At 68.6% G+C, this 57,671-nt stretch carries 46 protein-coding genes (1 of these 46 cut by a window edge); 21 read left to right on the top strand and 25 right to left on the bottom strand.

Annotated elements, in window-relative coordinates; translation table 11 throughout:
- From DBV35_RS27605 to DBV35_RS27635, 7 genes are all read right to left on the bottom strand, one after another.
- Window positions 1–8: the start of a heavy metal translocating P-type ATPase gene (locus tag DBV35_RS27605; protein ID WP_108663639.1), read on the bottom strand. It extends 2,350 nt beyond the left edge of the window; 8 of the gene's 2,358 nt are visible here — the first part of the coding sequence; it begins with the start codon at window positions 6–8; its stop codon lies beyond the left edge, outside the window.
- A gap of 93 nt (window positions 9–101) precedes the next feature.
- On the bottom strand, window positions 102–920 hold the full coding sequence (locus tag DBV35_RS27610; protein ID WP_157962017.1) for a hypothetical protein: 819 nt from the start codon (window positions 918–920) through the stop codon (window positions 102–104).
- Between the two features lie 410 nt (window positions 921–1,330).
- Complete coding sequence (locus DBV35_RS27615) at window positions 1,331–2,812, bottom strand: oligosaccharide flippase family protein (protein WP_108663641.1); 1,482 nt, start codon at window positions 2,810–2,812, stop codon at window positions 1,331–1,333.
- Complete coding sequence (locus DBV35_RS27620) at window positions 2,809–4,068, bottom strand: glycosyltransferase family 4 protein (RefSeq protein ID WP_108663642.1); 1,260 nt, start codon at window positions 4,066–4,068, stop codon at window positions 2,809–2,811. The genes DBV35_RS27615 and DBV35_RS27620 overlap by 4 nt, the downstream gene beginning before the upstream one ends.
- Window positions 4,065–5,147 (bottom strand): UDP-glucuronic acid decarboxylase family protein, encoded by a 1,083-nt coding sequence (locus tag DBV35_RS27625; protein ID WP_108663643.1) that lies wholly within the window; start codon window positions 5,145–5,147, stop codon window positions 4,065–4,067. The genes DBV35_RS27620 and DBV35_RS27625 overlap by 4 nt, the downstream gene beginning before the upstream one ends.
- Window positions 5,148–5,191: 44 nt before the next feature.
- Window positions 5,192–6,544 carry a sugar transferase gene (locus tag DBV35_RS27630; RefSeq protein WP_108663644.1) on the bottom strand — a complete coding sequence of 451 codons (1,353 nt, stop codon included), beginning with the start codon at window positions 6,542–6,544 and terminating at the stop codon, window positions 5,192–5,194.
- A 100-nt stretch (window positions 6,545–6,644) separates the two neighbouring features.
- On the bottom strand, window positions 6,645–7,694 hold the full coding sequence (locus DBV35_RS27635) for an NAD-dependent epimerase/dehydratase family protein (protein WP_245944127.1): 1,050 nt from the start codon (window positions 7,692–7,694) through the stop codon (window positions 6,645–6,647).
- Window positions 7,695–8,097: 403 nt separating this feature from the next.
- Here DBV35_RS27635 and DBV35_RS27640 point away from each other — a divergent pair, with 403 nt between their 5' ends.
- Entirely contained in the window at window positions 8,098–8,931 is an 834-nt protein-coding gene (locus DBV35_RS27640) for a WecB/TagA/CpsF family glycosyltransferase (protein ID WP_108663646.1), read from the top strand.
- Window positions 8,932–9,247: 316 nt separating this feature from the next.
- Window positions 9,248–11,638 (top strand): DUF4082 domain-containing protein, encoded by a 2,391-nt coding sequence (locus DBV35_RS27645; RefSeq protein WP_108663647.1) that lies wholly within the window; start codon window positions 9,248–9,250, stop codon window positions 11,636–11,638.
- A gap of 42 nt (window positions 11,639–11,680) precedes the next feature.
- On the opposite strand, the gene DBV35_RS27650 is transcribed toward DBV35_RS27645, so the two are convergent.
- The 4 genes from DBV35_RS27650 to DBV35_RS27665 are packed head-to-tail and all read right to left on the bottom strand — an operon-like array spanning window position 11,681 to window position 17,240.
- Window positions 11,681–13,954, bottom strand: a complete 2,274-nt coding sequence (locus DBV35_RS27650) for a GumC family protein (protein ID WP_170135059.1) — start codon at window positions 13,952–13,954, stop codon at window positions 11,681–11,683.
- Between the two features lie 48 nt (window positions 13,955–14,002).
- Window positions 14,003–15,133: a glycosyltransferase family 4 protein gene (locus DBV35_RS27655; protein WP_108663649.1), complete on the bottom strand. Its 1,131-nt coding sequence runs from the start codon at window positions 15,131–15,133 to the stop codon at window positions 14,003–14,005.
- A complete protein-coding gene (locus DBV35_RS27660; RefSeq protein ID WP_108663650.1) occupies window positions 15,130–16,284 on the bottom strand; it encodes a glycosyltransferase family 4 protein in 1,155 nt (384 codons plus the stop codon). The genes DBV35_RS27655 and DBV35_RS27660 overlap by 4 nt, the downstream gene beginning before the upstream one ends.
- On the bottom strand, window positions 16,281–17,240 hold the full coding sequence (locus DBV35_RS27665; RefSeq protein WP_108663651.1) for a glycosyltransferase family 2 protein: 960 nt from the start codon (window positions 17,238–17,240) through the stop codon (window positions 16,281–16,283). Before DBV35_RS27665 ends, DBV35_RS27660 begins: the two co-directional genes overlap by 4 nt.
- A 242-nt stretch (window positions 17,241–17,482) precedes the next feature.
- On the opposite strand from DBV35_RS27665, the gene DBV35_RS27670 reads away from it, so the two are divergent.
- Entirely contained in the window at window positions 17,483–18,742 is a 1,260-nt protein-coding gene (locus DBV35_RS27670; RefSeq protein ID WP_157962018.1) for an O-antigen ligase family protein, read from the top strand.
- A 24-nt stretch (window positions 18,743–18,766) separates the two neighbouring features.
- Here the strand turns inward: DBV35_RS27670 and DBV35_RS30400 are convergent, their stop codons facing one another.
- The gene (locus DBV35_RS30400) at window positions 18,767–19,000 is read right to left on the bottom strand and encodes a hypothetical protein (RefSeq protein WP_157962019.1); all 234 of its coding nucleotides are present in this window, start codon (window positions 18,998–19,000) and stop codon (window positions 18,767–18,769) included.
- A 158-nt stretch (window positions 19,001–19,158) separates the two neighbouring features.
- On the opposite strand from DBV35_RS30400, the gene DBV35_RS27675 reads away from it, so the two are divergent.
- Window positions 19,159–19,938, top strand: a complete 780-nt coding sequence (locus DBV35_RS27675; protein WP_108663653.1) for a Crp/Fnr family transcriptional regulator — start codon at window positions 19,159–19,161, stop codon at window positions 19,936–19,938.
- A 70-nt stretch (window positions 19,939–20,008) separates the two neighbouring features.
- On the opposite strand, the gene galE is transcribed toward DBV35_RS27675, so the two are convergent.
- Window positions 20,009–21,013, bottom strand: a complete 1,005-nt coding sequence (gene galE / locus DBV35_RS27680; protein ID WP_108663654.1) for a UDP-glucose 4-epimerase GalE — start codon at window positions 21,011–21,013, stop codon at window positions 20,009–20,011.
- Between the two features lie 307 nt (window positions 21,014–21,320).
- Between galE and DBV35_RS27685 the strand changes: the two genes are divergently transcribed.
- The 5 genes from DBV35_RS27685 to DBV35_RS27705 are packed head-to-tail and all read left to right on the top strand — an operon-like array spanning window position 21,321 to window position 26,158.
- Window positions 21,321–21,836: an acyltransferase gene (locus DBV35_RS27685; RefSeq protein WP_108663655.1), complete on the top strand. Its 516-nt coding sequence runs from the start codon at window positions 21,321–21,323 to the stop codon at window positions 21,834–21,836.
- Window positions 21,833–22,852, top strand: coding sequence for a Gfo/Idh/MocA family protein (locus DBV35_RS27690; protein WP_108663656.1), 1,020 nt, complete (start codon window positions 21,833–21,835; stop codon window positions 22,850–22,852). Before DBV35_RS27685 ends, DBV35_RS27690 begins: the two co-directional genes overlap by 4 nt.
- Complete coding sequence (locus DBV35_RS27695; RefSeq protein WP_108663657.1) at window positions 22,849–23,982, top strand: DegT/DnrJ/EryC1/StrS family aminotransferase; 1,134 nt, start codon at window positions 22,849–22,851, stop codon at window positions 23,980–23,982. The genes DBV35_RS27690 and DBV35_RS27695 overlap by 4 nt, the downstream gene beginning before the upstream one ends.
- Window positions 23,979–24,986 carry an NAD-dependent epimerase/dehydratase family protein gene (locus tag DBV35_RS27700; RefSeq protein ID WP_108663658.1) on the top strand — a complete coding sequence of 336 codons (1,008 nt, stop codon included), beginning with the start codon at window positions 23,979–23,981 and terminating at the stop codon, window positions 24,984–24,986. Before DBV35_RS27695 ends, DBV35_RS27700 begins: the two co-directional genes overlap by 4 nt.
- On the top strand, window positions 24,983–26,158 hold the full coding sequence (locus DBV35_RS27705; protein ID WP_108663659.1) for a DegT/DnrJ/EryC1/StrS family aminotransferase: 1,176 nt from the start codon (window positions 24,983–24,985) through the stop codon (window positions 26,156–26,158). The genes DBV35_RS27700 and DBV35_RS27705 overlap by 4 nt, the downstream gene beginning before the upstream one ends.
- A gap of 2 nt (window positions 26,159–26,160) precedes the next feature.
- On the opposite strand, the gene DBV35_RS27710 is transcribed toward DBV35_RS27705, so the two are convergent.
- The gene (locus tag DBV35_RS27710; protein ID WP_108663660.1) at window positions 26,161–26,808 is read right to left on the bottom strand and encodes an acetyltransferase; all 648 of its coding nucleotides are present in this window, start codon (window positions 26,806–26,808) and stop codon (window positions 26,161–26,163) included.
- 329 nt (window positions 26,809–27,137) lie between these two features.
- On the opposite strand from DBV35_RS27710, the gene DBV35_RS27715 reads away from it, so the two are divergent.
- Window positions 27,138–27,797 carry a LuxR C-terminal-related transcriptional regulator gene (locus DBV35_RS27715; RefSeq protein WP_157962020.1) on the top strand — a complete coding sequence of 220 codons (660 nt, stop codon included), beginning with the start codon at window positions 27,138–27,140 and terminating at the stop codon, window positions 27,795–27,797.
- Between the two features lie 137 nt (window positions 27,798–27,934).
- Here DBV35_RS27715 and DBV35_RS27720 read toward each other — a convergent pair whose 3' ends face one another.
- Window positions 27,935–28,573: a helix-turn-helix domain-containing protein gene (locus tag DBV35_RS27720; protein ID WP_108663662.1), complete on the bottom strand. Its 639-nt coding sequence runs from the start codon at window positions 28,571–28,573 to the stop codon at window positions 27,935–27,937.
- A 171-nt stretch (window positions 28,574–28,744) separates the two neighbouring features.
- On the opposite strand from DBV35_RS27720, the gene DBV35_RS27725 reads away from it, so the two are divergent.
- Genes DBV35_RS27725 through DBV35_RS27740 form a run of 4 tightly spaced genes read left to right on the top strand, consistent with a single transcriptional unit; the run spans window position 28,745 to window position 33,463 of the window.
- The gene (locus DBV35_RS27725; protein ID WP_157962021.1) at window positions 28,745–29,701 is read left to right on the top strand and encodes a tripartite tricarboxylate transporter substrate binding protein; all 957 of its coding nucleotides are present in this window, start codon (window positions 28,745–28,747) and stop codon (window positions 29,699–29,701) included.
- Window positions 29,698–30,174, top strand: a complete 477-nt coding sequence (locus DBV35_RS27730; RefSeq protein ID WP_108663664.1) for a tripartite tricarboxylate transporter TctB family protein — start codon at window positions 29,698–29,700, stop codon at window positions 30,172–30,174. The genes DBV35_RS27725 and DBV35_RS27730 overlap by 4 nt, the downstream gene beginning before the upstream one ends.
- A 12-nt stretch (window positions 30,175–30,186) precedes the next feature.
- Window positions 30,187–31,683 carry a tripartite tricarboxylate transporter permease gene (locus DBV35_RS27735; RefSeq protein ID WP_108663665.1) on the top strand — a complete coding sequence of 499 codons (1,497 nt, stop codon included), beginning with the start codon at window positions 30,187–30,189 and terminating at the stop codon, window positions 31,681–31,683.
- A gap of 4 nt (window positions 31,684–31,687) precedes the next feature.
- Complete coding sequence (locus DBV35_RS27740) at window positions 31,688–33,463, top strand: gamma-glutamyltransferase family protein (RefSeq protein WP_108663666.1); 1,776 nt, start codon at window positions 31,688–31,690, stop codon at window positions 33,461–33,463.
- Window positions 33,464–33,536: 73 nt separating this feature from the next.
- On the opposite strand, the gene DBV35_RS27745 is transcribed toward DBV35_RS27740, so the two are convergent.
- The 9 genes from DBV35_RS27745 to DBV35_RS27785 all read right to left on the bottom strand — a co-directional run bounded on the left by DBV35_RS27745 (window position 33,537) and on the right by DBV35_RS27785 (window position 45,952).
- Entirely contained in the window at window positions 33,537–35,474 is a 1,938-nt protein-coding gene (locus DBV35_RS27745; RefSeq protein ID WP_108663667.1) for a hydantoinase B/oxoprolinase family protein, read from the bottom strand.
- 9 nt (window positions 35,475–35,483) lie between these two features.
- Complete coding sequence (locus DBV35_RS27750) at window positions 35,484–37,523, bottom strand: hydantoinase/oxoprolinase family protein (RefSeq protein WP_108663668.1); 2,040 nt, start codon at window positions 37,521–37,523, stop codon at window positions 35,484–35,486.
- 49 nt (window positions 37,524–37,572) lie between these two features.
- The gene (locus DBV35_RS27755; RefSeq protein ID WP_170135060.1) at window positions 37,573–38,265 is read right to left on the bottom strand and encodes a GntR family transcriptional regulator; all 693 of its coding nucleotides are present in this window, start codon (window positions 38,263–38,265) and stop codon (window positions 37,573–37,575) included.
- A 145-nt stretch (window positions 38,266–38,410) separates the two neighbouring features.
- Window positions 38,411–39,838: an aminotransferase gene (locus DBV35_RS27760; protein ID WP_205648910.1), complete on the bottom strand. Its 1,428-nt coding sequence runs from the start codon at window positions 39,836–39,838 to the stop codon at window positions 38,411–38,413.
- Window positions 39,839–39,892: 54 nt separating this feature from the next.
- Window positions 39,893–40,771: an ABC transporter permease gene (locus tag DBV35_RS27765; protein WP_108663670.1), complete on the bottom strand. Its 879-nt coding sequence runs from the start codon at window positions 40,769–40,771 to the stop codon at window positions 39,893–39,895.
- Between the two features lie 15 nt (window positions 40,772–40,786).
- The gene (locus DBV35_RS27770; RefSeq protein WP_108663671.1) at window positions 40,787–41,716 is read right to left on the bottom strand and encodes an ABC transporter permease; all 930 of its coding nucleotides are present in this window, start codon (window positions 41,714–41,716) and stop codon (window positions 40,787–40,789) included.
- A 97-nt stretch (window positions 41,717–41,813) separates the two neighbouring features.
- Window positions 41,814–43,013 (bottom strand): type 2 periplasmic-binding domain-containing protein, encoded by a 1,200-nt coding sequence (locus DBV35_RS27775; protein WP_108663672.1) that lies wholly within the window; start codon window positions 43,011–43,013, stop codon window positions 41,814–41,816.
- Between the two features lie 43 nt (window positions 43,014–43,056).
- Entirely contained in the window at window positions 43,057–44,148 is a 1,092-nt protein-coding gene (locus tag DBV35_RS27780; RefSeq protein WP_108663673.1) for an ABC transporter ATP-binding protein, read from the bottom strand.
- Between the two features lie 235 nt (window positions 44,149–44,383).
- Complete coding sequence (locus DBV35_RS27785; protein ID WP_157962023.1) at window positions 44,384–45,952, bottom strand: TCP-1/cpn60 chaperonin family protein; 1,569 nt, start codon at window positions 45,950–45,952, stop codon at window positions 44,384–44,386.
- A 128-nt stretch (window positions 45,953–46,080) separates the two neighbouring features.
- Here DBV35_RS27785 and DBV35_RS27790 point away from each other — a divergent pair, with 128 nt between their 5' ends.
- The 4 genes from DBV35_RS27790 to DBV35_RS27805 are packed head-to-tail and all read left to right on the top strand — an operon-like array spanning window position 46,081 to window position 52,733.
- A complete protein-coding gene (locus DBV35_RS27790; RefSeq protein WP_108663675.1) occupies window positions 46,081–48,138 on the top strand; it encodes a hydantoinase/oxoprolinase family protein in 2,058 nt (685 codons plus the stop codon).
- A gap of 9 nt (window positions 48,139–48,147) precedes the next feature.
- On the top strand, window positions 48,148–49,965 hold the full coding sequence (locus tag DBV35_RS27795) for a hydantoinase B/oxoprolinase family protein (protein ID WP_108663676.1): 1,818 nt from the start codon (window positions 48,148–48,150) through the stop codon (window positions 49,963–49,965).
- A complete protein-coding gene (locus DBV35_RS27800; RefSeq protein WP_205648911.1) occupies window positions 49,965–51,773 on the top strand; it encodes a hydantoinase B/oxoprolinase family protein in 1,809 nt (602 codons plus the stop codon). The genes DBV35_RS27795 and DBV35_RS27800 overlap by 1 nt, the downstream gene beginning before the upstream one ends.
- Window positions 51,774–51,776: 3 nt before the next feature.
- Entirely contained in the window at window positions 51,777–52,733 is a 957-nt protein-coding gene (locus DBV35_RS27805; RefSeq protein WP_108663677.1) for an aminotransferase class IV, read from the top strand.
- A gap of 21 nt (window positions 52,734–52,754) precedes the next feature.
- Here the strand turns inward: DBV35_RS27805 and DBV35_RS27810 are convergent, their stop codons facing one another.
- On the bottom strand, window positions 52,755–53,942 hold the full coding sequence (locus DBV35_RS27810; protein WP_205648912.1) for a M24 family metallopeptidase: 1,188 nt from the start codon (window positions 53,940–53,942) through the stop codon (window positions 52,755–52,757).
- A gap of 289 nt (window positions 53,943–54,231) precedes the next feature.
- On the opposite strand from DBV35_RS27810, the gene DBV35_RS27815 reads away from it, so the two are divergent.
- The 3 genes from DBV35_RS27815 to DBV35_RS27825 all read left to right on the top strand — a co-directional run bounded on the left by DBV35_RS27815 (window position 54,232) and on the right by DBV35_RS27825 (window position 57,651).
- Complete coding sequence (locus DBV35_RS27815) at window positions 54,232–55,209, top strand: GntR family transcriptional regulator (protein WP_170135061.1); 978 nt, start codon at window positions 54,232–54,234, stop codon at window positions 55,207–55,209.
- A 62-nt stretch (window positions 55,210–55,271) separates the two neighbouring features.
- Window positions 55,272–56,486: an aminotransferase class I/II-fold pyridoxal phosphate-dependent enzyme gene (locus tag DBV35_RS27820; RefSeq protein ID WP_108663679.1), complete on the top strand. Its 1,215-nt coding sequence runs from the start codon at window positions 55,272–55,274 to the stop codon at window positions 56,484–56,486.
- A 31-nt stretch (window positions 56,487–56,517) separates the two neighbouring features.
- On the top strand, window positions 56,518–57,651 hold the full coding sequence (locus DBV35_RS27825; RefSeq protein WP_108663680.1) for a M20 family metallopeptidase: 1,134 nt from the start codon (window positions 56,518–56,520) through the stop codon (window positions 57,649–57,651).
- The last annotated feature ends 20 nt before the right edge of the window (window positions 57,652–57,671 follow it).

The raw sequence follows: 57,671 nt of genomic DNA on the forward strand, positions 1-57,671 counted from the left end.
GCCGCCATGTTGAGCCCTCCGCCTGACCTCGCCCCAAAGCTAGGGCTTCCCATGATTGGAAGGTCAAGGGTTGGCGGGACGATTGGCGCGCGAGGGCCTGCCTAGTCCAGAAAGTCGATGCCGTAATGCTCGCGCAGCCACAGGAGGCCGGGGCGCGCGCGCCGGCGGATGCGCTCCTGCGCGTCAGGCGGAAGCGTGAAGGGATCGCCGGGGATCTCGAGAAGCTCGCGCGCGTCGCGCACGGGCTCGAACTCCGGGTTCTCGCGCTTGCGCGCGCTGATGGCGAGCGCGGCCTGCAAGGAGATGCCGGTGTTGCGCCACTTGCGGTGGAGTTCGAGCGTGCTGGCGTCCCGCCCCGTCTGGTGGAGCAGATCGTCGACGACATCGCCGCCGACGAGCATATCCTTGGCGAAGACGCGGACCTTTACGTTATCCTTGCCGAAGAGATCGACCCATTTCTCGATCGTCTCCTTGTAATCGTAGAACGGCGGATGGGCGCAGACGTCGGCATACGTGCCGATACCGCGCTTCAGTCTCTGCTGACCTCGGGACGTGGCGAGACTGACCGGCTCGCGGACATAGATGATGACCGAGACGCTCGAGAAGACTGGCGACAGAGCCTCCGGCAGAAGACCAATATTGGCTCTGGAGACATAGTCGAAGCGTTCTGAACTGAGGAGCACCTCCTGGACGTCGGTGTGCTGTCCGATTGCATCGATATGCAATTTTAGCTCACCACTGGAGATGGATTGGGCAATGTAGTGATGGGCCGACTTGTCGCGGATAGAATAATATTTCTGTAGATAATTCCTCGGGTAATTAAGCCCTGTCAAACTCAGTGCATCACGGGATTTGGCAAAAGTTGCCTGAATACTGGTCGTGCCCGTTTTATGGGACCCGACATGGAGCCACAGATGCATACTCTCCTCTAAAATTGACGTCGATCAAGAGGAACGACCTAAAAGTATGCTTTTACGCATCAAACAATCGCTCTCTTAGAACAATACAACCGTGGCATCCTCATGTCTCCATGAAAATGCATATGTCATCGCCGCCGACGCACGCTTAGCCGCACGGCAGCGGGGACGGACGGCGCGCGGCACCGGCCTCAGGTCAGAACGCCTTTAAACTGAAGGGTTTGCGCCAACGCTGAGCCTTGTGCATCGCACAACCACGGCTCGAACCTCGGGAGCGCATAACAAGGGCGACCCGATATGCCCACCCCCCGCGCCGGACGCGGCGACCTTCTGCCACAGACGCGCCTGGCGCCGGCGTCTGCGCGGGAGGCCGGCGCGGCGGCCCGCACGGCGACCCCTGCGACGCGCCCCTCTCACTTCTCGGCGGGCGCCGGGTGCGCGCCAAAACCTCGTCCACCCCGCCGCGGCAGGCGCGCCGAGAGGTGGCGCGCCGCCATCAGGATCTCCGCGTGGAGGGGGTGACGCACCAGGGCAAGGCCCGCGTGCCAGCCGGCCCAGGCGCCGACCACCGCGAGGCCCGCCGACACCACCGGCATCTGCGCGCCGGAGAGGGCGACCATCGCCAGGGGGACGACCGCCGTGGCGGCGGCGACGGCGCCGCTGCGGGCCGCGACGCCGCCGATCTCGGCGAGGGCGAAGGGGACGAAGCGGCGCACGAAGAGGAGGACCACGATCGACTGGAACGCGATCGTGCCGCAGACGCTCCAGGCGACGACCGTGAGCCCGAAGGGAGCGGCGCCATAGAGGACCGCGAGCGCCAGCGGGATCGTCAGCAGGAAGGCGAACGCCATCTCGCGGATGCGGCCGACGGCGACGAGCACCGGGAATGCGAGGTGGCCCGGAAAGGCGAGCAGCCCGGCGAGCGCGAAGATGCGCACCAGCGGGATCGTCGCGAGCCACTGCTCGCCGAGGAGGAGGCGCACCACCGGATCGGCGAGGATCGCGAGGACGACGAGCGCCGGCCATTGGAGGGCCGTGAGGTGCGCAAGGCCCATGAGGTAGGGCGCGGCGAGCCCCTCGCGTGCGCGCACCCGCGCCGCCATCGCCGGCAGCACCACCGACTGCGCGGCCGGCAGCAGCATCCGCTCCGGCATCTGCGCGAGCGACAGGGCGCGGCCGTAGAGGCCGACGGCGGCGACGCCGAGGACGCGGCCGAGGATCACGCGCGGCAGATATTCGGCGAACATGCCGAGAAGGGTGACGACGCTCGACCACGCGCCGAAGCCGATCACCCCGCGCCACGCGACGAGGGTCGGCCGGAAGAGCCACGGCTCGGGCCGCAGCGCGAAGGCGATCGCCGCCGCGACGAACGCCGACACCACCGAACCCCACGCGAGGCTCTGCGCGCCGTGGCCGGACGCGGCGAGGCCGATGGAGGTCGCGACGTTCGCCCCCGTCGCCGAGAGGCCGATCAGGGCGACCGGCCCGAACGCCATGCCGCGCCGCAGGAGGGCGAGGCGCGGCGTCGCGATCGGGGCGAAGAGGAAGCCGATCGCGGCGATCCGGATCAGCGGGCCGAGCCCGTCCTCGCCATAGGCCGTCGCGAGGACGCCGGAGAGGGCGAAGATCGCCGCGCCGAGGACGAGCGAGAGGAGCGTCATCACCGTCGCCGCCGTCTGGGCGAAGGGGCGCGTCAGGTCCCGCTCCTGGATGAGGCAGGCCGCGAGGCCGAAATCGCGGAACGCCTCGATGAGGATCACGATCGCGCCCGAGACGAAGAAGAGGCCGACTTCGGCCGGCGTCAGGAGGCGCGAGACGACCACCATCATCGCGACCGTCAGGACCGCGCTGCCGACCTTGTCGGCGAGCGCGTAGGCGAGCGCGCTGCGGATCACGGACGCGAGCCCTCGCGCGGGACGTGGTGCACCGGCGGCCCGAGGCGCGGCGACGGACCGGGGCGCACATCGCGCGGCGCGGCGTCGCGCGAGGCGGTGTTGAAGCGCCGCTCGCGCAAATAGATCGCGGCCGTGCGCGCGGCGTCGCCGATGCGCGCGACGCGGCGCGCGGGGAGCGCGGCGGTGAGGCGACACTGCGCGGCAAGGCGCCGCCCCACCGCCTCGAGGCTGTGGCGATCCAGGACGAAGCCGCGCCCGAACGCGCCGAACGAGGCGCGCAGCGCCGCGTCCCCGGCAAGACGTCCGAGGATGCAATCGAGGGCGTCCGGCGCGGTGCTGCCGGAGCCGTAGAAGCCCTGGGTGATGAACTCTCCGGCCGTGTTCGGCGCGAAGAGGCGGGCATAGCCCCCTCCCCCGACGACGATCACGGGCTTCGCGAAGGCGAGCCCGCGCAGCGCCGAGCCGCCCATGCCGAGCACGATGTCGGCCCCGTCATAGGCGGGGCGCGGGTCGAGCATCGGCCCGGCGAGGATGATCGCGCGCCGCCTCAGCGTCCGGTTCGCCGCGTCGGCGAGGTGCGCGAGCCGGGCGCGCGCCTCCCCGTCCCCGACGATGACGAAGGTCAGCCGCGAGCGCGGGCCGGCACGGGTGACAGCCTCGATGGCGTCCTCAACCGGCCCGGCCTTCATGGTCTCGGCGAGGCGCGAGACGGAGACGAGGACCACCGCGTCCCGGTCGATGCCGAGGAGGCGGCGGAAGGCGCCGCCGTCGGCCGCCCCCGGCGCGTTCTGCGTGATGTCGACCGGCGGGAGCAGGAGGCCCGCATGGCGCCACCCCGCGCACACGGCGCGCGCGAGGGTCGCCTCGGTGCCGAACGTCGTCGGCACCTCGTGCGGCAGGACGCGGGTGAGGCTCATCATCATGTCGCTGATGAGGAGGGGCACGCCCCAGGGGAGGTGCACGCCGACATAGGCCTCGAGCCCCTGCCACCAGTCCCAGGCGTGGACGAGGTCGGGCTGCTCGCGCCGCACGAGGGCGCGCAGCGCCCGGATGCGGGCGGGCGCGGGGTGGAAGCGCGCGTCGGGCGCGGGGGCGAAGCGGAGCTGCTTCTCGTCGACGAGAGCGAGCATCGGCCCCGGCGTCGCGTGGACGATGACGTCGAAGCCGCTCCGGTCACGGAGCTCGGCGGCAAGCTCGATCGCGTTGGTCTGCGTGCCGCCGATCTCCAGACGATGGGCGAAGACGATGACTTTCATCTGACCCTACCCCTCTCGAAGCCGGTGTCAGCGCCGTTGCCGGAGCCTTTCCCGTGGTGGCCCGCCCCGACCCCCGCGACGAGGCCGGACGGGACGGGCATCGCCGCGTCGAGCGCGCGGAGCGCCGGACGAGCGCGCCCGAGTTCGGCGTCGAAATAGGCGATCACGTGGCCGAGCCCCTCGCGCAGCGGCACCGTCGGGCGCCAGCCGAGGCGCTCGGTCGCCTGCGTGATATCGGGCTTGCGCTGGCGCGGATCGTCCTGCGGCAGAGGCATGTAGACGAGCGGAGAGGACGAGTTCGCAAGCTCGATGACGAGCTCGGCGAGCTCCACCATCGTGAACTCGACCGGGTTGCCGAGATTGATCGGCCCCGCCGTCCCGACGGGTGCCGCCATCAGCGCCTTGAGGCCCACGACGAGATCCGAGACATAGCAGAAGGAGCGCGTCTGGAGGCCGGAGCCGTAGAGCGTCAGCGGCTCGCCGCGCAGCGCCTGGACCGCGAAATTGGAGACGACGCGCCCGTCGTCGGCGCGCATCCGCGGGCCGTACGTGTTGAAGATGCGCGCGACCCTCAGATCGAGCCCGAACTGGCGGCGATAGTCGAAGAACAGCGTCTCGGCGCAGCGCTTGCCCTCGTCATAGCAGGCGCGCGGGCCGATCGGGTTCACATTGCCCTGGTAGGTCTCGGGCTGCGGGTGGACCGCCGGGTCGCCATAGACCTCGCTGGTGGAGGCCTGGAGGACGCGGGCCTTGGTGTGGCGGGCGAGCTCCAGGATGTTGAGTGCGCCCATCACGTTCGTCTTCACCGTCTTCACCGGATCGAACTGGTAGTGGATCGGCGATGCGGGGCACGCGAGATTGTAGATCTCGTCCACCTCCAGCGCGATCGCGGTGGTCACGTCGTGGCGGACCACCTCGAATTTGTGCCGATGCAGGAGGTGGGCGATGTTCTTCTTCGAGCCCGTATGGAAATTGTCGAGGCAGATGACGATGTGGCCGTCTTCAAGCAGGCTCTCGCACAGGAACGAGCCGATGAAACCCGCTCCACCCGTGACGAGTATTGTCTTTTCGTCGGTCATTTGAACGGATCCTTGTCGATTGGTCTTCGTAAAACGAACCGAACTCAAACGCCGCGAAGCTTCAGGACGCAGGAGACCGTTCGCAGGATGATCGAGAGGTCGAACCAGAAGCCGAGATTGTCGATGTAGAACTCGTCGAGACGCTCTTGCGTGGCGACATCGGCCTCGCTGCGTTCGGAGATCTGCCAGAGGCCCGTCAGCCCCGGCATGACGGTGGCGCGCTTGGCGCGCATCTCCTCGCGCATGGCGGCGAGATGGTAGGCCGGGAAGGGCCGCGGCCCGACGAGGCTCATATCGCCGGCGAGGATGTTAAGAAGCTGGGGCAGTTCGTCGAGGCTCGTCGCCCGCAGGACCGGGCCGATCAGGGGCAGGATGCGCGGGTCGCGCCGCAGCTTGAAATGGGCGTTCCACTCCGCCCGCGCGGCCGGGTCGCGCTCCAGCACGTCCTGGAGCATCCGTTCGGCGTCGCGGTACATCGTGCGCAGCTTCAGGATGCTGATCGTGCGCCCGCCGAACCCCTCGCGCCGCTGGCGGTAGAAGATCGGGCCGGGGTCCACGATCGCGATCACCGCACCGGCGAGGAGGACGATCGGCAAGGCCACGAGAAGCGCCGGGATGGCGATGGCGATGTCGAACGCGCGCTTTCCGGCATAGGTCGGCCGGGGCGGCGCGACGAAGCGCCATCCGATCTGGGCGTCCGCGCCCCGCGGCGAGAGGCCGGTGTGCGGCGCGCGCGAGAGGTCGGAGAGGACGATCACCCCCTCATAGGCCTGGTGAAGGCGGCGCAGCGTCTCGGCGCTCGGCGGCGCATCGTCGGCGACGAGCGCGTCGTGCGCCGTCCGGTCGTTCTCCGGCGCGGGGACGAGGCCGTACTGCCAGTTCCGGGCGAGGAATTGGGCGACCTCCGATGAGCGCTGCGGCGTGCCGACGATCGCGACCGGCCGGCCCCAGAGCCCCGCCCGGTGGAGCGTCCAGCGCGCGAGCGTGTCGAGGGCGATGTGGAGGAGGCTTGCGAGGATCAGGAAGGCGGCGAGCGTCGGGAGCGCCAGCGCCGGGCCGCCGCGCGCGAGCAGGAGCGCCGCGAGGGCGGAGGCGATGCCGGCCGCGAGGAGCGTAAGGAGGCGCCGCCGCAGCCGCTCCTCCGGGTGCAGCCGGCAGCCGGGATAGAGGCCGGCGGCGGCGCGAAGGGCGAGCGTCAGGAGGGCGGCGAGGAGGAGCATCCCGCCGACCGCGTCCGCCTCGGGCGAGACGCCCGCCACCGGGGTGAGGACGGCGAAGGCGAGCGCGAAGGATGCGGCGTCGGCGGCGGCGCTCACCGCGGGGGAGAGCCACCGCGCGACGGGGACGCCCTGGGAGGCCGGAACGCTGACGACGGGTCGTGCGAGTTCGATGGTCATGGGGGATCCTTGCGCGAGCGGCGGACTTCAGCCGCGGAGCGCGCCGCCCCGGAGGGCTTTGCGCGCTCGACGGGACGGACGCGGACCGTTGCGGCGCGGGCTAGGCGAGCTGGCCCGCGACGGCCGCGAGCCTGCCGGGCACCGCGTTGACGCGTTCGGGAAGGTCCGTCCGGCGGCCCTCCACTTCGGCTTCGATCCAGGCGTAGGTCTTGCGCAGCCCCTCCTCGAGCGGGCGGCTCGGCGCCCATCCGAGGGCCGACCGCACCAGCGTGTTGTCGGAGTTGCGGCCGCGCACGCCCTGCGGACCGGGGACGAACTTGATGCCGAGATCCTTGCCCGAGATCGCGATCACCAGTCGGGCGAGCGCGCCGATCGAGATCATCTCGGACGAGCCGATATTGACCGGCTCCTCGTAGTTGGACCGCGCGAGGCGCAGCGTCCCCTCGATGCACTCGTCGATATAGAGGAAGGAGCGGGTCTGCGCGCCGTCGCCCCAGATCTCGATGAAGCCGCCCGGCCGCGCCTCGGCGACCTTGCGGCAGATGGCGGCGGGCGCCTTCTCCTTGCCGCCGCGCCAGGTGCCCTCGGGGCCAAAAATGTTGTGGTAGCGCGCGATCCGGCAGGTCATGCCGTAGTTGCGGCCATAGGCCTTGTAGAGGCGCTCGGAGAACAGCTTCTCCCAGCCATATTCGCTGTCGGGCGCGGCGGGATAGGCGCTCGCCTCGGCGCAATTGGGGTTGTCGGGGTCGGTCTGATTGTAGGCCGGGTAGATGCAGGCGGACGAGGAATAGAAGATCCGCTTCACCCTGGCGCGCTGGGCCTCGGCGAGGATGTTGAGGTTGATCGTCGCCGAGTTGTGCATGATGTCGGCGTCGTGCTCGCCGGTGAAGATGTACCCCGCCCCGCCCATGTCGGCGGCGAGCTGGTAGACCTCGTCGAACGGCCGGTCGAGGCAGAATTTCGTGAAGTGCGGGTCGCGAAGGTCGCCGTGCAGAAACTCGTCCGCGGCGCTTTCGGAGAACTCGTTGTCCTTGAGGTCGGCGCCGCGCACCCAGAAACCGTCGGCCTTCAGCCGCCGCACCAGATGCCCGCCGATGAAACCGCCTGCCCCGAGGACGAGCGCCGTGCGTTTCATGTCAGTATTCGCCATGACGATCCTATCCCTCACCTACGCGCCGCATGCGACGACAAGCTAAAACGAGGAATAATCCGCCTGGGCGGGGCGATAACACCTAGGAAAACGGGGCCTCATCATCATCCGACCGGCCGGATAAGGGCAACGCATCGGTCGGTCGGGGGTGGCGAGACCATCCGAATGATGGGGGTCGCGGCGCCCTGTCCGCCGCCCGTCGGTGGCGGCGACCGGGAGGGGCGGCCGCGCGGCGGGACGGCCGACCCCGGTGCGCCCTTCGGTGGATACCCCTCGGCCAATGGAGCGCGGGCGGCGCACCTGTGGCCATGCGCACCGGCCGCGGGCGGCCCTTCGGCGGCGTTGCCCTCCTCGTGACGCGCGGCGTCCAATGCCGGGCGGACCATCCGGAGGCACCCACGCCATGCATGCCCTGTCATCTCAGCCGGCCGTGCGAACGGCCTCCGCCGCGCCGTCCCCCGCGGGCGACGGCGTCGCGCGCGTCAACGTCCTCGGGGTGGGCGTGTCGGCGCTGAACCTTCCGACGGCCGTCCGCTCGATCCTCACCGCCGCGCGGTCCGGCCGGAAGGGCTATGTGTGCGTGTGCGGGGCGCATGGGGTGATCGAGTGCCAGGACGATCCGGCGCTGCGCGACATCCACAACGCGGCCTTCCTCGTCACCCCCGACGGGATGCCCCTGGTGTGGGCGTTGCACCACGCCGGCCACGCGGCGGCGGGGCGCGTCTACGGCCCCGACCTGATGCGCGCCGTCATCACGGCCGGCCAGTCTGGCAAGATCCGCCACTTCCTCTACGGGGCGACGGAGGCGACGCTGGAGCGCCTCGTCGCCGGCCTCGCGGCGTTCGCGCCCGACGCCATCATCGCCGGCCGCTACGCCCCGCCCTTCCGCCCGCTGACGGCGGACGAGGAGGCGGAGATCGCGGCACGAATCGATGCGGCGCGGGCCGACATCGTCTGGGTGGGCCTCAGCACGCCGAAACAGGAGCGGTGGATGGCGAAGATGCGCCCGCACCTCGCCGCGCCCCTCCTCATCGGCGTCGGCGCGGCGTTCGACTTTCATGCCGGCAATAAGGTGCAGGCACCGCGATGGATGCAATCGAGCGGGCTCGAGTGGGCCTTCCGAATGGCGTCGGAGCCCCGCAGGCTTGCCCGACGCTACGCCCACGTCGTCCCGCGTTACATTTATTTGAGCACTTTGCAGCGCCTCGGCGCGCGCGACCACCCCCTTGAAGGGTAGACTAATACCGCGCCAACGTTGCCAATTTAAAGTAACGCCTTCAATTCGGCTGCCCAAAGAAAAGCGATCGCCAGTTTTTGGCAACTTGAAGAAATATCACAGGCAAAGCTTACTTCATTCCCGCATGTTCCGTGCGGGAATTTGTTTTGCTTTTATGAATCTGATCCTGGATTGTGTCGAACCTAGTCATATCCTGTATGTGATTCATCACAATCATTCCGTATCTCAGCCGCATTCCATCATTAGCAGCACGCCCTCGCACGACCGGGCTCGACCTTATGTCAAGGTCACAATTCCGCCCCGAGGGCTCATCCAAATGGCTACGTACTACGTGGCGACGGACGGCAATGACTCCGGAAACGGCAGTGCCTCCTCGCCTTGGCGCACCATCAGCCGCGCCATGTCGTCCTCCCTCAATCCCGGCGACGAAGTCGTCGTCCGTCCCGGAATCTATCGGGAAGCCGTCAACATCACCCGCGACGGCTCGGCAAGCGCGCCCATCACGCTGCGCGCGGAAGTCGAAGGCGAGGCACTGATCCGCGCGCCGTCCAGCGCTTGGAACGCCGTGTCGATCAATGCCGACTATGTCGTCATCGACGGGTTCGACATCAGCTCAGCCGGCGGCGGGGACGGCATCGAGGGCAACAACGTCCACCACGTGACGATCAGCGACAACATCGTCCACGACAACGGTGAGTCCGGCATCCAGTTCAACTGGTCCGAGTTCCTCGTCATCGAAGGCAACACCACCTACGGCAACGCCTCGGACGGCTGGTTCTCGGGCATCTCGGTCTACCAGAACCGCAACATTACCGGCGACACGACGACGCCGGGCTATCGCACGATCGTGCGCAACAACGTCTCCTACGACAACGTCACCGAGACCGGGGCCCACACCGACGGCAACGGCATCATCATCGACGATTTCCAGAGCACGCAGACGAGCGGGTATCCGAACTACACCTACCCGACGCTGGTCGAGAACAACCTCGTCTACGGCAATGGCGGCAAGGGCATCCAGGTCACCTGGAGCGACTATGTGACGGTGCGCAACAACACCGCGTACCACAACAACGTCGACGACCAGAATTCCGGAACGTGGCGCGGCGAAATCAGCAACGCCCAATCGAGCAACAACACGTTCATCAACAACATCGCCATCGCGGACCCGTCGATCAACTCGAACAACACCGCGATCGACAACACCTCCTATGGCGGATACCGGAACAACGGCGTCACCTGGACGAACAACATCACCTTCAACGGGACGGTCGGCGCGGTCTCGGTGAAGAATGACGGCGGCAACCCGATCCCGAGCGCGGCCAACGGCAACCTCCTCGGCGTCGACCCGCAGCTCGCCAATCCCGCCGGCGGCGACTTCACCCCGACGGCGAATTCCCCGGCCGTCGACGGGGGCGTCAGCGTCTCCGGCATCTGGTCTGAGGACGTGCTCGGCCAGACGCGCGTCGTCGGCCAGATCGATATCGGCGCGATCGAGTCCGGGTCCGAGCCATCGACCCCGCCGCCGCCCCCGCCGCCGCCGGCCAACACCGCGCCGACCGCGACGGACGATTCCGGCTTCAAGGTCACGGCCGGGTCGGGCATGACGATCCAGGCGACCTCGCTCCTCGCCAACGATGCGGATGCGGACGGCGATGCGCTCGAGATCGTCGCGGTCAGCGGCGCCCTCGGCGGGACGGTGCAGCTCAACGCGGCCGGCAACATCGTCTTCAGCGCGGCGTCCACGGCCGGCAATGGCGGCTTCACCTACACCGTCAGCGACCCCGACGGTGCGACCGATACCGCCTATGTCGCGGTCACGGTCGACCCGGTTCCGACGACCCCGACCGATCCGACGCCCACCGACCCGACCCCGACCGATCCGGTGGACGACACCAACGCCGCCCCCGACGCGCGGCGGGACACCGGCCTCACCGCGACGCGGGGCGAGACGACGATCATCGATGCCGATCGCCTGCTCGCCAACGATGTCGACCCCGACGGCGACCCGCTCTCCATCGTGCGCGTGCGCACCAGCTCGGGGAACGGAACGGTTTCGCTGACCGCTGACGGGGACATCTCGTTCAAGGTCGCGCCCGACGCCGGCGGCCAGGCGACGCTCGTCTACACCATCTCCGACGATGGCGGCCTCACCGACCGCGCCCGCGCGATCGTCAACATCGAGGAGCCGACGGCGACGACACCCACCACGCCGCCGGTGGAGAGCGACGAGACGGTCAGCATCCTCGCCGACAATGGCCGGCCCTCCACCCTCGCCCACTCCGATCCGAACGGCGTCGAGCTCGGCATGGAGTTCGTCGTGGAGGCGGACGGGGTGATCGAGGCGCTCCGCTACTATGAGGGGCGGCTCAACGGCACGGTCCACACCGGACACCTTTGGACTTCCTCGGGTGACCTCATCGCGGACGTGACCTTCGGCGCGGCGGACGCGCGAGGCTGGCAGATCGCCGCCCTCGACACCCCGATCGCGGTGGAGGCGGGCGAGACCTACATCGTCTCGTACTACGTGCCGGCCGGGGACGGCTACGCCGTCACTCCGCTCGGTTTCGACGACCCGATCGATGCCGGGCCGATCAGCACGGGCGAGAGCGCCGGCCTCTTCGCCTACGGTCCGGAGGGCTCCTTCCCGACCGAGAGCTACAACGACAACAACTACTGGGTCGACGTCCTCTTCAATCCGATCTGACGCCTCCCCGACACCACGCAGGCACGGCGCCCTTCCTCGGGATCACCCCTTCGCGGTGCCCGGCGAAAGCCTCGTTGCCTGCGTGGCCGCTCGCGCAAGGCGCGCCTCCGCGCGTGGCCTCGCGCGTGCCACGAGTTGCCGCGCGCGCCCGGCGGGCGCGGCGAAGGCCAGCCGGTCGTGGGCGCCGTAGAGCCGATGGCCGGCCGGATCGATATGGTTGATGATCGTGAGGACGCTGCCGACCCCGATCGTCGCGAGCATCTCCGACACCACCGCCACCAGATGGCGGCGCGTCCGTCCCCAGCGAAACACCAGAAGCGTGTGGTCGACGAGGCCGGCGATCTCCATGAGCGCCGCCGAATCCTCCGCGCTCGGCCCGTCGATGATGACGATCCGCCCGCTGTTGCGCGCGGCATCGAGGAGGGAGGCGAACCGGTCGCGCCCGTCGGGCGGAAGATTGAAGCCGCCGCCATGGGCGAGCCATGTCAGCCCCGTCTCGACGTCATGCTGCATCGCGTGTTCGAGCCCCTCGCCGGTGCGCAGGAACTCCGCGAGCCCGACCCGGTTGCCGTTGGAGAGCGGCTGCACATCGGGGCGGCTCCCGGCGAAGTCGGCGTCGATCACCAACACCTTGCGCCCGATCATCGCGAGCGCGTGGGCGAGCGCCGCCGCGACGGTGGACCGCCCCTCCCCCGGCCCGATCGAGGTCACGAGCACGCTGCCGATCTCGCCCCCCTTCACCGCCGCCTCCATGGCGAGGATGGCCCCGCGCGCGCAATCGGCGAAGAGCGCATCGTCCCACGGCTGCTGCCGGCGCCAAATGGAGCGGCGCCGCTTGATGCGCGGCAGGACGCCGACCGGCAGGAGGCCGGGGACGCGGCGCACATCCTGGTGGCTCCTCACGGACCGGTCGACGAGCTCCACGATCGCGGCGATCGTGACGGCAAGACACCCGGCCGCCACCAGGATGCCGATCATGATGAGCTTGCGCCCCGGCGGGACCGGCCCCAGCGGCACCGTCGCCGGCGACAGCACCTCGACGGCGAGGCGCGGCAGCGCGATCTCGGCCTTGAGGTCGCGGCGGCGCTGCTCGAGCGCGTCGAGCGCCGTCGTCTCCTCGTCGAACCGTTCGCGCAGCCTGGCCCCCCGCGCGTCGGTGGCGCCGACATCGACGGCGCGGCGGCGGGCGGAGAGGAGCTTGGCGTTCACCTCCGCCTTCTGCGCGTCGAGCGCGGAGAGCCGCTCCGTCGCCGACCGGCGATAATCCTCGATCTGAAGGCGGATCGAGCGTTCAAGCTCGGTCAGCTCGGCGGTCGCGAGCTTCACGGCCCGGTGCGCGGGGCCGAGCTTGCGCGTATCGACGGCGATGTCACGCTGCCTCTGGGCGAGCTCGGCGCGCAGGGTCTGCAGCATCGGCGTCTCGATGGCGAGGACGTCCCCGCTCGTCGCCTCGATCTGGGCGAGCTGCGATTTCAGCTCGGTCTCCTCCAGCGTGATCGCGGCGCTGCGCGCGTTCAGCGTCTCGATTTCGGCGGTGTCGTTCGACATCGTGCGCGCGCCGGCGGCGGCCTGCTCGGCCTCGAAGGCGTCGAGCGCGGCGCGGGCGTCCCGAAGCCGGTCGCGCTGCTCGGCGACGCGCTCGCCGACCCAGCGCTCGGCGGTGGCGATGTCGGCGACGCGGCGCGCCTCGCTCCCCTCAAGGTGCGTCCGCACCAGCGCGTTCGCGACGGTGGCCGCGCGCGCCGCATCCTTGGAGCGGAAGGTCACCTCGACCACGTCGCTCGACCCCTGCCGGACGATCGAGAGGTTCTTGTAGAATTGCTCCACCATGCGGGCGTGCTGCTTTGCGGCATCGGGCGGCGGCACCTTGGTGTCGCCGAGCCCCAGCCAGCCGCGCACGCGCGCGAGGAGACCGCCGCGGGGGTCCGGCGCGTATTCTTTCGTCTCGCCGAGGGCGAGCGCGGCGATCACCGTCTCGACATTCTCGCGGGAGGCGATCCGCTCGGCCTCCAGCGGAATGTCGGGCTCGATCACCCGCGCCGCGGTTCCCGCCTGCGCGAGCTGGCGGACCTCCGGCTCCTGGATCGCGATGCGCGTCGTCGCGCGGTAGGTCGGGTCGAGCGAGAGGACGACCGGCAGAGCGAGCACACCGACGGCGAGCGGTACGACGAAGAGGAGCCCGAGCCGTCGCCGCACGATCCGAAAGAGGTTTGCCCAGTCGAGGTCGTCGGCGGCCGAGGCCTCCGGCGGCGGCGCGGCGAATGGCGAGATCGGTGCGCCGATGCTGGGATGTACGCCCGTGATACGATAGGTCATCTCGATTGCCATCTGAATGCTGCCGGTTGAGCCTCGCGCATCGGCGCCTCACCCGACCGGGCTGACGCCGCGCCGCGCGCCGGGGCGGCGGACGGGGCGCGCGAGCCCGGCATGGAGCCTGCCGAGGCGGGCGACATAGCCTTCGATCCCGAGTTCGGCGCAGTAGAGCGCACGCCCGGCTCGGGCGATGCGCGCGCGCGCCGCCTCGTTCGACACGAGGTAGGCGAGCGCGCACGAGAGCGCCCGCGCGTCCCCGACGGGAACGAAGAGACAGGTCTTGCCGTCCTCCAGGATCTCGTCGTGCGCGCCGACGCGCGTCGTCACGACCGCGAGCGTGCTCGCGAGCCCTTCGAGGACGGCCATCGCGAACCCCTCCCCCCGCGAGGGAAGGACGAGGATGTCGGCGGCGGCGCGCAGTGCGCCCGTGTCCGCCTCGCCGAGCCATCCGGTGAGGACGACCCGCTCGGAGAGGCCGTTCGCGGCGACGTCCGCGCGGTATTCCTCCACGGGCCCGTCGCCGGCGAGGACGGCACGCCAGGCGAGCGGGCGCATCGGCGCGTCGGCGAGCGCCGCGATCAGCTCGGGGACGCCCTTGCGCGGGCCGAGCTGGCCGAGAAAGAGGATCGAGGCTTCGCGCCCCTGCGGCCGGGCGGGCGCCTCGCCGGGATCGGGCACGCAGTTGCGCACGACCGAGACGCGCGCCGGGTCGACGCCGAGCCCGTCGGTCACCGTCGCCCGATCGCGCTCGCCGAGCACGATCACATGGTCCGCGCCGCGGAAGAGGTCGGCGATGCGGCGACGCTGCCAGGCGGGGCGGCGAGCGACATCCTGCGCATAGTCGTAGTCGTGGAGGTGGATGACGTGGCGCGCGCCCGTCCAGCGGGCGAACGCGCCGAGGATGAGCTTGCGCGCCGTGCTGCCGCGCCCGGCGATGTGGAGGTGATGCACCATGTCGGGCCGCGCGATCCGGTCCCGCGCCATCGTCATGAGCGCGAGTGCGAGGACTTGCGGCGAATGGATTGCGCTGTGGCGGGGCCCGCGCGTGTCCACCACGGTGTGCCGGCCGCGATTGCGCGGATGGTCGACGATGTAGCAGACGAGGCGGCCGATCCCGCCGCCATGCTCGCGCCCCCCGGCGACATAGTGACGGACGGTCTCGCGCGGCCCGGTCATCCTCATGGGGCACACTGCCCCGCTCGGCCGGCGTGCGCCTCGCAGGCATGGCCCTTCCGGTCGCGCTCCACGATGTGGCGGTAGAGTTCGGCGGCGTCCGCGCCGACCGTCGCGGCAGCGTTCGGCCCCTCCGACCAGGCTTTCGCGGCCGCGCCGAGCGCGGCGAGGCGCTGCGGGTCGCCGGCAAGGGTGGCGATCGCGTCGGCGAGCGCGCCCGGATCGGCCGGCCGCACCACGAGGCCGAGCCCGTTCGGCTCCACCGTCGCGCGCAATTCGCCGACATCGGTCGCGATGACGGGCTTGCCGAAGGTCGCGGCGAGGTGGAGGACGCCGCTCTGCGAGGCCTCGGTGTAGGGCAGGACGACGAGGTCGGCGTCGAGGAAGAGCTGGGCGACGTCCGGGTCGCTCACGAATCCGTGGCGAATGTCGTAGCGCGCCGGGTCGCCCATCTCGGCCGCGAGGCCGCGCGGATCGTCGCCGCGGCCGGCGATCACGATCCGAAGGTCGGGCACGCGCGCCCCCATCCGGGCCTCGGCGCGCACCAGGGTATCGAGGCCCTTGTAGGCGAAGATGCGGCCGAACATCAGCACGGTGAAGACGCGCGGCCCGCTCCGCCGCACGAGCCCCTCGCGGCGGGCAAGCTCGGCATAGCGCGCGATCGCGGGGTGCTGGAGGACGTGGACCGTCGCCGCGCTCTTGCCGAAGCGGGCGATCGCGGCCCGCTTCAGCGCCTCGCCGTGGACGACGATGTCGCCTGACTGGCGCGCCATCAGCCGGGAGGACCAGTCCGGCAGGCGGGCGGTCTCGTTGTCGCCCGGATGGGGCACGACATCGTGGACGGTCGTCACCAGCGGGATGCGCCGCCACAGAGGCGCGGCCGCGTTCAGCCACAGCGTCGTGTTGCTGAGGAGGTGGACGAGGTCCGGCCGTTCGCGCAGGACGAGGCGGGTGAGTTTTGCGAGGAAGGCGAGGTTCGCAACGCTCCGGTGGCGCGGCCAGTCGACGAGCCGCAGATCCACCGCCGGGTCGAACCAGCCCGCGAGCGGCTGGTAGCGCGCGCGGGGGAGCACCACGACGGGCGCCATCGTGCGGGCGAGCCCGTTCACGTAGGCGATCGTGTAGTCGACGGGTTCGAAGCCGAGAAGCAGCGCTTTCATGGCGGATCGGCGGCCTCGGCCGCGATCTTGGGGCGGCGGGCCGTGCGCCGCGCCGCGAGGACGGCGGAGAGCGCCTCGCGCACGCGCCGCGAAAGGCTCGCCTCGCCGGGGTCGTTGAGGCCGAGGAGGAAGAGGGCGAGCCCGTTCCGCTCGGTCCGCAGGCCGAGCCGTGCGGCGGCGGCCTGATAGGCGAAATGGTCGGCGAGGTCGAGCCGGTCCGGGAGGCCGAGCTCGGCGAGGAAGACGTTCGTCAGCCGCACCGTCGTCTCCCAGTGCGCCATCCGGCGGCGCAGCATCGCGGCATCGTCGTGCGCCCGGTACCAGTTGTTGGCGTGGATCCGGTACGCGCCGAGGACGCGCGGCAGGCCCGCGACCTTGGTGAGGAATGGAAGGACGCCGACGAGCCAGGCGTCGGCGGAGATGGCGAGCTCGGTCGGGATGTCGCCGGCATCGTCCCACAGGCGGCGGCGCACCGTGATCGACGAGGTCATCGGAAACGGCCACCGGCCGGCGGAATGGACGAGCGTCTCCCCGATCGCGCCGGAGCGCACGCGCCGCGGGATCGGCCGGAAGGCCTGCCGCCCGTCGCGCACCGGGCGCAGGCGATGATAGACGAGCCCGACGTCCGGCCGCCGGGCGAACACGTCGACGACGGCCTCGTTGCGCCCGGCATACCACCAGTCGTCAGCGTCGAGGAAGGCGATGAACTCGCCACGGCTCGCCGCGACGCCCGCATTGATGGCGCTCGCCTGGCCGTGATTGTCCTGCGCGATGATGCGGATGCGGCTGCCATAGGCCTTCAGGATCTCGAGCGAATTGTCGGTCGAGCCATCGTCAACGACGATGATCTCGTTCCAGGCACCGGTCTGGGCGAGTGCGCTCTCCACGGCGCGGGAGACGTAGGCCCCGTAATTGTAGTTGTTGATCACCGTGCTGATGATCGGGCGCCGCTTCATGCCACACCTTGGAATTGCGGGGGTCAGCCCGTGTCGCACTCTCAAGGCTCGGATAGCCTGGATGCGAGTGCGCGCGAACCGATCCCTTGGGACGCGCGCACTCGCCCGGCCTCATCCATTCGGACGATGACGCGTCGCGGCGGGGTCCGCTTGGATCCCGACACGACCGATCGGCCGTATCTCGCATCGTCAAGCGCGCCGATAGAATGCGCGCGTGGATTGATCCGAGGGACCGACCGCACGTGACAGTTTCAGCCATCGGCGCGCGCAGTGGCGCGATCTCGTGGCGCCACCTCGAGTGGTGGGGCGCCGCGATGGGATTGTTCCTGCAATCGGGCGCCGTGTTCGCGCTGCTCCTCGCGGGACCCGACGGGGAGATCGCCGACGCAGACCGTGCGAAATTGCGGCTCCTCAGCCTGCCGGTCTACGCCGTCTCGCTCGCCCTCCTCGCGCGCCATCCGGGGCCGCTCATCGCGGCCGGCACGCGCAACATCACCCTCCTCGCCCTCCTCGCGCTGCCGGTCGTCTCGACGCTCTGGTCGGTCGCGCCGGTGGAGACGCTGCGGCGCGCGATCGGCCTCATCCTGTCGATGGCGCTCGCCTATCTCCTCGCGATCCGCTTCTCGCCGCGCCAGCTCCTCCTCCTCTTCGGCGGCCTTCTCGGCACGCTGATGGTGCTGAGCCTCGCCGCCCTCGCGACGATGCCCTCGCTCGCCATGTCGCCGGGCTCGGAGATGGAGCTGCGTGGCGTCTTCATTCACAAGAACGTCCTCGGCTGGGCGGCGTGCCTGTCGCTCCTCCTCGCCGCCGCGATGGCGCGCGACATCACGCGGCCGATCCGCCGGCTCGGCCTCGCCCTCATCCTGCCGAGCGCGCTCTGCCTGCTCCTCTCCCAATCGGCGACGAGCCTGCTCGCCGCATTCGTCGGCCTCGCGGTGATGGGAGCGCTCGGCCTGATGGCGCGCACCAACGGGATGGGGCGGGCGATCATCGTCTTCATCCTCGTGCAGCTCGCCGCCTCGCTCCTCCTCGTCCTCGCCTATTCGCTGGGGCCCCTCCTCGAGGCGCTCGGCAAGGATGCGACCCTCACGGGGCGCGTGCCCCTTTGGGCCGAGGTCGACCGCGCAATCGCCGAGCATCCGGTCCTCGGCTACGGCTATCAGGCATTCTGGAGCGAGGGGAATCTCCGCGTCTGGACCATCCGCGACACCATCGGCTGGGCCGCGCCGCACGCGCACAACGGCTATCGCGAGATGATGCTCGGCCTCGGCATCGTGGGGGTGGTCCTGTGCCTCATCCTCATCGTGCGCGCCCTCGTCCAGACGGCGGCCCACCATTGCCGCGCCCCGACCGCCGGCTGGCTGTGGATGTGCCCGCTCGTCAGCGCCGCGCTCGTCATCAACCTGTCAGAGAGCAATCTTCTCATCCAGAACGACCTCATGACGATCGTTCTCGGGACGATCATGGTGGCGGCCGCGTACCGGCGGACGCACCATGAATAGGCGCGGGAACGGGGCTCGGCGCGCCTATATCTTCACGGAATTTTCGAGCAGCATCGAACGGATGATCTGGGCGGTTGCGGTGTGTCGCGCCGCGGCCTCGGGATGCTCCAGCGCCTCCTTGTCGTACATACTCGCAGCATCCTCGAGCAGGTCATTGACCGTCTGCCATTGCAGAACGCCTTCATCTCGCAAGCATAAAAGCAAGGATTCGCAAATAGCGAGTGCGGCAATGCCTGCATGCTCCGACCTATCCGTCATGACGGTGCCTCATCGCCTCCATCGCCGATCCGGCGAACCTTACTTGATATTTCTCAAGACCTGTGACAATCGAGTCAGAAATATAGTTCCGAGCTGCATTAGATTATAATTTTCTCAATTACCGACACAGATAAACATATTTACTTGGGGTCGCAGACATGGACGTCCCGTACAGTCCGCTGCACCGACTCCTTGAGTCGAGTGCGAGTATCACTGACAAGGAGGCGCACTTCTTCCGCGACCTCCACCGCCGACGCAGAACAGTCCCGCCGGGTGCCGAACTCATCCGCGAGGGCTATCCCTCCAGCACGGTCTACGTCGTGGCCGAAGGCTGGGCGTGTATTTTCCAGGCGCTTCCCAACGGCAACCGCCAGATCATCGACGTGCGCCTGCCCGGCGACATCTTCGGCCTGTCGACCTTGATGCGCGACACGGCGCACTACAGCGCCGAGAGCCTGACGGCGCTGGAGGTCAGCGAGATCTCGCGCGCCGAACTCCTCCACATCACGCGACGCCTGCCGCGCATCCGCGAGCATCTCTTCCAGATCTACGCCAGGGACGAGGCCATTCTCTTCGATCACATGACGATCATCGGCCGGCGTCACGCCGTCAGCCGGGTCGCCCATTTCGCCCTGGAACTCGGCGAGCGCCTCGCGGCGGCGACCCTTGCCGACCCCCTGCAATATTCGTGTCCGCTGGATCAGGCCCATTTCGCCGACGCCCTTGGTATGAGCGCGATCTATGTCAATCGTTGCTTGAGGACACTGCGGGAGCGAGACCTGATGCGGTTCCATTCCAGAGAGATCATCATCGACAATCACATCGGTATGCTTCGCCTCACAGATTTTGACGGCAGCTACACGCAACTGCCGACGTTCCGCAAAGACTACGACGGCGCGCATCGCCGTGCGAGTACGCCATTCGACAATGCGAACTAGTGCTTAGGGCGTAGCGACGGACCCAATCCGAAACGGTCCGTACGACTTCGGCGCCCGCACGCTCCCCCACTCACGCCAGCTCGCTCGCGCTGAGCTCATCCTTGCGCAGCGACCAGCGCCAGGCGCTGCGCAGGATGATGCCGATATCGGACCGGCCGGGCTCCCAGCCGAGGACGCGCCGGGCCTGCGTGGCGTCGGCAACCAGCGCGGCCGGATCGCCTGCCCGCCGCGGTTGCAGCGTGACGGTGATCGGCGCCCCCGTGATCCGGCGCGCCGCCTTGACGATCTCGAGCACCGAATACCCGCGTCCGGAGCCGAGATTGAGGCCGACAAAGCCGGTGAGCCCGCCACGAAGCAATTGCTCCACCGCGAGGATGTGCGCGCTCGCGAGGTCGTCGACATGCACATAGTCCCGGATGCAGGAGCCGTCCGGCGTCGGATAGTCCGTGCCGAAGACCGCGATGGACCGCGTCGGGTCGAGCGCCGCGTCGAGCACCAGCGGGACGAGGTGCGTCTCGGGCACGTGGTTCTCGCCGATCTCGGCCGTCTGGCTCGCGCCCGCCGCATTGAAATAGCGCAGCGCCACGGCGTTGAGACCGTAGGCGGCCGCCGCGCTGCGCAACAGGCGCTCCACCGCGAGCTTCGTCTCGCCATAGGGGTTGATGGGCGCCTCGCGCGAATCCTCGGCGAGGGGGATGTGGGCGGGCGTGCCGTAGATCGCGCAGGTGCTGGAGAAGACGAACCGGTCGACCCCGTTCGCGAGCGCCCGCTCGATCAGCGTCAGCGACCCGGCGACATTGTTGCGCCAGTAGGCGATCGGGTCGCGCACCGACTGGCTGACCTCAGAAGATGCCGCGAAGTGGAGGACCGCCGCCGGGCGATAGGTGCGGAAGACCGCGTCGAGCCGGTCGGCGTCGTTGATGTCGCCGATCGCGAGCGGACCCCAGCGCACGGCGTAGCGGTGCCCGCGGCTCAGATTGTCGTAGACGACCGGCCGGTGCCGCGCGAGAGCGAGCGCCTTTGCGACGTGCGCGCCGATATAGCCGGCGCCTCCGGTGACGAGCAGCACCGCCATCGTGGATCCACCCTGGCGTTGTCGATGCCCCGATCGTTGGGGCCAAATCGATGCCGGGCGTAAGACGGCAGATCGGGGAGCGCGCGGGCGGGCGGGCGGCACCGCCTCATCCCTTCGGACACGGTGGGGGCCGATCGTGACGCCGAATTGCCACGATCGGACGATGCGGCCGTCTGCGCCGCACCCGGCGGCGGCGAATGGGGGATCGCCTCGCCTCAATGTCGCGGCTCTGCCAGGCGGGCCGCGCCTGTAGGCTTCTGACATCGCGGAGCCTACCCGCCCTTTCGGACCCGATCGGAGGTCTGCCTTGCCCATCACAGATTGTCTTCTGGCACCCGGCGTCAGCATTCCGCTGCCGGATCTCGTGAACCTTTATGGATGCCGGATCGGCGCGGACAGCCGCATCGGCCCCTTCGTTGAAATCCAGAGGGGCTGCACCGTCGGCGCACGGTGCAAGATCTCCTCGCACAGCTTCCTGTGCGAGGGCGTCACGCTCGAGGACGAGGTGTTCATCGGACACGGCGTCGTCTTCTGCAACGACCGCTACCCCTCCGCCACCAACCCGGAGGGCCTGCCGAAGGGCGCGGACGACTGGGAGTGCCTGCCGATCCATGTCGGCTTCGGCGCCTCGATCGGCTCGCACGCGACGATCCTGCCCGACATCACCATCGGCGCCGAGGCGCTGATCGGCGCGGGCGCGGTCGTCACCGCGGACGTGCCGGCCTACGCCGTCGTCGCCGGGGTTCCGGCGCGGATGATGGGCGAGGTCCGCCGCCCCGGCGTCGCGGCGCGCTCGCGCGTGGTGCTCGGGGGCGCGCGATGATCCGCGTCGGGATCGCGGGCTACGGCTATTGGGGCCCGAACCTCGCCCGCGCCGTCGCCGAGACGGGGACGGCCTCGGTCGAGATGATCGCCGACATGTCGGCGGATGCGCGCGCCCGCGCGGCGCTGCGCCATCCCGCGGCGCGCCTTACCGACGACATCCACGCGATGATCGCCGACCCGCACGTCGACGCGGTGATGATCGCGACGCCCGTCAGCACCCATTTCGACCTCGCGATGGCGGCGATGAAGGCCGGCAAGCACGTCCTCGTCGAGAAGCCGATGGCTGACAGCCCGGCCCGCGCGGCGATGCTCGTCGACGAGGCCGCACGGCGCCGCCGCGTCCTGATGGTGGACCACACCTTCGTCTATACGGGCGCGGTGCAGACGATCGCCGAGCTCATCGCATCCGACGAGCTCGGCGACATCTATTATTATGACTCCACCCGCGTGAACCTCGGCCTCTTCCAGCGCGACGTGAACGTGATCTGGGACCTCGCCGTCCACGACTTCGCCATCATGGACCACCTCATGGCCTCGACGCCGGTCGCGATCTCGGCCGGCGCGGCGGGCTTCGTCAACGGCAGCCCGGAGAACATGGCGCACCTCGCCGTCTATTATGACGACGGCGCGATGGCCCACCTCAACGTCAACTGGCTCGCGCCGGTGAAGATCCGGCAGACCCTGATCGGCGGCAGCCGCAAGATGATCATCTACGACGACATGCAGACCAGCGAGAAGGTCAAGATCTACAATCGCGGCGCCGCCCCGAGCGACGATCCCTACGCGCAGATGATCTCCTATCGCATCGGCGAGATGCGCGCCCCCGCCATCCCGGCGAAGGAGGCGCTCCTCACCGAGGTGCAGGAGTTCGTGCGCTGCATCGAGACCGGCGCCCGGCCGATCACGGACGGGGAGTGCGGGCTGCGGGTCGTCGAGCTTCTCGCCGCCGCCTCGCGCTCGTGCGCGATGCGGGGCCATCCCGTCGACATCGCACCCCTGAAGGTGGCGTCATGATCCCATTCCTCGACCTCAAGGCGCAGTACCGGACCATCGCGGACGAGATCGAGCCGGCGGTGCTCGCGGTCCTGCGCAGCGGCAACTACGTGCTCGGCGAGCCCGTCGCGCGGTTCGAGGCGGCCTTCGCCCGCGCCTGCGGCAGCGAGCACGCGATCGCCGTCAGCACCGGCACCTCCGCCCTTCAGCTCGCCCTCCTCGCCGCCGGCATCCGGCCGGGGGACGAGGTGATCACCGTCCCGACCACGTTCGTGGCGACGGTCGCGGCGATCCTCTATGTCGGCGCGCATCCGGTGCTGGTCGACATCGACCCCGTCACCTGGACGATGGATCCCGATGCCTTCGCGGCGGCGATCACCCCGCGCACGCGCGCGGTGATCCCCGTCCACTTCCACGGCCGCCTCGCGGACATGGAGCGCATCGGCGCCATCGCCGCCGCGAACGAGATCACCATCATCGAGGACGCCGCCCAGGCCCACGGCGCGGTCCGCGGCCGCAAGGCCGGCACGTTCGGCGCGCTCGGCTGCTTCAGCTTCTATCCCGGCAAGAATCTCGGCGCGGCGGGGGAAGGCGGCGCGGTCGTCACCGACGATGCCGACCTTGCCGAGCGCGTGCGGTGCCTGCGCGACTGGGGCAAGAGCGACACCCATGTCCACGTCCACAAGGGCTTCAACTTCCGCATGGACGCGATCCAGGGCGCCGTCCTCGACGTGAAGCTGCAACACCTCGAGGACTGGAACGCCGCGCGCCGCCGTATCGCGAACGCCTACCATGCCGGCCTCGCAGAGCATGTCGAGACCGCGGCCGGCCCGTTCGGGGCCGACCATTCCTGCCACGTCTACGCGATCCTCCATGACGAGCCGGTCGCGCTGCGCGCCCGCCTCAAGGCCGCCGGGATCGCGACCAACGTCCACTACCCCTACCCCGTCCACCTCCAGCCGGCCTACGCCTCGCTGCGCTATCGCGCGGGCGCCTTCCCGGCCGCCGAGGCCTATGCTGGGCGCACCCTGTCGCTGCCGATCTATCCGGAGCTCCCGGAGGCGAGCGTGGAGCGGATCATCGACACCGTGAACGCCCTCAGCCGCGTGCGCGAGCTCGAGGACGAGTCCGTGACGGAGAGCGCGCTATGAGCCGGGCGGACATCCTTCGTGGCAAGCGCGTGCTCGTCACCGGCGGCAGCGGCTTCATCGGCTCCCACATCGTCGACCTCCTCCTCAGCGGCGGCGTCGGCGAGGTGGTGGTGATCGACAACATGGTCCGCGGCCGGCCGCAGAACCTTTCCCATGCGATGGCGAGCGGCCGCGTCCGCCTCGTGGAGGGGGACGTGCGCGACGCGGCTTTGCTCGCGAGCCTCGTCGATGGCGCCGACACCGTCTTCCACATGGCCGCCCTCCGCATCACCCATTGCGCCGCCGAGCCCGACGCCGCGATGGCGGTGATGGTGCAGGCGACCTACGACCTCCTCAAGGCCTGCCGCGCGCACGGCGTGCGCAAGGTCGTCTACGCCTCCTCCGCCTCGATCTACGGCCTAGCATCCCACTTCCCGACCGAGGAGAGCGAGCCCCCCTACGACAACCGCACCCTCTATGGCGCGGCCAAGATGTTCGGCGAGGGGCTGCTGCGCGCCTTCCACGACATGTATGGGCTCGACTATGTCGCGCTCCGCTTCTTCAACGTCTACGGCCGGCGCATGGACCTCACCGGTCGCTACACCGAAGTGATGGTGCGGTGGATGGAGCGGCTCGCCGCCGGTGCGCCGCCCATCATCTTCGGCGACGGCAAGCAGACGATGGACCTCGTCGACGTGCGTGACGTCGCGCGGGCGTGCGTCCTCGCCGCGACGGCGGACGTGACCGACCGCGTCTTCAATGTCGGCACCGGGGTGGAGACCTCGCTGGAGGGCCTCGCGCGGGCGATGGCGGTCGAGTTCGGCCGGTCCAACCTCGTCCCGGTCCACGAGCCCGAGCGCCAGGTGAACCCCGTGCCGCGCCGTCTCGCCTCCTGCGAGGCGGCGGCCGACGCGCTCGGCTTCCGCGCCAGCATCGACCTCGCCACCGGCCTCGGCGATCTCATCGACTGGTGGATGAGCGAGGCGTCCTTCGCAAAGGCCGAAGTCGGGGTCGCCGCGCAATGATCCCGATCGCGAAGCCCCTCCTCGGCGAGGCCGAGGCCGAAGCCGCCAAGGCGGCGATCCTGTCCGGATGGGTCTCGCAGGGACCCGAGGTCGCCGCCTTCGAGGCCGAGTTCGCCGCCTATGTCGGCGCGCGCTATGCCTGCGCGGTCTCCAACTGCACAACGGCGCTCCACCTCGCGCTGGAGGCGGTCGGCGTGTGGCCGGGGAGCGAGGTGATCACCGTCAGCCACTCCTTCATCGCCGGGGCGAACGCGATCCGCCAGTGCGGCGCGCTGCCGGTCTTCGTCGACATCGAGGCGGACGGCTACAATATCGACCCGGCCGCCGTGCGCGCCGCCCTCACCCCTCAGACCTCCGCGATCCTCGCCGTCCACCAGATGGGAATGCCTTGCGACATGAAGGCGATCATGGAGATCGCCGGGCGGGCGCGGGTGCCGGTCGTTGAGGACGCGGCCTGCGCCATCGGCGCCGAGATCGCGGTCCATGACGGATGGCGGCGGATCGGCCGGCCCTTCGGCAAGGTCGCGTGCTTCTCCTTCCACCCGCGCAAGGTGATCACCACCGGCGAAGGCGGGATGCTGACGACCGACAGCACCACGCTCGACGCCGCCTTCCGCCTGAAGCGCCAGCACGGCATGGCCGTCTCGGACGTTGCGCGCCACGCGAGCCGCGCCGTCGTCTTCGAGGAATATCCGGTGCGCGGCTACAATTACCGGATGACCGACATCCAGGCGGCGATGGGGCGGGAGCAGCTGAAGCGGCTCCCCTTCATCCTGTCGCGCCGCCGCGAACTCGCCGCGCGCTATGGCGCGGCGCTCGCGGGGATGCCCGGCGTGCGCCCTCCCGCCGAGCCCGACTGGGCGCGCACCAACTGGCAGAGCTACCCCGTCCGGCTCGACCATGATGTCGACCAGCGCGCCCTCATGCAGCACATGCTGGACGCGGGCGTCGCGACGCGCCGGGGGATCATGTGCATGCACCTGGAGCTCGCGCAGACCGACATCGCGCTGCGCTACCCGCTCCCCCGCTCGGAGGCGGCGCGGGACGGCTCCGTCCTCCTCCCGCTCTTCGCGCAGATGACGGAGGCGGACGTCGACACCGTGGTGGGCGCGCTCGCCGCCGCGATCGCGGCATCCCGCGTGCGGGTGCCGGCAAGGTTCGTCTCCACCTGAGCCTAGCCAGCGCCCTCTCCACCCGCCCGCACCATGGGCCGCGCCGGGTTGCCGGCGACGATTGTGCCGTCGGCGACGTCCCGCGTGACGTTGGCGCCCATGCCGACGAGCGCGCCCTCGCCAATCGTCACCCCGTTGCGCACCGAGCTCGCGCTGCCGACGAACGCGCTGTCGCCGATATGGACGCTCCCGGCGAGCGTCACGTTCGAGCCGACGATGGCATGGTCGCCGATCACGACGTCATGGTGGACGATCGTGTGGGGCAGGATGAGGACATGGTCGCCGATGACGGCGTTGGAGGTGATCGTCACGCCCGCATAGACGACCGTGCCCCGCCCGATCCGGGCGAAGCGCGAGACGCGCGCGGCGGGGTCGACGATCGTCACGAACCGCTCGCGCGGAACGTTCAGCCGGGCGATCAGATCGCGGCGCATGCGGTGGCTGCGTTCGGAGCCGATGAGACAGGCAACCCCTGCATCCGGATAGTCGCCGAGCGCGGAGAGCGGCCGGATCGGCACCCCCTCGAATGTGCGACCGGCGTGGGCCGGCGCGTCGTCGAGGATGGCGCAGATCCGGAATTGGCGGGAAGCGGCCTCGAAGATCTCGATGGCGTTTCCGCTCATTCCGACAAGTACAACCGGCTCCGACATTCGTTGTCCCATTTGGAGCCTTTGACTGTCCTCAGCGTTGAAATTTGCAGCGAACGACTGCATCGCCACAATTCCACCCTTAGCAAAATTTAATTAGTTTCGGTTGCCATTTATCAATCTTTGCTTTCATCGACCCTGCAATATTCTGCGTTAAGCGAATGACGCAGAGAACACATTGATGCAACGAGCGGCCGGCCCTGAACGGACGCTCAACAAGAAAACTTATAGTTTAAGTTGAGGTGGACATGACACCGACTTCTTTGAATGATTATCGCCCCCAACGACTCAACGACGCTCTTCTGCGCGCCGACGAGCCGCCGAGGCCCGCTTTGGCGATAAACGAAATCGTGCTGATCGACCCCCAGTCGCTCGTGCGTGAGTGCATGGCGCGATCCATCTCCCCGATCTGCCCGGACGCCACCGTCGTCGAGTTCGACGCGGTCGATTCCTGGCTCGCCGTGAGGGATCCGGACGCCGCGCCGCTCGTGATCTACAACATGCCGGACGATGCCGGACACGACGAGGCGCAGATCGATGCGCTGCGCGAGTTCATCCACAAGGCGCAGCCGGCGAAGGTGATCGTGCTCGCCCGATCGAACGACGTCCTGTGCATGATCGACGCGATCGAGTGCGGCGCGGTCGGCTATATCCCGATGGGTGCGAAGCTCGACGATCTCGTCTCGGCGTTGCGCATCTGCGCGGCCGGCAGCGTTTTCGTGCAACGCAACACGCTGATGTCGCTGCGCGATTTCGTGCGCCCCGCGGCCTCGACCAAGCCGCAGCTCAGCAGCTATTTCACCGAGCGCCAACTCGCCGTCGCCCGTGCATTGAGGCGAGGCAGCGCGAACAAGACGATCGCCTACGAGCTCGACCTGTGCGAGAGCACGGTGAAGGTCCACATCCGCAACATCATGCGCAAGCTGAAGGTCAGCAACCGGACCCAGGCCGCCTTCAAGCTCAACGCCTTCGCGGACGACGACGAAGCCTGACCGCCGCCCCTCCGGCGGCGCACCCCATCGACATCGGCGCTGCCATCGGGGCCCGATGTTGCCGGATGATCTCTCCCGAGACGCCTCTTCGGCGGGCGGCCCAGGGCCGAACGGTGGCCGGCCATGCCCGCATCAGGTCAGAGGATGGGCAGCTCCCGGTCGATCCCCGCGGCCGAGGTGATCCAGAGGATCGTCGCGTCCTGCGGGCCGACGGAGCACAGCGCATGGCCCATGCTGCTGTTGAAGTAGCACGAGTCCCCCTCATGCAGCCGTAGCGCCTCATAGTGCTCGGTGTGCAGGTCAACCTCGCCGGAGAGGACGTAGACATACTCCTCGCCGCGGTGGGTGATCAGTCGGGCGAACTCCTCTTTGGTCCGGCATTTGAGGCGCGCCTTCAGCGTTGTGAAGCACTTGTTGGACAGCTCCGTGCACAGGAGCTCGTAGTCGTAATAATCCGTCTCGTAGTTCACGCCGGCGCCGCTGCGGGTGATGGTCCGCCGGCCCGTCCCCGGCGCCGTCCCGCTCGGCGCGAACAGCTCGTTGACGCTGACGCCGAGCCCTTCGGCGAGGTTGAGCAGGTTGTCGTAGGTCGGCGAGATCTGGCCGCGCTCGATCTTGGACAGCGTCGATGGCGCCAACCCCGTCGTCTCGCTCGCCTGCTGCAGCGTCATCCCCGCGCGCCGCCTGAGGTTGCGCACGATCGGACCGAGGCGCGCGGCCCCATCCCGACCGCGACGCTCGGCAGGCCTGGTGGCGATCGGGGAAGGCTTCGTCATGTGCTCACCGTTTTTTCAAAATGCACAATTTTTACTATTGGAAAAATTTTGTCGCAGATGCAAACTTCCTTCTGCAACACGCGTCCCCTGCCTGCGCAACCGATTGTTCGAGCGCCGAACGGGCACCCGAGCATGGCCCAGCCGTCGCGCCGCCGAAAAGGAGCATCGCCCATGCAAACGTCCCGTCTTCTGTCCGCCGTCGCGCTCGCGGCGTCGCTGGCCATCGCCGCCCCCGCCGCGCATGCCCAGACGTCCTATCCCGAAAAGGCGGTCGACTGGATCGTCATGTGGCGTGCGGGCGGCGGCGCCGACACCGCGACGCGCACCTTCACCGACCGGCTGGAGACGGTTCTCGGTGAGGATATCATCGTCAAGAACATCACCGGCGGCGGTGGCGGCATCGGCTACACGGCCGCCAAGAGCGCCAAGGCCGACGGCTACACGCTCGTCACCATCCAGGGCGACCTGCCGAAATTCGAGCCGATGGGCCTTGCCCCGATCGCCGTGTCGGACTTCGACATCATCGCGGGCTTCGCCTACCAGTCGCCGATGATCGTGGTGGGCGCCGACTCGCCCTACGAGACGCTCGACGACCTGATCGCCGCCGCGAAGGACGCGCCCGGCACGATCGCCGTCGCCACCACCGATATCGGCGGCGTCTTCCACCAGCCGCTCGTCCTCTTCGACGAGGCGGCCGGGATCGAGACGCGCGCCGTCGCCTTCGAAGGCTCCGCGCAGCAGGCCGTGAACCTCATGGGCGGCAATGTCGACGCAGCGGTGACCTGGGTGAAGGCGACCGCCCCCTATGTCGAAGAGGGCAAGCTCAAATATCTCGGCTACATGTCCGCCGAGCGTCACCCGGACTATCCCGACGTGCCGACCCTTGCCGAGCTCGGCTACGACGTGATCTGGCAGCATCCCTATGGCGTCGGCGCTCCGGCCGGCATCCCGGACGAGGCCAAGGCGAAGCTCGAGGCCGCCGCCGCCGAGATCCGCAGCGATCCGGAGTTCGCCGCCGCGCTCGAGAAGCAGGGCCTCTCGGTGCTGAACATGGATTCGGAAGCCTACGCGCAGCATATCGCGCGCATGCAGAGCGACATGGAGCGGGCGATCGAGCTCATCAAGTGAGCCGAAGCCTCTTGCGCATCCCTCTCTCCGAAGCGCTGATCGCGACGCTCGTCGTCGCGATCAGCCTCGTCTTTTTCGTCGAGGCGTTCTCGTTCCCGCACATGCGGGCCGATCCGGGCGGCGGCGCGCTCTGGCCGCAGATCATGGCCGCGTGCGCTGGCGGCGGCTCGCTCGTCCTCCTCCTGATGCGCCTTGCCGGGCGCGGGCCGGCGCGGCCGACCGGCCCGGTGATCGAGCGCAAGTCGGCGCAGATCATCTTCGCCTGCGTCCTCTATCCACTGGCGATCATCTATCTCGGCTTCACCCTCTCCACCGCGCTGTTGACGGTGGTGCTGATGCTCCTCCTCAAGGCGCGCTTCCTGGAGATCATCCTCTTCACCGTCGCGCTGACCGCGATCGTCTACGGCTTCTTCGTCTACATGCTGGAAGCGGTCGTGCCGACCGGCCTTCTCATCGACCGCCTGTTCGGCTGACGAGAGCGAACCATGCTCGACGCCCTCCTCACGCTCGCCAATCCGCTCAATTTTCTCCTCCTGATCCTCGCCGTGTTCGGCGGGACGCTCGCGGGCGCCGCGCCGGGGCTCACGTCCACGATGGCGATCGGCCTCCTCGTCCCCCTCACCTTCACGATGGGGCAGGAGGCGGCGCTGATCCTCCTTCTCGGCGTCTATTGTGGCGGCCTCTATGGCGGCGCGATCACCGCCATTCTCCTCAACCTGCCGGGCTCGCCGACCTCCGTCGTCACCGCGCTCGACGGTTATCCGATGACGCGCAAGGGCGAGGGCGGCACCGCGATCGCGATCGCCACCCTCTCCTCCACGCTTGGCGGGATTCTCTCCTGCGTCGTCCTCATCCTCCTGTCGACGCAGCTCGCGCGGCTCGTCATCTATTTCGGCGCGCCGGAATATATGGCGCTCGGCCTCTTCGCGGCGGCGGTGGTGTTCTCGCTCTCGGGCAATTCGGTGCTGAAGGGCTTCATCTCCGTCTGCCTCGGCTTCCTCATCGCCACCATCGGCATCGACCCGACCGCGATGCACCCGCGCTTCACCTTCGGCATCAGCGAGATCACCATCGGCATTCCGGAGATCCCCGCGATCATCGGCCTCTTCTGCGTTGCCGAAGCCTTCCGCATGGTGGAGCAGGAGACGGGCCGGCCGCTGGTGCAGAAATCGGTGAGCGGGCTGCGCACCGCACTGAACCTCCTGCCGCGCCTCTGGCCGACGATCGGCAAGGGCGGGGTGATCGGCTGCCTCATCGGCATCCTGCCGGGGATCGGCGCGCTCGCCGCCTCCTACATGTCCTACGCGGAGGCGAAGCGCTCCTCGAAGACGCCGGAGCGCTTCGGCAAGGGCGCGCCGGAGGGGATCGCCGCCAGCGAGTCGGCCAACAACGCGGTCACGGGCGGCGCGCTGGTGCCGATGCTCTCCTTCGGCATTCCGGGCGACACCAACACCCTCCTCATCCTCGGCGCGATGTCGATCCAGGGCCTCGCCGTCGGCCCAGCCCTCTTCCGCGAGCATCCCGACATCATCTCGCTGATCTTCATCACGCTGATCTTCGCGAACATCATCATCCTGCCGGTGGGCCTCCTGATGGCGCGCTTCGTCGCCAAGGCAGCGCTGATCCCGCTGCGCTTCCTCCTGCCGGTGGTGGCGGTGCTGTCGATCACCGGCGCCTCGATCGGCTACGGGCACATCTACTATTTCTGGATCTCGATCATCTTCGGCCTCCTCGGCTACCTGATGAACAAGGGCGGCTTCCCGATCCTGCCGCTCGCGATGGCGCTGATCATCGGCCCCATCGTTGAGCGGAACCTACGGTCCTCGCTGATGCTGCCCGATGCGAGCCTCGAAATGTTCCTGACGCGGCCGGTGTGCGCCGTGCTTCTCCTCGGGGCGGTCGTCATCGTTGCGGCGCGCGTCCTCGGCGTGGGGCAGAGATCGGCACGCGCCACCGCCCCCGCCACGACTGACCAAGGATAATCCCATGCCCAGCGCCGGCAGCGTCCGCTCCCGCCACCGCCCGATCATCTACGGCCGCACCCACATGGTGTCGGCCGGCCACCACCACGCGGCGCAGGCGGGCTTCTCGATCCTGGAGGCCGGGGGCAACGCGGTGGACGCGGGCGTCGCGTCGATCATGGCACTCGCCGTGGTGCAGCCCGACGTCGTCAACATCGCCGGCGTCGCCCCGATCCTGATCTACCTCGCCGAGACCGGCGAGACCGTGTCGATCAGCGGCCTCGGCACCTGGCCGAAGGCGGCGACGGCGGAATATTTCGAGCGTGAGCACGGCGGCGCGATCCCCGAGGGGATCCTGCGCACCGTCGTCCCCGGCGCGCCGGACGCCTGGATCACCGCGCTGGAGCGCTACGGCACGATGCGCTTCGGCGACGTCGCCGCCTACGCGATCCGCCTTGCGCGTGACGGCTTCCCCGCCTTCGCCTTCCTCACCGAACGGCTGCATGAATACGAGGCGAGCTACCGCCGCTTCCCCTCCAACACCGAGATCTACATGCCGGGCGGGGCGATCCCGAAGCCCGGCGAGCTCTTCGTGCAGGCCGATCTCGGCCGCTCGCTCCAGTACATGGCGGACGAGGAGGCGGCCGCCGGCGGGCGCGAGGCCGGCCTCGCCGCCGCGCGCAAGGCCTTCTACGAAGGCGACATCGCCCGCACCATCGTCGCGTTCCATGAGGCCAATGGCGGCTTCATGACGATGGAGGACATGGCCGGGTTCCGCGTCGGCCACGAGCCGCCGGTGCGCTCATCCTTCGGCGATCTCGACGTGGTCTCCTGCGGGCCGTGGTGCCAGGGGCCGGTGCTGGGGCAGATGCTCAACATGCTCGACGGGCGCGACCTCGCCGCCCTCGGCCACAACAGCCCCGACTACATCCACCTCCTCACCGAGGTGATCAAGCTCGCCTTCGCCGACCGCGAGCGCCACTATGGCGACCCGCGCTTCGTGGACGTGCCCATCGAGGGACTTCTCTCGAAGGCCTACGCGGAGGCCCGCATGGGTCTCTTCGACCCGGAGAAGGCCTGGCCGGCTATGCCCCCGGCGGGCGATCCCGCGAACGCCGGGCCGCGCACCCCCGATCCGCTGCCGGACCCCGTCGCCTCGCCGCTCCCCGCGCCGATGGCCGCGCCCTACCGCACGCCGCCGGGCGATGAGTCGGGCGGCGACACGTCCTATGCGTGCGTGGTGGACCGGCACGGCAATGTCTTCTCCGCGACGCCCAGCGATTCCAGCTGGGACGGCGTCGCGGTGCCGGGCACCGGGATGGTGCCGTCCTCGCGCGGCAGCCAGTCGCGCGGCGACCCGCGTCACCCGGCCTCCGTCGCGCCCGGCAAGCGCCCGCGCCTCACGCCCAATCCCGCGATCCTCTTCCGCAATGGACGGCCGATCATGCCGCTCGGCACGCCCGGCGGCGACGCGCAGGCGCAGGCGATGCTCCAGGTGATCCTCAACATGTTCGTCTTCGGGATGGACGTGCAGAGCGCGACCGAAGCGCCCCGCTTCATGAGCCAGAGCTTCCCCAACTCGTTCGCGCCGAACCACTATTTCCCCGGCCGGCTGAACCTCGAGGCCCGGCTCGGCGACGCGATCGCCGCCCCCCTCGCCGCCCGCGGCCACACCCTCTACTGGTGGCCGGACTGGTTCTGGCGGCTCGGCTCGGTCTGCGCGATCTATATCGACCCCGACACCGGCCTCCTCCACGGAGGCGCGGACCCGCGCCAGGAATCCTACGCGCTCGGCTGGTGACGGGGACGGGGCGCGCGCCTCGGCGCGCCCGCCCTTTGGATCTCTCGGCTTACCCTGAGCCCCTTTCGCGGGTTCAGCCCTTCTCGCCCCACCCGTAGAGCTGGTGCGCGGCCTCGGGGGTGACGTAGCCCTCCGCGACGTCCTCGGCGATCGCGTCGGGGTCGCGGTCAGACGGGTCGCCGTAGCCGCCGCCGCCCGGCGTCCACAGGAGCACGCGGTCGCCGGGGTCGAAGCGCACGTTCGCGTACTTGCTCGACGACATCTTGCCGTAGAGATCGCACACCGTGCTCCAATCGTCGGCGCCGGCCTTCTTCACCAGCGTGCCGCCATTGCCGCCCTCCGCACCGCCGAAGAGGGCGAAGGGCTTCACCTCGTGGCGGTCGCTGCACTGGCTCGCGGTAATCGGGACCTGCGTCACCACAAGCTCGCGGCGGAAGCCAAGGCCGCCGCGCCAGCGCCCGGCGCCACCTGAATCCGGGATCATCTCGAAGGTGTCGACCCGGAGCGGGAAGCGTGTCTCGAACACTTCGGTGGGGTTGAAGCGGCAATTGCCGTTGATGGCGATCACGCAATCGTTGCCGTCGTGCTCGTGCCGGCCGCCCCAGCCGCCCGACATGATGTCGTAGCAGGCGAAATATTCGTCATAGTCGGGGTGCTCGCCGCCGAAGACGAAGTTGGTGCCGGTGCAGCTCTCGGAGGCCATCGCCCGCGTCGGCACGCACCGGCTCATCGCGCCGATCACGATGTTGGCGAGGCGCGGATGGGTTTCCGTGTTGCCGGCGACGAGCGGGCCCGGATAGTCGACATTCACGACGCGCCCCGGCGGGGAGACGACGCGGATCGGGCGGAAGCAGCCGGAATTCTTGGGGATGGACGGGTCCGTCACGTGCAGGATCCCGTTATAGACCGCGCCCGTCGCGACCCCGAGCGTCGCGTTCACCGGGCCGCGGGCCTGGGGTGAGCTGCGCCGGTAGTCGGCGACCACCTCGTCGCCCTGGATGTGGAGGTCGATCGCGACGGTGTAGGGCTTTCGCTCGATCCCGTCATTCTCGATCACGTCCTCGAAGCTGTAGACCCCGTCGGGGAAGGCTTCGAGCTCGGCGCGCATCCGGCGCTCCGAATAATCCATCAGGTCTTCGCAGGTGTTGCGGAACACGTCCGCCCCGTATTTCCCGACGACCTGTCGCACACGGTCGACGCCGAGATCGACCGAGCCGATCATCGCCATCAGGTCCCCGTAATTCTGGCGCGGAGTGCGACAGTTGGCGAGGAGGAGCTTCCACACCTCTTCCACGTCCTTGCCCGCCTTGCGGATCTTCACCGGCGGGACGCGCAGCCCCTCGTGAAAGATCTCCGTCGCCTCGCCGCAGAACGCACCCGGCACCATGCCGCCGATCTCGGCGATATGGCCGATGCAGACCGCGAAGCCGAGGAGCGTGCCGTCGGCGAAGATGGGCTTGAAGAAGGTGTGCTCGGGGCAATGGAGCCCGCCGCGATAGGGGTCGTTGTGGACGATCACGTCGCCGGGCTCGAGGGTCGAGAAGTCGATCTCCTGCGCGCACGTCTTGATGAGGATCGGCATGCCGCCGATCATCGTCGGGCAGAACTCGGCGCAGGCGATCATGTCGCCCTTCGCGTCCGCGAGCGCGCAGGTGAAGTCGAGCCCCTCGTTGAAGATCGTCGAGTAGGACGTCTTCATGAGGAGGATGCCCATCTCCCGGCAGATCGAGACCATCGTGGAATCGAGGATGTTCATCATCACCGGGTCCGCCGGCGGCCGCTCGGTGGCGCGCGACGCCATCGCCTCCTCAATCGGCAGGCGCGGCGGGACGATGGGGAGGCGGGGCGCCGGATCACCCTTCGCCTTCAGCGCCGCCCAGTCGACGCACCAGGACGAGCAGTAGACATCCCGGTTCCCCTCGGCCTGGATGCCGGGGCCGTAGACGAGAAGCCCGCAGTTCGCGCACTTCACATACTTCTCGACGTAAAAGCCGTTATCCGAAAAGCGCATGGTGCGACCTCAGGCGTTCGTTTGAGCAGCGATGTGGAGCGAGCCGAACCGGTCGACATCGAGATGCTGACCGGGCGCGACGATGGTGACGGATGCCGCCTCCTCGATGATCGCGGGCCCCGCGATCGTCTGTCCGGCGAGGAGCGACTCGCGCCGATAGACGGGCGCGTCCTCGCGGCCGGAGGCGAACACGATCGAGCGGCGGCCGACCGGCTCGGGCGGCCCGTCCGCCTCGGCGAGCGTCGGGAACGCCGGCTTGTCGCCGATGGAGACGACCGTCGCGAGGTAGTTCACGATCTCGATCGTCTCCCCCGGAATGGCGAAGCCGAACCGTGCCTCGTGCGCCTTGTGGAACGAGGCCCACAGCGCGCTCGCCCGCTCGGGCGAGAGGTCGGCGGGCTCGACGGAGAGTTCGAGTTCATAATTCTGGCCGAGATAACGCATCGCGAGCGCGCGATAGACGACGAGATTCTCGGTGAAGTCCTGCGCCTTCAACTCGCCCACCGCGTCGGCGACGAGGTCTTCGAGGATCTGCGAGGCGCGGGCGGCGTCGAAGCGGCGGCTCGTGAGCTGCGTCGTGCGCTGGCGGTCGACGCGCGCATTGGTGACGATGAAGCCGTAGGCGGAGAACTGGCCGGGATGCGGCGGGACGATCGCGCGCGGGATGCCGATCTCGCCCATCAATTCGGCCGCATGGGGCGGACCGGCGCCGCCGAAGGTCGCGAGCGTGAAGTCGCGCGGGTCGAGACCGCGCTCGATGAGGACGGAGCGCAGCGCCGAGACCATGTTGTTGTTGGCGATCTGGACGATCGCGAGCGCGGCGTCCTCCAGCGACTGGCCGATCGCCTCGGCGACGGCGGCGACGGCGCGCTCGGCGGCCGCCTTGTCGAGCTTCATTGTCCCGTTGAGGAAGTTGTCCGGGTCGATCCGGCCGAGGACGACGTTGGCGTCCGTCACCGTCGCGTCCGTGCCGCCGAAGCCGTATGAGGCCGGGCCCGGACGCGCCCCGGCGCTGTGCGGTCCGACGCGCAGCATGCCGCCTTTGTCGATCCAGGCGATCGAGCCACCGCCGGCGCCGATGGTGCGGATGTCGAGCATCGGGATCTGGATCGGGACGCCCCACTCGATCTCGAAATTGGTGGTGAAGCTCTCCTGCCGGTCGAGCACCGTCGCGACGTCGGTCGATGTGCCGCCCATGTCGAGCGTCACGAGATTGTCGATCTCGGTCAGCTCCGCGAGATAGCGGCTCGCGATCACCCCGCCGGTCGGCCCCGACATCACGAGATTGACCGGCGCCTCGGCAGCCGCGCCGAGGGTCATCTCCCCGCCATTCGACTTGATGACGACGACGGGGGCGGCGACACCCGCCGCGTCGAGCCGCTCGCGCATGACGCTGAGCTGGCGGCTCACGACCGGCTTCAGATAGGCGTCGGCGAGCGTCGTCGAGGCGCGCTCATATTCCTTCCATTTCGGCAGCACCTCGAAGGAGGTCGAGATCGGCATGTCCGGGCCGAGCCGCTCGGCGAGGATCGCCTTCGCGCGCGTCTCGTGCGCCGGGTCTAGGTAGGAGAAGAGGAAACACACGGCGACCGCCTCGATCGTGGGATCGGCCGCGATCCGCTCGGCGATTTCGGCCACCTCCGCCTCGCCGAGCGGGACGATGACATGGCCGTAGGCGTCGATCCGCTCCGTCACCTCGAAACAGTGGCGGCGCTTCACGAGGGGCTTCGGCTTCACCCAGCTCATGTCGTAGTGGGCCTTGCGGTTGCCGCGCTGGATGAACGGCACGTCGCGGAAGCCGCGCGTCGTCACGTACGCGACGGTGCCGCCCTTGCGCTCCAGGACCGCGTTCGTCGCGACCGTCGTGCCGAGGCGGATCAAGGAGATCGTGTCCGGCGACAGGGTGGAGTGGATGCCGTCCAGGATGCCGTTGATCGGGTCGGTCGGCGTCGACGGGACCTTCCAGACCTTTACGTCCTGCTGCATCCCGTCATAGGCGACGAAGTCGGTGAACGTTCCTCCGACGTCGATACCCAATAGATAGCGCATCGTTCGACCCTTTTTGTGGTGGCGCATCCGCGAAGGGCGCCGCCGGGGCTCAGATGCTCCAGCCGCGCCGAGAATAGAGGTGTCGTTGAAAGGAGCGCAGGTCCGCGCACCGCAGGTGCCGCGCCGCGTCCGCGTCGCCCGTGACGATCGCGTGGACGAGCTCGTCCTGGATGTGGACCGTGAAGAGGAGGAAGCTCGGCTCGTCCGGCGGTGCGAGCGCCAGCGACTCGGCGATGAACGGCGCGTAGCGCAGGCGCAGGCCGAGGATCATGTTGAACAGCATCGGCGCCTGCGCCCCGATCGCGAGGTCGAGATTCCACGCCATCATCTGCTGCATGATCTCGCCGACATCGGACTGGCGATAGCGTTCGCCGAGCGCCGCGTTGTGCGCGTAGAGGAGCTTCGCCTCCTCCGGCACCTTGCGGGCGGCGAAGCGTGCGGCCGCCTCCCCCTCCAGGAGGAAGCGCAAGGACCAGAGCTCGTCCGCCTGCGCCCTGTCGAGGCGCGGGACGCGCACCGCACGGCCCGGCGTCAACTCCAGCGCGCTGGCCGCGAGCAGCTTTCCGACGGCCTCCCGCACGGGTTGGATCGACGTGTTGAGACGGGTCGCGATCTTGCGCAGGCTCTGGCGCACCTCCGGCGGCCACCGACCCGTGATGATGTCCTTTTCGAGCTCGGCATAGATCTGCTCGCCGAGCGTGGACGCGCCTTCGAGCGTCGCGTCCGCCGTGGTATCCGCCAAAATCAACCATTCTCCATCGCGCGGCCGCCTCCGGATGGGACATCCGGAGGGACGCGGCGTACGACCTTAAGTCGGCCCAATCTAGCATGATCCGCGGCACGATGGCGTGACCTCGAATGGGCGCCGTCGCCGGCGCCCGCTCCCGTCAATGTGCGGCGAGCCGTGCGAGTTCGGGGGTCGCGTCGTCGAGCCCGGCCGCGAACCGCTCGACGGCGAGATCGCACTCCGCCTTCGAGATGGTGAGCGCGGGCGAGAAGGACACGACCTCGATGAAGGGCAGCGCACGCACCATCAATCCTTGCGCGTTCGCCTTCGCCGCCACCAGGCGGTGCGCCGCGGCCGACGGGTGGAACGGGCGCCGCCGCGCCTTGTCGGCGACGAACTCGACGCCGATCATCAGCCCCTCGCCGCGCACGTCGCCCACATAGGGATGGTCGCCGACCTTCGCCTTGAGGGCGGCGAGGAGATAGGCACCGGACTCGGCCGAATTCTGGACGAGGCCTTCATTCTCCATGATGTCGAGATTGGCCATCGCGACGGCCGCGCCCACCGGATGACCCGAATAGGTGAAGCCGTGCATGACCGGGCCGTACTCGTCCGAAGCCTCGGAGAAGACGTCCCACATGCGCTCAGACACGACCGAGGCGGACATCGGGAAGTAGGCGCTCGTGATCCCCTTCGCGAGGGTGATGAGGTCCGGCTTGAGGCCATAGAGTCCGGAGCCGAACCAGTGGCCGGTCCGCCCGAAGCCGGTGATCACCTCGTCGGCGATGAAGAGGATGTCGTGGCGGTCGAGCACCTCCTGCACGCGGGCGAAATAGTCCTTCGGCGGGATGAGGACGCCGCCGGTGCCCATGATCGGCTCGGCGATGAAGCCGCCGATCGTGTCCGCCCCCTCGCGCGCGATGATGGCTTCGAGGTTGGCGATCATGCGGTCGCAGAAGGCCGCTTCGTCCTCCCCGTCATGAGCGAAGCGGTAGAAATGCGGGCACTCGGTGTAGACGACATCGGCCGCCGGCAGGTTCCACGCCTTGTGATAGGCGGGGATGCCCGTCAGCGAGGACGCCGCGGCCGTGAGGCCGTGATAACCGCCGGTGCGGGAGATGATCTTCTTCTTCTCCGGCTTGCCGCGCAGCGTCGAATAATAGCGCACGAGCTTGTAGTTCGTGTCGTTGGCGTCCGAGCCGGACGTTCCGTAGAAGACGCGCGCGGCGTTGGCGACGCCGGCCTCCTCGCGCAAGAGCGTCAGGACGCGGCTCGACAGGCGGATGGTCGCCTCGTTCGAGGACGAGCCGAAAAGGTGCCAGTAGTTGAGGTCCGTCATCGCCTGGGCGGCCGCCGCGGCGATCTCCTCACGGCCGAAGCCGATATTGACGCACCAGAGCCCGCCCGAGCAGTCGACGAACTCGGTCCCGTCCGCGCTGACGATCCGCGCCCCCTTGGCGGAGCGCATGATGGTGGGGCCGGCCTTCATGTGGGCGGAGATCGAGGTCAGCGGATGGAAGATCGTGTTCCGGTCCATTTCCTCCAGCGAGTAGTTCGCTCCGGGGAGACCGTTCTCGAGGTCGAGCATTGTCGTTTCTTTCTGCGCTGTTTGGCGGCGAAGCGGGTCGCCGCCAAGGAAGGGTCAGGACTTGTCGAGCTTTACGAACAAGACCCAGAAGAAGGCGCCCATGACGGGCAAAGTGATCGCGAGGAGGAGCGTCGTCAGCGAGAAGATGATCGGCACCTGTGACTGCTGCGAGGCGGCCATCGCCCAGTTGTAGATCGGCATGGTCGTGTCGATGCCGCGCACGAAGAGCGAGCGCGGGAGCTCGTTGAACGAGAGCAGGAAGCCGAAGATGCCCGCGCCGAAGATGCCGGGCTTCAGGATCGGCAGCTCGATGTCGAAGAAGCGCCGCCAGGGCGATGCGCCGAGGTCCTCGGCCGCTTCCAGAAGGTTGAGATCGAACCGGCTCGCGACGACGAGGACGAGGAGGAGGCAGAAGGGCAGCGCCCAGATGAGCTGGGCGAGATAGATCGACCAGAGCCCGAGCGTCAGCCCGAGGATCGAGCGCAGGAAGATGAAGAGCGCCGCCCCCATCGTCAGGCCCGGCACGAAGAGCGGGATGAGGGTGAGGAGGAGCGGCGCGCCCGGACTGCGCATCCGCGTCAGCGCCCGCCCGACCACCGTCGCGAGCACCATGCAGGTGAGCGCGACGAGCGCGCTCATGATGAGGCTCGTGCGCATCGGCCCCATCCAGCGCTCGTCCCCGGCGAGCGCGGCATAGTGCTCGACCGTGAGGGGATAGGGCACGCCGGAGAGCGGGTTCGGGGTGAAGCTCATCACCGCGAGGAAGATCAGCGGGGTGTAGATCATCGCGAGCGCGAAGAGCCCGCAGGCCTTGGCGATCGTCGGCCAGAGGCCGGAGCGGCCGGGGGCCCGGCGATGCGGGGCGTGTGCCGGGAGGGCCGCCGCGCGCTCGCTGTTCGTCTCGCCTGCCCGGTCGAATGCGACGGATGACATCAGGCGCCCTCCCGATCAGCGTTTCATGGCGACGAACATCGCCGAGATGTCCGCCCGTTTTCGGAGGACCAGGATGAGGATCGCGAGGCTGATGCCGAGGAGCACGACGACGAAGGTCGAGAGCGCCGCGGCCGTCGGATATTTGAGCTGCTGCAGCGCCGAGTTCACCGAGTTGCCGAGGAGATCGACGAACCCGCCGCCGAGGAGCTGCGGCTCGACGAAGGCGGCCATCAGCGGCACCAGCGTGAACACGATGCCGGCGACGATGCCGGGCAGCGCGAGCGGGATGATGACGGTGAGGAGCGTCTGAGACGGGCGGGCACCGAGGTCCTGGCTCGCGGCGATATAGTCGTCGTCGATCAGCGAGCAGGACAGGAAGATCGGAAACACCATCGTCGGGAAGTGCGTGCCGAGCAGGCCGAAATGGACGGCGAACTCCGAGTAGAGGAGCCACTCGATCGGCGTGTCGATCACGCCGAGCCACATGAGGAGGGAGTTGACCGCCCCGTTCGCGCCGAGGATCGATCGCCACACGATGATGCGGGAGGAGGCGTCGAGGAAGAAGGGGATCGTCAGGAGCGTGATGATCGCCGCCTTCACATATTTCGAGCGGCACCCCTTGGCGAGCCACAGCGCGAAGGGGAAGGCGAGAAGGAGCTCGATGATCGTCATCGTGACGGCGATGCGCAGTGTGCGCACGGCCGCCAGCCACCGGCCCGAGTTGATCAGCGATTCCCAGGTCTCGAGCGTCGGGGTGTAGACGACCTTGTAGTATTTCACCGAGAAGAAGCTGAAGACGACGATCACCAGGAGCGGCAGGAGCACGAGGAGCGACCACGCCACCAGGAATGTCGGCACCACCATCGATGACGGCTTCAGGCCATCGATCCAGCGCAGCAGGAAGGGTCGTCGCGTCGGCTTCGCCGTCTCGGCAGCAAGTGTCATCCGGAACCCCTTGTGATGGTCCTTGGCGAGACGCGGGCGGCGAGCGCCCGCGTGGAGGCGTCGGGTGCGGGCGGCACGCGCCGCCCGCTCACGCGGATCAGGCGTTGAGGAAGCGCTGCCACTCCTCTTCCATCACGCCGGCATTCTCCGGCACGACCTTGCAGGCGAAGGGCTTCTGGAATTTGCGGGCGACCTTTTCCTCGGTCCACTTGAGGTTGGCGATGTCCTCTTCGGACCAGCCGTTCTCCTCGGCATATTTCACGCCGAGATCCATGTTCGGACCGGCATAGCCGCGTTCCTTCGCCTGCCAGGCACGGTATTCGCCGCCGAGGAAGTAGTTCAGCATCTTGTAGATGTTGTCGACGTTGTCCCGCTCCATGGCGGCCGAGGCGACGTGCGCACCGTGGCCCCAGAGGTAGTAGCCCTCGACGGTGAAGGCGTAGATCACCGTGTTCGGGCCGAGGGCGTTGTTCGCCTCCTTCACCGCCGGTTCCCAGCAGTTGATCATGTCCGCTTCGCGGTTGGAGAAGAGCTGCACCTGCTCCTCGAACGCGGTGAAGATCGTGCGGAACTGACCGGCCTGCTTGCGCTCCACGAGATAGTCCGCGACCGTACGCGCGGCTTCGGGCGGAAGGTCGGCCGGGTCCTCGACGTCGAGGCGGCCATGGTGCTTCAGGAAGTTCGCGGTCTCCGCCATGGACTGGAGCCAGCTCCGGTCGATCGCGACGCGGCCGCGCACGTCCTCGCCCTCGAAGAAGACGGTCCAGGGGATCTCGTCCATGCCGTCGGGCGAGGCGCCGATGATCTCGGGGAAATAGCCGAACGCGTCGCCGTTGCCGATGACCGGGACGCCGTATTGCTTGTCGTCGGCGCGCAGGAAGTTGGCGCGCTTCCAGGCGTCCGGCGTGCGCTCCCACAGCGTCAGCTCCGGGTGATCCTCCACGATCTCCGCGTAGAACCCTTCCGGACCGAGAAGATCCTCGGAACCGCCGTCGAAGATGAACACATCCTGGGTTTCGCCCAGATTGTTGCCCATGACATCGCGCATGAAGATGCCGATGTCCGCGTTGGTGGGCGTGTAGTTCATCTTGAGGCCGATCGAGTTCGTCATTCTCGACCAGTCTTTGAGCTGCGCGGTGGTGACGCCGTACAGGGAGACCTCGTTGGACGCGGCCCAGGCGGCCTGATCCATGCCCGGCATCATCGAGGCGGCGAGCCCCATGGCCCCGACGCTGAGCGTGGAGCCGAGAAAATCGCGGCGAGACAGGCCGTTGGCGTTCTTCGTATCGTCGGTCATGCGGTTCTCCAGGGGGGTTGGGAGCGGGAGGCGGCCTGTACGCTCAGGCGTTCATGACGATGCAGTCGTCCTTCTTCCACCAGACGAAGGACGGGTCCGGGACGGCGGAGGCGACGTCCCAGATGCGCGCCTTCATCGGCGCGACACCGGTGTCCACGGTTCGGTCGAGATATTTTCCCTTGTAGATCGCGCCGTCGCCGCGGCACGGGAGGACGTTGATGTCGTCCCGCTCCGGCGCGGCATCGGCGAGCGTCAGCCATTCGGCGCGCATGCCGATCGCGACCCTCTCCCCCGCCTTCGGCTTGCGCTTGCCGGACCAGCGGCCCGCGAGGCGCTCCTCGCCGACCAGCACCTCGGCGCGCTCCCCGTCGAGGGAGATGAGATCGCCCTCGAAGCAATTGTCGACGCCCATGAAGCGCGCCGCGAAGGCGGAGACGGGACGGTCGAAGATGTCCGTCGGCGTGCCGGTCTGCTCGATCTTGCCGTGGCGCATGAGGAGGATGCGGTCGCTCATGGTGAGCGCCTCCTCCTGGCTGTGCGTGATGTAGACGAAGGTGGTGCCGAGAGTCTTCTGCAGGCTCATGAGCTCGACCTGCATGTCGACGCGGAGGCGCTCGTCGAGCGCGCCGAGCGGCTCGTCGAGGAGGAGGATGTCCGGCTGGGGGACGAGCGCGCGGGCGAGCGCGACGCGCTGGCGCTGGCCACCGGAGAGCTGGTGGACGCGGCGGTCGTACATGTCGTCGAGCTGGACGAGGCGCAGCGCCTCGCGCGCACGCTTCTGCCGGTCGCCGGGCGGCGTGCCCCGCACCTTCAGCCCGTAGGCGACATTCTCGCCGACGCTCATGTGCGGGAACAGAGCGTAATTCTGGAAGACGGTGGTGCAATTGCGCTTGAAGGCCGGGGTGTCGCGCACGTCGACGCCGCCGAGGCGAAGCACGCGCACACTATAAGGTGTCTCGAGGCCCGAGATGATGCGCAGAAGCGTTGTCTTGCCTGAGCCGCTTTCGCCCAGGATCGTCAGGAATTCGCCCTGGACGGCTGTAATGCTGACGCCGTCGAGAGCGACGACTTTATCATACACGTGCACGGCATCGATGATCTCGAGGATCGGCGCGGCAGGAGGCGATGTCGTCATCTCATTCCCCGTGTCGTGTCGCAGTCACCCGAGCCACGCCTTGGCGCGGCTCATGAGCCGTTTTGTGATCACAAAATGAGTGCACGGCTCGACACCACTGTCAAAGTAATAAGCGGCGTTTGTCGAGATGAATTTGTACGCAGTCGAGTCTGCTCGCTTAGGCAACGCGCCTTTCGCCTAGTCAAAATGCCAAAGTTCGGCGCAGAATCGCCACAATAACATCGAGGTGGCGCCGTCATTCGGAGTACATCGAGATCGAGGCGGCGACTCCCATGAGGGTGGTCGCCGTCGAGGTGGCGCCGCGGAGGGCCGCGGTCAGGACGGCGACCGGCTCCGCAAGGGTGCGCGCGGGCGCCATGCACCGCTGCTCGACATCGAAGGCGAGGTCGCGCGGCGCCTCCGCGAGGGAGCGCGCGACGGCCCGGCCATCGAGCCCGGCATTCGCCGCGATGGCGGCCGTCGGCGCGGCGAGCGCGCCGGCGAGGACGCGGCGCGCGAGCGCGGCGGCATCCGACGCGTCGCCGCTCCCGCCCGCGTGCGCGGCGCGGATATAGGCGGCCGCCCCGCCGGGCGCGATGCCCTCCCGGCGCGCTGCCCGGACCGCGGAAAGCGCCCGCTCCGCCTGGGCTTTTCGCGCATCCTGCTCACGCTTGTCGCGTCCGCCGATGCGCACCTCGACGATCCCGCCGGTGAAGCGGGCGAGCCGCTCGGCGTGTTTCTCCCGGTCAAGGGAGAGGGACGTTTCCGCCTCCATCGTGAGCCGCAGGCCCTCGGCGTAGCGGGCCGCCGCAGCGGGCTCTCCCCCGCCCTCGATGATGGTGAGGCCGCGCGCCGTCACCCGTGCGCGGCCCGCCCGCCCGAGCATCGACGGGCGCAGCCCTTCGAGCGTCGTCCCGAGGTGGGGCGCGATCACCGACGCGCCGGTCGCCGCCGCGATATCCTCCAGATAGCGGGCCTTCCAGAGCCCCGCGCCGGGCGCGCGCGCGGCGGCGACCGCGAGGCCGGCCTTCCGGTTCTGGACGAGCGTGCCGATGGCCTCGTCGCCGTAAGCGTCGGCGACGATGAGGAGGCTCTTGCCCGCCCCCGCGATCATCTCGAGGACGCGCGCGAGCGACGAAAAGGTCTCGATGATCCCGCCATAGAGGAGCACCAGAGGCGCCTCGACGACGCTTTCGCGCGCCCCCGGATCGGTCGCGAGATGAGGGCTCGCCCAGCTCGTCTCGAAGTGCATGCCGGGCTCGTGAACGCTCTCGTCGCGCTCCGTCAGCGCGCGGGCGATGGTGACCGCGCCGTTCGGCCCCGCCGTCGCCGCCGCCTCCGCGATGAGGGCGCCGAGGGCCGCGTCGCCACCCGCCGCGCGCGTCGCGATCGCCAGAAAATCCGCCGCTTCCGCGGGCTCGGCGGCGGCGAGCAGCGCGTCGATCACGGCCCGCGCCTCCCGCTCCATCTCGCGCCGCAATTCCGTCGGCGCGTGGCCTGCGAGGATTGCCTTCTCACCGTTCCGCAGAAGTGCGCGGGCGATGAGGATTGCGGTCGCCGTGCCGTCCCCGACCGTCTGCGCGGTCCGCCAGGCGAGCTCGCGCATGGCGACGATGCCGGAGCGTTTGCCGGGCGCGTCGTCCTCCAGCGCCTTCGCGATCGCGTATCCGCCCGAGATCCACTCCGGCACCCGGTTCGGGCGGCCCGACAGGACGGCGCGCCCGCACGGGCCGATGGTGGTCGCCACGGTGTCGGCGACGAGGTCGATCCCCCGCGCGATCGGCGCCCGCGCGCGCTCTTCTAGGCGAATTATCCTTGAGTTCATCTCGGTCAATACCTAGCCAGGTTCGGTCCGTCACAGACTATTTCATGGCACCTCCCTTGCATACGGCGCGCCAAAGCGGAAAAGTGTGATCACTATATCCGAACCGCCCCACAAAGGAGAGGACGTCGATGCGTCTGGCTTGCGATACCGGCGGCACCTTCACTGATCTCGTTGTCGAAGAGGGCGATACGATCCGCCTCTTCAAAGCCTCGACCACCCCGGACGATCCGGTCCGCGGCGTGCTCGATGCGCTGCGTCTCGCCGCGAACCACGCGGGCGAGGACCTGTCGACCTTCCTCGGGCGTGCCGACGCGTTCATTCACGGGACGACGCGTGCCATCAATGCGATCCTCACCGGCAACACCGCCAAGACCGCTTTCCTGACGACGAAGGGGCACCCGGACATCCTCGTGATCCGCGAGGGCGGGCGGACGGAGCCCTTCAACTTCACCGTCCCCTTCCCCGAACCCTATGTCCCGCGCCGCCTCACCTTCGAGGTGCCCGAGCGCATCATGGCGAACGGCACCGTGCGCGAGGCGCTCGACGAGGCGGCCGTCCTCGAGATCGTCGAGAAGCTGAAGGCGATGAAGGTGGAGGCCGTCGGCGTCTGCCTCCTGTGGTCGATCGTGAACCCCGTGCACGAGAAGCGCGTCGGCGAGCTCCTCGCCGAGCATCTGCCGGGCGTCCCCGTCAGCCTCTCCCACTCGCTGAACCCGACGCTGCGCGAATATCGCCGGGCCTCCGCGACCGTCATCGACGCCTCGCTGAAGCCCTTGATGTTCGACTATCTCGACAGCCTCACCCGGCGCCTCGGCGAAGCCGGCTTCAACGGCCGCACGCTGATGGTGACGTCGGGCGGTGGCATCATGGACGCCTCGATCGTCGCCCGCGCCCCGATCCACTCGATCAATTCCGGCCCCGCGATGGCCCCCGTCGCCGGCCGCTTCTATTCCGACCGCGACTTCGACGGCCGCCCCGCCATCGTCGCCGACACCGGCGGAACGACCTACGACGTCTCCCTCGTACGCGACGGGCGGATCCCGTGGACGCGCGAGACCTGGATCGGCCAGCCCTTCCGTGGCCACATGACGGGCTTCCCCTCCGTCGACGTGAAGTCGATCGGGGCGGGCGGCGGCTCGATCGCCTGGGTCGATGGCGGCGGCCTCCTGCGCGTCGGTCCGCAATCGGCGGGCTCGACGCCCGGCCCCGTCTCCTACGGCAAGGGCGGCACGGAGCCGACGGTCACGGACTGCTCCATCATCCTCGGCTATATCGACCCGGACTTCTTCCTCGGCGGCACGATGGTGCTCGACCGCGAGGCGGCGCGCGATGTCCTGAAGGCGAAGATCGCCGACCCGCTCGGGCTCACCGTCGAGGAGGCGGCCGCCTCCGTCCTCACCCTCGCCACGGAAAAGATGGTCGGCGCGATCGACGAGATCACCGTCAACCAGGGCATCGATCCCTCGACCGCCATCCTCATGGGCGGCGGCGGCGCGGCGGGCCTCAACGCCGTCGCGGTCGGGCGCCGCCTCGGCTGCGCGGGCGTCCTCATCCCGGAGGCGGGCTCCGTCCTCTCGGCCGCCGGCGCGCTGATGTCCGACATCTCGTCCGACTATGCGCAGATGCTCTACACGACGGATCGCAAGTTCGACTTCGACGCCGTCAACGCGGTGCTCGCCTCGCTGGAGGAGCGCTGCAAGGCCTTCGCCGCCGGCCCCGGCTCCGATGCGCTGCGCAACACGATCACCTTCTCGGTCGAAGCGCGCTACATGCACCAGATCTGGGAGATCGAGACGCCGATGGCGATGGCCCGTATCGAGAACCAGGCCGATCTTGACGCGCTGTGCGCCGCCTTCCACGCCACGCACCGCCAGATCTTCGAGATCACCGACGACGAGAGCGACATCGAGTTCGTCACGTGGCGCGCGAAGGTGAACTGCGTCATCCGCGAAGGCGGGACCGGCAAGCTCCCGCCGGAAGCGCCGGGCGGCACGCTCACCAACCGCAAGGTCTATTTCAGCGAGACCGGATGGACCGACGCGGAGGTGATCCGCTTCGAGACGATGAGCGCCGACCGGGAGGTCGCAGGCCCCGCGATCATCGAATCCTCCTTCACCACCGTCGTCGTCGATCCCAACACCAACGCCCGCCGCACCGAAGGTGGCGGCCTGCGCATCACCTTCTGAGGCCGGGGCATGGAAAAACAGATCTCCGCGCCGCGCGCCGATGGTGTGCGCACCGCGATCCTTTCGAGCCGGTTCGAGAGCATCGCGCGGAAGATGCAGAACACGCTCTTCCGCACCGCCCGCTCGGGCATCCTCAACACCGCGCACGACTTCTCGTGCGTGATCCTGACGCCGGACTGCCGGCTCCTCGCCGCGGCGGAGAGCCTGCCGAGCCACACGCTGACGGGGCCGGACATCATGTGCCGCACCGTCAAGCGCTATCACCCCGACCTCAAGGCCGGGGACTGCTTCCTGCACAACAGCCCCTATGAGGGCAACTCGCACGCGGCGGACCATTGCCTCATCGTCCCCGTCATCGATGCGGGGGGAACGCTGCGCTTCTTCGTCCTCGCCAAGGCCCACCAGGCCGATTGCGGCAACGCCAAGCCGACGACCTATGTCGCCGACGTCGCCGACGTCTACGAAGAGGGCGCGCTGATCTTCTCCGCCGCCAAGATCCAGTCCGACTACAAGGACAACGAGGATCTCATCCGCATGTGCCGCGCGCGCATTCGCGTGTCGGAGCAGTGGTGGGGCGACTATCTCGCGACGCTCGGCGCGGTCCGCATCGGCGAGCGCGAGCTTCTCGCCCTCGGCGGCGAGGTCGGCTGGGAGGCGCTCGAGGACTACGCCGAGGACTGGTTCGACTATTCCGAGAAGAAGATGGTCGACGCCATCGCGCGCCTGCCGTCCGGCAAGCGCACCGTCTACACGGCGCACGATCCCTTTCCGGGCGTCCCGGAGGGCATCCCGATCACGGCCGATGTCGAGATCGATTCCGAAGGCGCGATGATCCGCGTCGACCTTACCCGCAACCCGGATTGCACGCCGACCGGCCTCAACCTCACGGAGGGGACATCCTCCTCGGCGGCGATGGTCGCGATCTTCAACGGGCTCATCGATCACACGGTCCCGGTGAACGCGGGCAGCTTCCGCCGCGTGGAAATTCGCCTCCGCGAAAATTGCTGCGTCGGCATCCCGCGCCATCCGGCCTCCTGCTCGGTGGCGACGACCAACCTTGCCGACCGCGTGTCGAACCCCGTGCAGCGGGCGATCGCGGAGATCGCACCGGGCTTCGGGATGGCCGAGACCGGGCCGATCATGCCGCCCGGCATGGGCGTCATCTCCGGACGCGACCCGCGCCACGAGAACGAGCCCTTCGTGAACCAGGTCCATATCGGCGTCACCGGCGGGGCGGGCACCCCCGTGACGGACGGGTTCCTCTTCATCATCCACGCCGGCAATGCCGGCATGTGCCACATCGACAGCATCGAGGTCGACGAGCTGCACCACCCGCTCTACGTCGCCGGCCGCGAGATGCAGGTGGACACCGAAGGGGCCGGCACCTTCCGCGGCGCCCCCTCGATCCGGGCCGAGTTCGGCCCCATCGAGGACTGCACCATGAAGGTGCTCTACACCGCCGACGGCTCGAAGAATGTCGCCCTCGGCGCGCAGGGTGGCGGCCCCGGCGCCCCCTCCCGCGCCTTGAAAGCGGAGAAGGACGGCTCGCTCACCACCTTGCCGCCCTGCTACGGCGCCGCGCTCCTTCCGGGCGAGACGATCGTCTCCTACTCGGCCGGCGGCGGCGGCTACGGCTCGCCGCTGAAGCGCGCGGCCGAGCGCGTCCTCGCCGACGTGAAGGACGGCTGGATCAGCCCCGAGCGCGCCCGCGAGGTCTACGGCGTCGTCGTCACCGGCAGCCGCGCCGACGATTCGCTGACGATCGACGCCGCCGCGACGGGCGAGACCCGCGCGCGCCTTTCAGCCGAGAAGACGGGAGCCGCATGATGAACATCCAGACCGTCGCCAAGCTCACCATGGAGCGGTCCACCGCTTCGAGCGGCGTGAAGATGGCGCTCCTCTCCAACCGGATGGAGGGCATCGCCCGGAAGATGCAGAACACGCTCTTCCGCACCGCGCGATCCGGCGTCCTCAACACCGCGCACGACTTTTCGTGCGTGGTGCTGACGGCCGACTGCCGCCTCCTTGCGACAGCGGAGAGCCTGCCGATCCACACCCTCCTCGGCCCCGACCTCATGTGCCAGGCCGTCCGCCGCCACCATCCGACGCTGAAGGCGGGCGACTGCTACATCCACAACAGCCCCTACGAGGGCAATTCGCACGCGGCCGACCACTGCCTCATCGTGCCCGTCGTCGACGAGGGCGGCACCCCGCGCTTCTTCGTCCTCGCGAAGGCGCATCAGGCCGACTGCGGCAACTCCAAGCCGACGACCTATATGGGCGACGTCTCGGACGTCTACGAAGAGGGCGCGCTGATCTTCTCGGCGGCCAAGATCCAGTCCGGCTACCGGGACAATCAGGACCTCATCCGCATGTGCCGGGCGCGCATCCGCGTGTCCGAACAATGGTGGGGCGACTATCTGGCGACGCTCGCGGCCGTGCGCATCGGCGAGCGCGAGCTTCTGGCGCTCGGCGAGGAGTTCGGCTGGGACGCGCTCGAGGATTATGCCGAGAGCTGGTTCGACTATTCCGAAGAGAAGATGATCCAGGCGATCAGGCGCCTCGCGACCGGCGCGGCGACCGTCCACTCGGGCCACGACCCGTTTCCGGGCGTCCCGGACGGCATTCCGGTGAACGTCTCGATCAAAATCGACGCCGACGCGGCGCGGATCGAGGTCGACCTCACCGACAATGTCGATTGCCAGCCGTGTGGCCTCAACCTCACCGAGGGCACCGCGAGCACGGCGGCGATGATCGGCATCTACAATGCCATCAAGGACCACTCGGTGCCGGTCAATTCCGGCAGCTTCCGCCGCATCGACATCAAGCTGCGCGAGAATTGCGCGGTCGGCATTCCGCGCCATCCGGCCTCCTGCTCGGTGGCGACCACGAACCTTGCCGACCGTGTGTCGAACCCCGTGCAGCGCGGCATCGCGGAGATCGCGCCGGGCTTCGGCATGGGCGAAGGCGGCCCGATCATGCCGCCCGCGATGGGCGTCATCTCCGGCAAGCATCCCGGAAGCGGCGAGGCGTTCGTCAACCAGATCTTCCTCGGGATCACCGGTGGCCCCGGCACGCCGACGACGGACGGGTTCCTGACCCTCATCCACACCGGCAATGCGGGCCTCTGCCGTCAGGACAGCGTGGAGGTGGACGAGCTGCACCACCCGCTCTTCGTCAACGGCCGCCAGCTCGTCCCCGACAGCGAGGGGCCGGGCGCCTTCCGCGGCGCGCCCGCGATGGAGGCCGAGTTCGGCCCCATCGACGGCTGCGAGATGACGCTGATCTACACCTCCGACGGCACGATCAATCCCGCCGCCGGCGCTGCCGGCGGTGGCGCGGGGGCGCTCGCCGACCAGTACAAGCGGCGCACCGACGGCACGCTCGAAAAGCTCCCCGCCTGCCATGCGGTGAAGCTTTCGCCGGGCGAGACCGTGCTATCCTACTCGTGCGGCGGCGGCGGTTACGGGCGGCCCGAGACGCGCGATGCGGTCCGGGTCCTCACCGATGTCGCCGCCGGGCTCGTGACGGCGGAGCGGGCGCGCGATGTCTACCGGGTCGCCATCGTGACCGACGCGGCCGGCTTTCCGGCGATCGATGAAGGCGCGACCGCCGCACTGCGCGCGAGAGGCTGAGCGATGACCATTCTCGACACCGACACCACCGCCCCCTCCCCCGTCGCGGGCTACGAAGCGGGCGCCGCCTATCTCGACGGCGCCTTCATGCCGGTCGGCGAGGCGCGCATCCCGGTCACCGATTTCGGCTATCGCCGGTCCGACGTCACCTACGACGTCGTCGGCGTGTGGGAGGGCAGTTTCTTCCGCCTCGACGATCACATCGCCCGCTTCCGCGCCTCGATGAACGCGCTGCGCCTCTCCCCGCCCGAGACGGACGAGGAGATCCGCGCGATCCTCAACACCCTCGTCGCGACGGCGGGCCTCACCTCGGCCTATGTCGCGATGGATTGCCTTCGCGGCGTGCCGAAGCCCGGCCTGCCGCGTCATCCGATGAACGCGCGCAACTATCTCTCGTGCTACGCGGTCCCCTGGATCTCGATCGCCTCGCCCGACCAGATGACGCGCGGCAAGCATCTCATCATCGCGCAGGCGCTCCGGATCCCGCCTGAATCCTTCGAGCCGCGCGTCAAGAATTTCCATTGGGGCGACCTCACCGCCGGTCTCTTCGAGGCGGCGGACAAGGGCGCCGACACCGCCGTCCTCCTCGACATCGACGGCAACGTCACCGAGGGACCGGGCTTCAACGTGTTCTCGATCACCGACGGTGTCGTCGCGACGCCGGCGCGCGGCGGCCTCGACGGCATCACGCGCCGGTCGGTGATCGAATTGTGCGCCGATCTCGGCATCGCGTGCGAGGTCCGCGCCGTCCCGGCGGCCGAACTGCGAGACGCGGACGAGATCTTCACCTCGACGACGGCGGGCGGCATCATGCCCGTCTCCCGCATCGACGGCCGCATCCTCGGCAACGACCGCCCCGGCCCCATCACGACCCGCCTGAAGGACGCGTTCTGGGACAAGCGCGCCGCAGGCTGGCACGCGACCCCGGTGGACTACGGCGCGGCGTTGAAGCGGGGCTGAGGGGCGTTGGTGCGAGACGTCTCAGGCGACGTGAACGCCGCGGGGTAGAGCGGACAAAGGCCGTGGCGCTCCGTCGGTGATCAGCACGGTGTCGCTGACGGCAACGGTGAAGCGGTTGTACGCCCGCAGCGAGATCGGGATGTGGAACGCCATGCCCGGCTCGAGCGGGACGTCGACGCCGCGGAACAGCGACAGGATGTTGCCCTCACCCCAGTCGGGCGCGAACGAGATGCCGATCGAATAGCCTGAGCGCTTGCGATAGCCCGCCGTCTGGCCATGAGCGTCGATCACGGCCTGGGCGGCGTTGTGCACGTCCGCGCATGTCTTTCCGGGGATCATGCAGCCGAGGGCGGCGTCGTAGGCCTCCTCGCACACCTCGTACATGGCGCGGGCATCGGCCGGAACGTCGCCCAGAAAGACGGTGCGGAACAAGGCGGCGTGGTAGCGATTGTAGGCGGCGGCCGATTCCAGGATGACCACATCGCCCGCTTCGATGGTGCGGCGGCGCCAGGTGGTGTGCGGCACGCCGGCCCGCGGGCCGGACGTGACGAACGGCGCCATGCCGACATATTCCGACCCCGCCGCGATCGACGCCCCCATAATGGCGGCGGCGACGTCGTTTTCGCTGGCACCGACGCGGGTGGCGGAAAGGCCGGCCTCCATGCCCTTGTCGTTGGCGGCGGCGGCCGCGATCAGCTGGTCGATTTCACGGGGTGATTTGACCCGGCGCAGCGACTCGACGAGCCCGGACGCGTCCATCATCGGACCGAACCGCTCTTCGAGCATGGCGTACGCGTTGACGGTGAGGAACCAGGCTCCTTTGTCGATGGCCACACGCTTGCCGGCCCAGCCGCGCGCCTTCAAAACGTCGGCGACGGCGACCGGCGGGGGCACGTCGTCCGCATAGCCCTCAATATCGTCGATGAACGTGTTGAGGCGGGCGTTCATCACCTCCAGACCGCGCAGGACGATGAAGGGCGCATCCTCGGCCGGGATGCACAGTGCCTGGAACGTGTAATATCCGGGCGTCTGCTGGCCGCTGAGATAAAAGACGTTTTCCGGACCGGACACGATCACCAGGTCGATCTCGCGCGCGGCCATCGCGGCGCGCAGTGCCGCCAGCCGCGAGTCATACTCGACGGACGGAAACGCGCTCTCGGCCCCCTGCGGGACAGCCTTGATCATGTCGGCGAGGTCGGACTGGGCCACGTGCCCTCCTGGCAGTTGAGCAATCAGGCGGCAGCTCGGCAGCCGCAGCGGTTTCGTACTTTATGGATTCAATAGTGCAACACAAGCCTGATTTTGTGGCGCATTGGTCATGTCTTTATGCCATTGTTGTGCAAAATATCAGCGCGCGCCGCCCTCCAAGAGCTAGCAAGGGATGCGAACAATCGCTCAGGATGCGCGCCGACGACCTCCTACCACCCGCACCGCAGCGAGACGCCAGCCCATGTCAAGCGCCACACCGGTCGGCCGTACAGGCGCCAAGAGCCGCCGTATGCTCGCCAATCAGATTCTCGACCTCGTGCGCGACAAGCGCATGGAGCGCGGTGACCGTCTCGTCGAAAGCGTGCTGGCCGACATTTTTACCGTCTCGCGCACGCCCGTGCGGTCCGCGCTGGCGCTGCTCTGCGAGGAAGGGATCGCCGAGGCGCGACCCAATCATGGCTATTTTCTCCTGAAGGATTGGATCGCCCTCAAGTACGTGGTGTTCGACGTGCCGCCGAGCGCGGAGGACGACGTCTACCAGCGGATCATTGGCGACCGGCTGGCGGAGGCCATCCCCGCCTCCGTCACGCAGGCCGCGCTGCTTGAGCGCTATGGCGCGAACCGCGCGACGCTGATCAAGACGCTGGCGCGCATGTCCGAAGAGGGCATCATCACGAAGAACAAGGGGCATGGCTGGACGTTCGCGACCACTTTGGACTCCGGAACGGCCCTCAAGGCCTCCTACGAGTTTCGCATGACAGTGGAGCCTGCCGCCATCGACCTCGATACGTTCGAGGTCGACATCCTTGCTCTCGACCGCGTGCGGTCGCACCACCTGTGGCTGCTCGAGCAAGGGAAAGACGTCTCGGCCGCCAGCTGGCAGCTCTTCGAGATCGACGCCAAATTCCACGAAGCCATCGTCGGCTTCTCCGGCAACGCCTTCTTCATCCAGGCGGTGCAGCAGCAGAACCGGCTGCGGCGGCTTTTCGAGTATCGCGGCTACGTGGATGTCGAGCGGGTCCGGGTCTGGATCAAGGAGCATCTGGCCATCATCGACGCCTTGTTCGCGCAAGATCGCGCCGCCGCGCGGACCCTCCTGCGCAACCATCTGGAGAAGGCCTACCGAGCGGGCCTCGCCCTTGCGGAGCGGGGCGAAGCTGCGTCGCCGAGCGCACCCGGCCGGGCGTCCGAGACGCCGTCCGATGATGACGCGCGCGATTCGACGCGCCGGCGCCGCGCAAAAACGGGTCGACAAGCATCGTCCTAAGCTGCAGTGGACTTGCGATTGCACATTAGTTGTCATTTAGTGCAGTGCGACAGTGAGGACACATGCTCGATCAGCCGCCCCTTCAGCTCGCACCGCGGGTCAGCCGCCTGCGCCGCTCGCCAACCGCCGCGATCTCCCAACGTGTTGCAGAACTCGCCGCACAGGGCCGGAGTGTGACCAATCTCGGCGAAGGCGAGCTCGACTTCGACACGCCCCAATTCATCCGGGAGGCCGCGCATGCGGCGATCGAGTCGGGCCAGACGAAGTACACCGCAGTCTCCGGCACGCCGGCGCTGAAAGACGCGATCGTCCGAAAGTTCGCCGACGACAATGGGCTGACCTATCGCACCGACGAGGTCATCGCGGGAGCCGGCGCGAAGCCGCTCATCCTCAATGCGCTGATGGCGACCGTCAGCGAGGGCGACGAGGTGATCATTCCGGCGCCCTACTGGGTCAGCTATCCGGACATGGTCAGCCTCTGCGGCGGCACGCCCGTCATCGTCGAATGTGCGCGCGACACGTTCCTGCTGTCGCCCGACGCGTTGGAGGCGGCGATCACCGAACGCACCTGCTGGCTGATCCTGAACTCCCCCAACAACCCCTCGGGCGCGCTCTATTCGCGTGAGGCTCTGGCGGCTCTCGGAGAGGTGCTCCTGCGTCACCCGCACGTCCTCGTGCTCTGCGACGATATTTACGAGCATCTCGTCTACGGGAACGGCGTGTTCGCCACCCTCCCCGAGGTCGTGCCGGCATTGAAAGACCGCTGTCTCGTCGTCAATGGCGTCTCCAAGGCCTATTCCATGACCGGCTGGCGGCTCGGCTACGCCGCAGGGCCGCGCACGCTCATCGCGGCGATGGACACGCTCCAGTCACAGTCCACCACCAACGCCTCCTCGATCAGCCAGGCCGCCGCCGTCGCGGCGCTGAGCGAGACGCGCTCCTTCCTCGGTGACTGGATGGCGCGATTGACCGAACGTCGCGCCATCGTCCTCGACGCCATCTCACGGACACGGGGACTGTCGGCAGACCCGCCGGGCGCGGCATTCTATGTTTACGCCTCCTGCGCCGGATTGATCGGCTGCAAGACGCCGGACGGGCGAGAGCTGGCGAACGATCTCGACGTGGCGACCTATCTTCTCGACGAGGCTGGCGTTGGCGTGGTGCACGGGGCGGCTTTCGGCATGTCGCCCTATCTGCGGATTGCCTTCGCCGTTGAAACAGCGACCTTGAAGCGGGCCATGGACGCGATCCAGTCCGCCTGCGCCAAGCTTGTCTGAGGGCACCGCCATGCAATCCGATCTGTCACGGATGGTCGCCGATCTCACCGCGCTCGTGGCGCTCGACACGCAGAATCCCGGCGGCGAGGGCGAGGAGAAGGCGGCGCGCCTCATCGCGGCGGATCTTTCGGCCGCGGGTTATGCGACAACGCTCGTTCCCATCGCGCCGGGCCGGGCCAACGTGGTGGCGACCCTCGTCAATGGCGAGGGGCCGACGCTCGCCTTCAACACCCACATGGACGTCGTGCCGGTGGGAGGCGGTTGGTCGTCGCCTCCGCTGGCGCTGAGGCAGGCGGACGGTAAGCTGTACGGACGCGGCGCGTGCGACGCCAAGGGCCAGCTCGTGGCGATGATGGAAGCGCTCCGCATGCTGGCGGCCGACCGGTCGGCGTGGCGCGGCACGGTGTGCGGCGTGTTCGTCGCCGATGAGGAGGTGGGGAGCGCCGGAGCCCGCCACTTCGCCGCGACCGGGGCGAAGGTGGACTACGCGGTCATCGGTGAGCCGACGTCCAACGCCGTCGTGATCGCCCACAAGGGGTCGATGCGCCCGATCGTGCGCGTGGCGGGCGTGAGTGCGCATTCGGCCTCGCCCGATCTCGGCAGCAACGCGATCTACAATGCCGCCCGGCTGATCCCCCGCTTCGCCGCGCTGCACCACGAGATCGTGCAGAGGGCGCCGCACGGCATGCTCGGCTGCGGCAGCCTCACCCTCACACGGGCCAATGGCGGCACGGCCGACAACATGGTGCCCGATCGCATGGAGCTGATGCTCGACAGACGCCTCGTGCCCGGCGAGAGCGACGAGGCGGCGATCGCAGAGATCGAGGCCGTCCTGACGGCGGCGCGGGCTGACGGCGTGGACGCGGTCATCGATCGCTTCGCGCCCACCACCGGCGGCGCGACCGAGACACCGCCCGACCACCCGATCGTTGCCGCCGCGCGCGCCGCCTCCGAGCGGCATGGCGTGCGCGCTGCCGCACCCGGCGGCTTTCAGGGCGGCTGCGATCTTGTTCACTTCAACGCCATGGGCGCAACGGGGGTCGTCATCGGCCCCGGCGACATCGCCGTCGCCCACAAGCCTGACGAATTCGTCCCCATCGACGAGCTCGCGACCGCACCGTTGATCTATCGGGATCTGGCAACCGCCATGCTGCCGGTGCCTTGACGGCCCATCACTCAAGTCCG

The organism is Acuticoccus kandeliae (assembly GCF_003073115.1).

Bases quoted from the DNA above. Each gene is read 5' to 3' on its own strand.
- DBV35_RS27700 (WP_108663658.1), top strand. From the start codon at position 23,979: ATGAGCCGGGCGGACATCCTTCGTGGCAAGCGCGTGCTCGTCACCGGC.
- DBV35_RS27665 (WP_108663651.1), bottom strand. From the start codon at position 17,240: ATGAAGCGGCGCCCGATCATCAGCACGGTGATCAACAACTACAATTAC.
- DBV35_RS27805 (WP_108663677.1), top strand. From the start codon at position 51,777: ATGACCATTCTCGACACCGACACCACCGCCCCCTCCCCCGTCGCGGGC.
- DBV35_RS27785 (WP_157962023.1), bottom strand. From the start codon at position 45,952: ATGAACTCAAGGATAATTCGCCTAGAAGAGCGCGCGCGGGCGCCGATC.
- DBV35_RS27825 (WP_108663680.1), top strand. From the start codon at position 56,518: ATGGTCGCCGATCTCACCGCGCTCGTGGCGCTCGACACGCAGAATCCC.
- DBV35_RS27720 (WP_108663662.1), bottom strand. From the start codon at position 28,573: ATGACGAAGCCTTCCCCGATCGCCACCAGGCCTGCCGAGCGTCGCGGT.
- DBV35_RS27675 (WP_108663653.1), top strand. From the start codon at position 19,159: ATGGACGTCCCGTACAGTCCGCTGCACCGACTCCTTGAGTCGAGTGCG.
- DBV35_RS27815 (WP_170135061.1), top strand. From the start codon at position 54,232: ATGCTCGCCAATCAGATTCTCGACCTCGTGCGCGACAAGCGCATGGAG.
- DBV35_RS27620 (WP_108663642.1), bottom strand. From the start codon at position 4,068: ATGAAAGTCATCGTCTTCGCCCATCGTCTGGAGATCGGCGGCACGCAG.
- DBV35_RS27645 (WP_108663647.1), top strand. From the start codon at position 9,248: ATGGCTACGTACTACGTGGCGACGGACGGCAATGACTCCGGAAACGGC.
- DBV35_RS27800 (WP_205648911.1), top strand. From the start codon at position 49,965: ATGAACATCCAGACCGTCGCCAAGCTCACCATGGAGCGGTCCACCGCT.
- DBV35_RS27690 (WP_108663656.1), top strand. From the start codon at position 21,833: ATGATCCGCGTCGGGATCGCGGGCTACGGCTATTGGGGCCCGAACCTC.
- DBV35_RS27725 (WP_157962021.1), top strand. From the start codon at position 28,745: ATGCAAACGTCCCGTCTTCTGTCCGCCGTCGCGCTCGCGGCGTCGCTG.
- DBV35_RS27745 (WP_108663667.1), bottom strand. From the start codon at position 35,474: ATGCGCTTTTCGGATAACGGCTTTTACGTCGAGAAGTATGTGAAGTGC.
- DBV35_RS27625 (WP_108663643.1), bottom strand. From the start codon at position 5,147: ATGACCGACGAAAAGACAATACTCGTCACGGGTGGAGCGGGTTTCATC.
- DBV35_RS30400 (WP_157962019.1), bottom strand. From the start codon at position 19,000: ATGACGGATAGGTCGGAGCATGCAGGCATTGCCGCACTCGCTATTTGC.
- DBV35_RS27740 (WP_108663666.1), top strand. From the start codon at position 31,688: ATGCCCAGCGCCGGCAGCGTCCGCTCCCGCCACCGCCCGATCATCTAC.
- DBV35_RS27635 (WP_245944127.1), bottom strand. From the start codon at position 7,694: ATGGCGAATACTGACATGAAACGCACGGCGCTCGTCCTCGGGGCAGGC.
- DBV35_RS27820 (WP_108663679.1), top strand. From the start codon at position 55,272: ATGCTCGATCAGCCGCCCCTTCAGCTCGCACCGCGGGTCAGCCGCCTG.
- DBV35_RS27705 (WP_108663659.1), top strand. From the start codon at position 24,983: ATGATCCCGATCGCGAAGCCCCTCCTCGGCGAGGCCGAGGCCGAAGCC.
- DBV35_RS27795 (WP_108663676.1), top strand. From the start codon at position 48,148: ATGGAAAAACAGATCTCCGCGCCGCGCGCCGATGGTGTGCGCACCGCG.
- DBV35_RS27640 (WP_108663646.1), top strand. From the start codon at position 8,098: ATGCATGCCCTGTCATCTCAGCCGGCCGTGCGAACGGCCTCCGCCGCG.
- DBV35_RS27735 (WP_108663665.1), top strand. From the start codon at position 30,187: ATGCTCGACGCCCTCCTCACGCTCGCCAATCCGCTCAATTTTCTCCTC.
- DBV35_RS27765 (WP_108663670.1), bottom strand. From the start codon at position 40,771: ATGTCATCCGTCGCATTCGACCGGGCAGGCGAGACGAACAGCGAGCGC.
- DBV35_RS27760 (WP_205648910.1), bottom strand. From the start codon at position 39,838: ATGCTCGACCTCGAGAACGGTCTCCCCGGAGCGAACTACTCGCTGGAG.
- DBV35_RS27750 (WP_108663668.1), bottom strand. From the start codon at position 37,523: ATGCGCTATCTATTGGGTATCGACGTCGGAGGAACGTTCACCGACTTC.
- galE (WP_108663654.1), bottom strand. From the start codon at position 21,013: ATGGCGGTGCTGCTCGTCACCGGAGGCGCCGGCTATATCGGCGCGCAC.
- DBV35_RS27775 (WP_108663672.1), bottom strand. From the start codon at position 43,013: ATGACCGACGATACGAAGAACGCCAACGGCCTGTCTCGCCGCGATTTT.
- DBV35_RS27780 (WP_108663673.1), bottom strand. From the start codon at position 44,148: ATGACGACATCGCCTCCTGCCGCGCCGATCCTCGAGATCATCGATGCC.
- DBV35_RS27650 (WP_170135059.1), bottom strand. From the start codon at position 13,954: ATGACCTATCGTATCACGGGCGTACATCCCAGCATCGGCGCACCGATC.
- DBV35_RS27630 (WP_108663644.1), bottom strand. From the start codon at position 6,544: ATGACCATCGAACTCGCACGACCCGTCGTCAGCGTTCCGGCCTCCCAG.
- DBV35_RS27660 (WP_108663650.1), bottom strand. From the start codon at position 16,284: ATGAAAGCGCTGCTTCTCGGCTTCGAACCCGTCGACTACACGATCGCC.
- DBV35_RS27790 (WP_108663675.1), top strand. From the start codon at position 46,081: ATGCGTCTGGCTTGCGATACCGGCGGCACCTTCACTGATCTCGTTGTC.
- DBV35_RS27710 (WP_108663660.1), bottom strand. From the start codon at position 26,808: ATGTCGGAGCCGGTTGTACTTGTCGGAATGAGCGGAAACGCCATCGAG.
- DBV35_RS27610 (WP_157962017.1), bottom strand. From the start codon at position 920: ATGCATCTGTGGCTCCATGTCGGGTCCCATAAAACGGGCACGACCAGT.
- DBV35_RS27655 (WP_108663649.1), bottom strand. From the start codon at position 15,133: ATGAGGATGACCGGGCCGCGCGAGACCGTCCGTCACTATGTCGCCGGG.
- DBV35_RS27770 (WP_108663671.1), bottom strand. From the start codon at position 41,716: ATGACACTTGCTGCCGAGACGGCGAAGCCGACGCGACGACCCTTCCTG.
- DBV35_RS27695 (WP_108663657.1), top strand. From the start codon at position 22,849: ATGATCCCATTCCTCGACCTCAAGGCGCAGTACCGGACCATCGCGGAC.